The 56,182-nt window shown below is 63.8% G+C and carries 51 protein-coding genes (2 of these 51 only partly in view); 28 read left to right on the top strand and 23 right to left on the bottom strand.

The annotated features are described in order from the left end of the window. From dnaE to sbcB, 5 genes are all read left to right on the top strand, one after another. Nucleotides 1-2,874: the 3' portion of a DNA polymerase III subunit alpha gene (gene dnaE, locus ACCQ08_RS15485; protein WP_239811857.1), read on the top strand. 672 nt of this gene lie to the left of the window's left edge; 2,874 of the gene's 3,546 nt are visible here — the last part of the coding sequence; its start codon lies off the left edge, out of view; it ends in the stop codon at nt 2,872-2,874. A gap of 113 nt (nt 2,875-2,987) precedes the next feature. Continuing rightward, nucleotides 2,988-3,362 (top strand): ATP-dependent Clp protease adapter ClpS, encoded by a 375-nt coding sequence (gene clpS, locus ACCQ08_RS15480; RefSeq protein ID WP_373450293.1) that lies wholly within the window; start codon nt 2,988-2,990, stop codon nt 3,360-3,362. Between the two features lie 63 nt (nt 3,363-3,425). Next, complete coding sequence (clpA, locus tag ACCQ08_RS15475; protein ID WP_312409004.1) at nt 3,426-5,768, top strand: ATP-dependent Clp protease ATP-binding subunit ClpA; 2,343 nt, start codon at nt 3,426-3,428, stop codon at nt 5,766-5,768. A 112-nt stretch (nt 5,769-5,880) separates the two neighbouring features. Next, nucleotides 5,881-7,335 carry a cardiolipin synthase gene (gene cls / locus ACCQ08_RS15470; protein ID WP_230776930.1) on the top strand — a complete coding sequence of 485 codons (1,455 nt, stop codon included), beginning with the start codon at nt 5,881-5,883 and terminating at the stop codon, nt 7,333-7,335. Nucleotides 7,336-7,388: 53 nt separating this feature from the next. Further along, nucleotides 7,389-8,846, top strand: a complete 1,458-nt coding sequence (sbcB, locus tag ACCQ08_RS15465) for an exodeoxyribonuclease I (RefSeq protein ID WP_373450292.1) — start codon at nt 7,389-7,391, stop codon at nt 8,844-8,846. Nucleotides 8,847-8,906: 60 nt separating this feature from the next. Here the strand turns inward: sbcB and ACCQ08_RS15460 are convergent, their stop codons facing one another. Next, nucleotides 8,907-10,136, bottom strand: a complete 1,230-nt coding sequence (locus ACCQ08_RS15460) for a nucleoside recognition domain-containing protein (protein WP_239811861.1) — start codon at nt 10,134-10,136, stop codon at nt 8,907-8,909. 253 nt (nt 10,137-10,389) lie between these two features. Between ACCQ08_RS15460 and ACCQ08_RS15455 the strand changes: the two genes are divergently transcribed. Both ACCQ08_RS15455 and ACCQ08_RS15450 read left to right on the top strand, forming a co-directional pair. Then, entirely contained in the window at nt 10,390-12,294 is a 1,905-nt protein-coding gene (locus tag ACCQ08_RS15455) for a propionate--CoA ligase (protein WP_373450291.1), read from the top strand. A 239-nt stretch (nt 12,295-12,533) separates the two neighbouring features. After that, nucleotides 12,534-13,034 carry a pyridoxamine 5'-phosphate oxidase family protein gene (locus tag ACCQ08_RS15450; protein ID WP_239811863.1) on the top strand — a complete coding sequence of 167 codons (501 nt, stop codon included), beginning with the start codon at nt 12,534-12,536 and terminating at the stop codon, nt 13,032-13,034. Between the two features lie 65 nt (nt 13,035-13,099). On the opposite strand, the gene ACCQ08_RS15445 is transcribed toward ACCQ08_RS15450, so the two are convergent. From ACCQ08_RS15445 to mnmC, 8 genes are all read right to left on the bottom strand, one after another. Then, nucleotides 13,100-13,450: an antibiotic biosynthesis monooxygenase gene (locus ACCQ08_RS15445; RefSeq protein WP_312528351.1), complete on the bottom strand. Its 351-nt coding sequence runs from the start codon at nt 13,448-13,450 to the stop codon at nt 13,100-13,102. A gap of 109 nt (nt 13,451-13,559) precedes the next feature. After that, nucleotides 13,560-13,889, bottom strand: a complete 330-nt coding sequence (gene fdxA, locus ACCQ08_RS15440) for a ferredoxin FdxA (RefSeq protein ID WP_230776950.1) — start codon at nt 13,887-13,889, stop codon at nt 13,560-13,562. Between the two features lie 117 nt (nt 13,890-14,006). Further along, nucleotides 14,007-15,368, bottom strand: coding sequence for a GTP-binding protein (locus tag ACCQ08_RS15435; RefSeq protein ID WP_312461731.1), 1,362 nt, complete (start codon nt 15,366-15,368; stop codon nt 14,007-14,009). Continuing rightward, a complete protein-coding gene (gene cysD, locus ACCQ08_RS15430) occupies nt 15,368-16,300 on the bottom strand; it encodes a sulfate adenylyltransferase subunit CysD (protein WP_239811866.1) in 933 nt (310 codons plus the stop codon). The genes ACCQ08_RS15435 and cysD overlap by 1 nt, the downstream gene beginning before the upstream one ends. Before the next feature lie 37 nt (nt 16,301-16,337). After that, entirely contained in the window at nt 16,338-16,976 is a 639-nt protein-coding gene (locus tag ACCQ08_RS15425) for a phosphoadenosine phosphosulfate reductase family protein (RefSeq protein WP_230776969.1), read from the bottom strand. Beyond that, nucleotides 16,973-17,374, bottom strand: coding sequence for a DUF934 domain-containing protein (locus ACCQ08_RS15420; RefSeq protein WP_230776971.1), 402 nt, complete (start codon nt 17,372-17,374; stop codon nt 16,973-16,975). Before ACCQ08_RS15420 ends, ACCQ08_RS15425 begins: the two co-directional genes overlap by 4 nt. 18 nt (nt 17,375-17,392) lie before the next feature. Then, nucleotides 17,393-19,192, bottom strand: a complete 1,800-nt coding sequence (locus ACCQ08_RS15415; protein ID WP_312409014.1) for a nitrite/sulfite reductase — start codon at nt 19,190-19,192, stop codon at nt 17,393-17,395. 256 nt (nt 19,193-19,448) lie between these two features. Beyond that, nucleotides 19,449-21,467 carry an FAD-dependent 5-carboxymethylaminomethyl-2-thiouridine(34) oxidoreductase MnmC gene (gene mnmC, locus ACCQ08_RS15410; RefSeq protein WP_373450290.1) on the bottom strand — a complete coding sequence of 673 codons (2,019 nt, stop codon included), beginning with the start codon at nt 21,465-21,467 and terminating at the stop codon, nt 19,449-19,451. 173 nt (nt 21,468-21,640) lie between these two features. On the opposite strand from mnmC, the gene ACCQ08_RS15405 reads away from it, so the two are divergent. Continuing rightward, nucleotides 21,641-22,894 (top strand): glutamate carboxypeptidase, encoded by a 1,254-nt coding sequence (locus ACCQ08_RS15405; protein ID WP_373450313.1) that lies wholly within the window; start codon nt 21,641-21,643, stop codon nt 22,892-22,894. Nucleotides 22,895-22,922: 28 nt separating this feature from the next. On the opposite strand, the gene mmsB is transcribed toward ACCQ08_RS15405, so the two are convergent. The 5 genes from mmsB to ACCQ08_RS15380 all read right to left on the bottom strand — a co-directional run bounded on the left by mmsB (nt 22,923) and on the right by ACCQ08_RS15380 (nt 27,690). After that, nucleotides 22,923-23,894 (bottom strand): 3-hydroxyisobutyrate dehydrogenase, encoded by a 972-nt coding sequence (gene mmsB, locus ACCQ08_RS15400; protein ID WP_373450289.1) that lies wholly within the window; start codon nt 23,892-23,894, stop codon nt 22,923-22,925. Continuing rightward, complete coding sequence (locus ACCQ08_RS15395; RefSeq protein WP_312528368.1) at nt 23,891-24,382, bottom strand: TfoX/Sxy family protein; 492 nt, start codon at nt 24,380-24,382, stop codon at nt 23,891-23,893. Before ACCQ08_RS15395 ends, mmsB begins: the two co-directional genes overlap by 4 nt. Before the next feature lie 43 nt (nt 24,383-24,425). Further along, nucleotides 24,426-25,592 (bottom strand): acyl-CoA dehydrogenase family protein, encoded by a 1,167-nt coding sequence (locus ACCQ08_RS15390; RefSeq protein ID WP_239811871.1) that lies wholly within the window; start codon nt 25,590-25,592, stop codon nt 24,426-24,428. Nucleotides 25,593-25,672: 80 nt separating this feature from the next. Further along, nucleotides 25,673-26,098 carry a lysozyme inhibitor LprI family protein gene (locus ACCQ08_RS15385; RefSeq protein WP_373450288.1) on the bottom strand — a complete coding sequence of 142 codons (426 nt, stop codon included), beginning with the start codon at nt 26,096-26,098 and terminating at the stop codon, nt 25,673-25,675. 68 nt (nt 26,099-26,166) lie between these two features. After that, nucleotides 26,167-27,690 carry a CoA-acylating methylmalonate-semialdehyde dehydrogenase gene (locus tag ACCQ08_RS15380; RefSeq protein ID WP_312409020.1) on the bottom strand — a complete coding sequence of 508 codons (1,524 nt, stop codon included), beginning with the start codon at nt 27,688-27,690 and terminating at the stop codon, nt 26,167-26,169. 195 nt (nt 27,691-27,885) lie between these two features. Between ACCQ08_RS15380 and ACCQ08_RS15375 the strand changes: the two genes are divergently transcribed. The 3 genes from ACCQ08_RS15375 to ACCQ08_RS15365 all read left to right on the top strand — a co-directional run bounded on the left by ACCQ08_RS15375 (nt 27,886) and on the right by ACCQ08_RS15365 (nt 31,006). Beyond that, nucleotides 27,886-28,497, top strand: coding sequence for a hypothetical protein (locus tag ACCQ08_RS15375; RefSeq protein ID WP_373450287.1), 612 nt, complete (start codon nt 27,886-27,888; stop codon nt 28,495-28,497). Nucleotides 28,498-28,629: 132 nt separating this feature from the next. After that, on the top strand, nt 28,630-30,033 hold the full coding sequence (gene cycA, locus ACCQ08_RS15370; RefSeq protein WP_373450286.1) for a D-serine/D-alanine/glycine transporter: 1,404 nt from the start codon (nt 28,630-28,632) through the stop codon (nt 30,031-30,033). A gap of 82 nt (nt 30,034-30,115) precedes the next feature. Beyond that, nucleotides 30,116-31,006, top strand: a complete 891-nt coding sequence (locus ACCQ08_RS15365) for a LysR family transcriptional regulator (protein ID WP_239811876.1) — start codon at nt 30,116-30,118, stop codon at nt 31,004-31,006. Between the two features lie 64 nt (nt 31,007-31,070). On the opposite strand, the gene ACCQ08_RS15360 is transcribed toward ACCQ08_RS15365, so the two are convergent. From ACCQ08_RS15360 to ACCQ08_RS15340, 5 genes are all read right to left on the bottom strand, one after another. After that, nucleotides 31,071-32,366, bottom strand: a complete 1,296-nt coding sequence (locus ACCQ08_RS15360) for a TRAP transporter large permease (protein WP_239811877.1) — start codon at nt 32,364-32,366, stop codon at nt 31,071-31,073. After that, nucleotides 32,359-32,865 (bottom strand): TRAP transporter small permease, encoded by a 507-nt coding sequence (locus tag ACCQ08_RS15355; RefSeq protein WP_239811878.1) that lies wholly within the window; start codon nt 32,863-32,865, stop codon nt 32,359-32,361. The genes ACCQ08_RS15360 and ACCQ08_RS15355 overlap by 8 nt, the downstream gene beginning before the upstream one ends. Nucleotides 32,866-32,949: 84 nt before the next feature. Then, nucleotides 32,950-33,933: a TRAP transporter substrate-binding protein gene (locus ACCQ08_RS15350; protein WP_373450285.1), complete on the bottom strand. Its 984-nt coding sequence runs from the start codon at nt 33,931-33,933 to the stop codon at nt 32,950-32,952. 444 nt (nt 33,934-34,377) lie between these two features. Beyond that, nucleotides 34,378-35,007, bottom strand: coding sequence for a DUF2889 domain-containing protein (locus tag ACCQ08_RS15345; RefSeq protein WP_373450284.1), 630 nt, complete (start codon nt 35,005-35,007; stop codon nt 34,378-34,380). 239 nt (nt 35,008-35,246) lie between these two features. Continuing rightward, on the bottom strand, nt 35,247-36,680 hold the full coding sequence (locus tag ACCQ08_RS15340; protein WP_239811881.1) for an aldehyde dehydrogenase family protein: 1,434 nt from the start codon (nt 36,678-36,680) through the stop codon (nt 35,247-35,249). Nucleotides 36,681-36,946: 266 nt separating this feature from the next. On the opposite strand from ACCQ08_RS15340, the gene ppa reads away from it, so the two are divergent. The 10 genes from ppa (at nt 36,947) to ACCQ08_RS15290 (ending at nt 46,624) form a co-directional block, all read left to right on the top strand. Then, complete coding sequence (gene ppa, locus ACCQ08_RS15335) at nt 36,947-37,474, top strand: inorganic diphosphatase (protein WP_239811882.1); 528 nt, start codon at nt 36,947-36,949, stop codon at nt 37,472-37,474. Between the two features lie 138 nt (nt 37,475-37,612). Beyond that, nucleotides 37,613-38,725: an NAD(P)/FAD-dependent oxidoreductase gene (locus ACCQ08_RS15330; protein WP_312457414.1), complete on the top strand. Its 1,113-nt coding sequence runs from the start codon at nt 37,613-37,615 to the stop codon at nt 38,723-38,725. Between the two features lie 225 nt (nt 38,726-38,950). Further along, nucleotides 38,951-39,268: a YqjD family protein gene (locus tag ACCQ08_RS15325; RefSeq protein WP_373450283.1), complete on the top strand. Its 318-nt coding sequence runs from the start codon at nt 38,951-38,953 to the stop codon at nt 39,266-39,268. A gap of 109 nt (nt 39,269-39,377) precedes the next feature. Beyond that, a complete protein-coding gene (locus tag ACCQ08_RS15320; protein ID WP_312409028.1) occupies nt 39,378-39,776 on the top strand; it encodes a phage holin family protein in 399 nt (132 codons plus the stop codon). A gap of 17 nt (nt 39,777-39,793) precedes the next feature. Continuing rightward, nucleotides 39,794-40,132 (top strand): hypothetical protein, encoded by a 339-nt coding sequence (locus tag ACCQ08_RS15315; RefSeq protein WP_239811885.1) that lies wholly within the window; start codon nt 39,794-39,796, stop codon nt 40,130-40,132. Nucleotides 40,133-40,532: 400 nt separating this feature from the next. Beyond that, nucleotides 40,533-41,537 (top strand): BMP family protein, encoded by a 1,005-nt coding sequence (locus ACCQ08_RS15310; RefSeq protein ID WP_239811886.1) that lies wholly within the window; start codon nt 40,533-40,535, stop codon nt 41,535-41,537. 137 nt (nt 41,538-41,674) lie between these two features. Beyond that, nucleotides 41,675-43,249, top strand: a complete 1,575-nt coding sequence (locus tag ACCQ08_RS15305; protein WP_373450282.1) for an ABC transporter ATP-binding protein — start codon at nt 41,675-41,677, stop codon at nt 43,247-43,249. Nucleotides 43,250-43,258: 9 nt separating this feature from the next. Beyond that, complete coding sequence (locus ACCQ08_RS15300; protein WP_239811888.1) at nt 43,259-44,320, top strand: ABC transporter permease; 1,062 nt, start codon at nt 43,259-43,261, stop codon at nt 44,318-44,320. A 49-nt stretch (nt 44,321-44,369) separates the two neighbouring features. Further along, entirely contained in the window at nt 44,370-45,293 is a 924-nt protein-coding gene (locus ACCQ08_RS15295) for an ABC transporter permease (RefSeq protein WP_021025091.1), read from the top strand. Between the two features lie 53 nt (nt 45,294-45,346). Then, nucleotides 45,347-46,624 (top strand): amidohydrolase family protein, encoded by a 1,278-nt coding sequence (locus ACCQ08_RS15290; protein WP_312457495.1) that lies wholly within the window; start codon nt 45,347-45,349, stop codon nt 46,622-46,624. 10 nt (nt 46,625-46,634) lie between these two features. Here the strand turns inward: ACCQ08_RS15290 and ACCQ08_RS15285 are convergent, their stop codons facing one another. Continuing rightward, entirely contained in the window at nt 46,635-47,822 is a 1,188-nt protein-coding gene (locus tag ACCQ08_RS15285) for a cellulase family glycosylhydrolase (RefSeq protein WP_312457505.1), read from the bottom strand. A gap of 184 nt (nt 47,823-48,006) precedes the next feature. Beyond that, nucleotides 48,007-48,927: a LysR substrate-binding domain-containing protein gene (locus ACCQ08_RS15280; protein ID WP_373450281.1), complete on the bottom strand. Its 921-nt coding sequence runs from the start codon at nt 48,925-48,927 to the stop codon at nt 48,007-48,009. Between the two features lie 161 nt (nt 48,928-49,088). Between ACCQ08_RS15280 and ACCQ08_RS15275 the strand changes: the two genes are divergently transcribed. Genes ACCQ08_RS15275 through ACCQ08_RS15255 form a run of 5 tightly spaced genes read left to right on the top strand, consistent with a single transcriptional unit; the run spans nt 49,089 to nt 53,393 of the window. Further along, nucleotides 49,089-49,856 carry an ABC transporter permease gene (locus ACCQ08_RS15275; RefSeq protein WP_373450280.1) on the top strand — a complete coding sequence of 256 codons (768 nt, stop codon included), beginning with the start codon at nt 49,089-49,091 and terminating at the stop codon, nt 49,854-49,856. Then, nucleotides 49,853-50,881: an ABC transporter ATP-binding protein gene (locus tag ACCQ08_RS15270; RefSeq protein ID WP_373450279.1), complete on the top strand. Its 1,029-nt coding sequence runs from the start codon at nt 49,853-49,855 to the stop codon at nt 50,879-50,881. The genes ACCQ08_RS15275 and ACCQ08_RS15270 overlap by 4 nt, the downstream gene beginning before the upstream one ends. Before the next feature lie 58 nt (nt 50,882-50,939). After that, nucleotides 50,940-52,022, top strand: a complete 1,083-nt coding sequence (locus ACCQ08_RS15265) for an extracellular solute-binding protein (RefSeq protein ID WP_373450278.1) — start codon at nt 50,940-50,942, stop codon at nt 52,020-52,022. Beyond that, nucleotides 52,019-52,849, top strand: a complete 831-nt coding sequence (locus ACCQ08_RS15260) for an ABC transporter permease subunit (protein WP_312457565.1) — start codon at nt 52,019-52,021, stop codon at nt 52,847-52,849. The genes ACCQ08_RS15265 and ACCQ08_RS15260 overlap by 4 nt, the downstream gene beginning before the upstream one ends. Further along, the gene (locus ACCQ08_RS15255; RefSeq protein WP_373450312.1) at nt 52,830-53,393 is read left to right on the top strand and encodes a lysine decarboxylase; all 564 of its coding nucleotides are present in this window, start codon (nt 52,830-52,832) and stop codon (nt 53,391-53,393) included. Before ACCQ08_RS15260 ends, ACCQ08_RS15255 begins: the two co-directional genes overlap by 20 nt. Before the next feature lie 27 nt (nt 53,394-53,420). On the opposite strand, the gene ACCQ08_RS15250 is transcribed toward ACCQ08_RS15255, so the two are convergent. Further along, nucleotides 53,421-54,377 carry a GlxA family transcriptional regulator gene (locus tag ACCQ08_RS15250; RefSeq protein ID WP_373450277.1) on the bottom strand — a complete coding sequence of 319 codons (957 nt, stop codon included), beginning with the start codon at nt 54,375-54,377 and terminating at the stop codon, nt 53,421-53,423. A gap of 167 nt (nt 54,378-54,544) precedes the next feature. On the opposite strand from ACCQ08_RS15250, the gene ACCQ08_RS15245 reads away from it, so the two are divergent. Next, nucleotides 54,545-54,967, top strand: a complete 423-nt coding sequence (locus ACCQ08_RS15245) for a cupin domain-containing protein (RefSeq protein ID WP_312836495.1) — start codon at nt 54,545-54,547, stop codon at nt 54,965-54,967. 134 nt (nt 54,968-55,101) lie between these two features. On the opposite strand, the gene ACCQ08_RS15240 is transcribed toward ACCQ08_RS15245, so the two are convergent. Then, nucleotides 55,102-55,377 (bottom strand): oxidative damage protection protein, encoded by a 276-nt coding sequence (locus ACCQ08_RS15240; protein ID WP_133856086.1) that lies wholly within the window; start codon nt 55,375-55,377, stop codon nt 55,102-55,104. 301 nt (nt 55,378-55,678) lie between these two features. Here ACCQ08_RS15240 and ACCQ08_RS15235 point away from each other — a divergent pair, with 301 nt between their 5' ends. Continuing rightward, a protein-coding gene (locus ACCQ08_RS15235) for a sulfate ABC transporter substrate-binding protein (protein ID WP_305852724.1) crosses the window boundary here: on the top strand, nt 55,679-56,182 show its start. The gene runs 543 nt beyond the window's last position; only the first 504 of its 1,047 coding nucleotides appear in the window; its start codon is at nt 55,679-55,681; the stop codon falls past the right edge of the window.

The following is a 56,182-nucleotide window of genomic DNA, read 5'->3' as shown; positions in this document are numbered from 1 at the left end:
AAGCGCGTCAAGCGCTTTACCCGCGACCAGTACCTGAAGTCTGCTGCCGAGATGGAGGCCCTGTTCGCCGACCTGCCCAGCGCCATCGCCAACACGGCCGAGATCGCCCGCCGCTGCAGCGTCACCCTGCAGCTGGGCAAGTACTTTTTGCCCGATTTCCCCACGCCCAATGGCATGCCGATCGACGCGTATTTCCGCCAGGCCTCATTCGAGGGGCTGGAGGACCGCCTGCAACTGCTGTTCCCGAACGAGGCCAAGCGCGAGGCCGAGCGGCCCAAGTATGTCGAGCGGCTGGAGTTCGAGCTGGGCATCATCTTGAAGATGGGTTTCCCCGGCTACTTCCTGATCGTGGCGGACTTCATCAACTGGGCCAAGAACAATGGCTGCCCGGTGGGACCAGGCCGGGGATCGGGGGCCGGTTCGCTGGTGGCCTATGTGCTGAAGATCACCGATCTGGACCCGATTCACTACAACCTGCTGTTCGAGCGCTTCCTGAACCCAGAGCGCGTCTCGATGCCCGACTTTGACGTGGACTTCTGCCAGGCCAACCGCGACCGGGTGATCGACTATGTGAAGGACCTGTACGGCCGCAATGCAGTGAGCCAGATTGCGACCTTCGGCACGATGGCCGCGCGCGCGGCGATCCGCGACGTGGGCCGGGCGCTGGACATGAGCTATGGCTTTTGCGATGGCATCTCCAAGCTGATCCCGAACAAGCCGGGCCTGCATGTGACCTTGAAGTACCCGCCCAATCCTCCGAAGGACGGCGACAAGTACACCTATGCGATCAAGGAAGAGCCGATCCTGGCCGAGCGCATCGAGAAGGAAGAGGACGTCAAGACCCTGATCGAGATGGCCCAGAAGCTCGAAGGCATGACCCGCAACATCGGCATGCACGCCGGTGGTGTGGTGATCGCCCCGGGCAAGCTGACCGATTTTTGCCCGCTCTACCAGCAGCCGGGCAGCACCTCGGCGGTGGCCATGTATGACAAGGACGACGTCGAGGCCGTGGGCCTGGTCAAGTTCGACTTCCTGGGCCTGGCGACGTTGACGATTCTGGAGATCGCGCGCGAGTTCATCATCAAGCGCCACAAGGGGCAGGAAAACTTCAAGTTCGAAGAGATCCCGCTCGACGACGCCCGCACCTACCAGCTATTCTCGGCCGGCAAGACCGAAGCGGTGTTCCAGTTTGAATCGCGCGGCATGCAGCAGATGCTGAAGGAGGCCAAGCCCAGCCGCCTGGAAGACCTGATCGCGCTGAATGCGCTCTACCGCCCGGGCCCGATGGACCTGATCCCCAGCTTTGTGGCGCGCAAGCACGGCAAGGAAGTGGTGGAGTATCCGCATCCGCTGGTCGAGAAGGTGCTGTCCGAGACCTACGGCATCATGGTCTACCAGGAGCAGGTGATGCAGACGGCCCAGGTGCTGGGCGGCTACAGCCTGGGCGGCGCCGACTTGCTGCGCCGCGCGATGGGCAAGAAAAAGGTCGAGGAGATGGTGCAGCACCGCGCGACCTTCCGCGAAGGGGCCTCCAAGATCGGCATCGACGAGGCCAAGGCCGACGAAGTGTTCGACCTGATGGAGAAGTTTGCGGGCTACGGCTTCAACAAGTCGCACGCCGCTGCCTACTCGCTGCTGGCCTACCACACCGGTTGGCTCAAGGTGCACTACACGGCAGAGTTCTACTGCGGCAATATGACCGTGGAAATGGACAACACCGACAAGCTCAAGGTGCTGTACGAAGACGCGCTGAAGATGGGCATGACCTTCGAGATGCCCGACGTGAACCGCGGCCACCACCGCTTCGAGCCGGTGACCGACAAGGTGATCCGCTATGGCCTGGGCGCCATCAAGGGCACCGGCCAGGCCGCCATCGAGGCCATTGTGGCGGCGCGCGAAGGCAAGGGCACGGGCCCCCAGGGCGATACCAAGGGGCCGTTCAAGAGCCTGTTCGACTTCTGCCTGCGCGTGGACCGCAGCAAGCTCAACAAGCGCACGGTCGAAGCGCTGATCAAGGGCGGCGCCTTTGACAGCATCCAGCTCAACCGCCGCGCGCTGATCGAATCGGTCGATGTGGCCTTCGAATTTGCCGCCACCACCCATGCCAATGCCAACCAGGGCGGCCTGTTTGACATGATGGGGGATGACGCCGTGGGATCGAGCACGCAGGAGCCGCCACTGGCCGATGTGCTGCCCTGGGGCATCAAGGAGCGGCTGGTGCAGGAGAAGACCGCCATCGGCTTTTACCTGTCGGGCCATTTGTTTGACGAGGTCGAGCTGGAGGTGCGCCAGTTCGTGCGCACGCCGATCTCCCAGCTCAAGGACAGCCGCGAGCCCCAGACGGTGGCGGGCATCATCAGCGACATGCGCGTCATCAACGGCCAGCGCGGCAAGCTGGTGCTGTTCAAGATCGACGACAAAACCGGTGTCATCGAAGGATCGCTGGACGAGGCCACCTGGAACCGCCACAAGGAGCAGCTCAAGGACGATGAATTCGTCATTCTGAGCGCCCGCATCGGCCAGGACCATTTCAGCGGCGGGCTGCGCGCCAAGGCCCAGCATGTCTGGGGTCTGGCCGATGCGCGCGCCCGTTTTGGCCGCTACCTGCTGGTCAACACCGACCGCCATCAGCCCGATGTTGCGCGGCTGATTCAGGAGTTTCCCGCAGTCGAGGAGCACACCGACGAGGGCGTGCTGCGCCACGGCCTCAAGATCCGCCTGGGCGTGGTCTGTGGCCAGGGCGAGGCAAGGGCGGGTGTGGAGCTCAATCTGGGCGATGCCGCGCGCTTTTTCCCCAGTGACCAGGCGATGGCTGCCTGGTCCCAGGAAGCAGGCCACGAAGCCATCAAAATCGTTTACGAAAGCACTGTCTAGGAAGATTTTGCCGGGGCTGACAATACGGCTGCGCCAGTGGTTGCTGGCGCAGCCGTATTGAAGTTTATAAAAGCATCACCATCTTTGTGCATGTGGAAATTTAGCCTTATAGAATGATCTCAATGGCCACGAAACCTGTTGTTCCTCCCTCGCCGAATCTGCCTGCAACGCCCCAGCCACCGGGGGACGGTGGGGGTGCGCTGGTTGTGGAGCGCATCGCGCAGCGTGTGGAGCCACCGAAGATGTACCAGGTGGTCATGCTCAATGATGATTTCACGCCGATGGAGTTTGTGATTGAGGTGCTGCAGCATTTTTTTGGCAAAAGCCGCGAGGCGGCCACGCAGATCATGCTGAAGATCCACCTGGATGGGAAAGGCGTCTGCGGGGTGTACTCGCATGAAATCGCTGAAACCAAGGTGGCACAGGTGATGGATGCCGCCAACGGAGCAGGCCATCCGCTGCAAGCCGTATCGGAGCCTGTTGAATAACGGAATATGGTCCTCATCTAGAAGCAAGTTGAGTGTATTTGGCAAGCAATAAAGGAGTTTCAAATGATTGCTCAGGAACTGGAAGTCAGCTTGCACATGGCTTTTGTAGAAGCCAGGCAGCAGCGCCACGAATTCATCACCGTGGAGCACTTGCTACTGGCCTTGCTGGATAACCCAAGTGCTTCCGAGGTGTTGCGCGCATGCTCTGCCAATATTGACGACCTGCGCGCGTCGTTGACCAATTTCATCAAGGACAATGCCCCGCAGGTGGCTGGCGAAGACGAGGTGGACACCCAGCCCACCCTCGGTTTCCAGCGCGTGATCCAGCGCGCCATCATGCATGTGCAGAGCACCGGCAACGGCAAGAAGGAAGTGACCGGCGCCAATGTGCTGGTGGCCATTTTTGGCGAAAAGGACTCGCATGCCGTGTACTACCTGCACCAGCAGGGTGTCACGCGCCTCGACGTGGTCAACTACATCGCCCATGGCATCAAGAAGAACGACACGCCCGAGCTGCCCAAGTCCGAGTCCAGCTCGGATGCGGAAGAGGTCGGCAGCAACAACGCCGAGCGCGCTGAAAAGGCCTCGCCGCTGGAGCAGTTCACCGTCAACCTGAACCAGCAGGCCAAGGACGGCAAGATCGATCCGCTGATCGGCCGCCAGTACGAGGTCGAGCGCACGATCCAGATTCTGTGCCGCCGCCGCAAGAACAACCCGCTGCTGGTGGGTGAGGCGGGTGTGGGCAAGACGGCGATTGCCGAGGGCCTGGCATGGCGCATCACGCAAGAAGATGTGCCCGAGGTGCTGGCCGAGGCCACCGTCTACTCGCTGGACATGGGCGCGCTGCTGGCGGGCACCAAGTACCGTGGTGATTTTGAGCAGCGCCTCAAGGGCGTGCTCAAGGCACTGAAGGACAAGCCGCATGCGATCCTGTTCATCGACGAGATCCACACCTTGATCGGTGCCGGAGCTGCCTCGGGCGGTACGCTGGATGCGTCGAACCTGCTCAAGCCAGCGCTGTCGAGCGGCCAGCTCAAGTGCATTGGTGCGACCACGTTCACCGAGTACCGTGGCATCTTCGAAAAAGATGCAGCGCTGTCGCGCCGCTTCCAGAAGGTCGATGTGGTCGAGCCTACCGTGCCCGAAACCATCGATATCCTGAAGGGCCTGAAGTCGCGCTTTGAAGAGCACCACAACGTCAAGTACGCGGTGGCCGCTTTGCAGGCAGCTGCTGAGCTGTCGGCCAAGTTCATCAATGACCGCCATCTGCCCGACAAGGCGATTGACGTGATCGATGAGGCCGGTGCCGCGCAGCGCATTCTGGCGCCTTCGAAGCGCAAGAAAACCATCGGCAAGACCGAGATCGAAGAGATCGTCGCCAAGATTGCCCGCATTCCGCCGGCCAACGTCAGCAATGACGACCGCGGCAAGCTGCAGACCCTGGAGCGCGACCTCAAGAGCGTGGTGTTTGGCCAGGACAAGGCACTCGAAGTGCTGGCGTCGGCGGTCAAGATGTCCCGCTCCGGTCTGGGTAAGGTGGACAAGCCGATTGGCTCTTTCCTGTTCTCCGGCCCGACCGGCGTGGGCAAGACCGAAGCGGCCAAGCAGCTGGCCTATATCCTGGGCATCGACTTGATCCGCTTTGACATGTCCGAGTACATGGAGCGCCATGCGGTGTCGCGCCTGATTGGTGCGCCTCCCGGCTATGTCGGTTTTGACCAGGGTGGTTTGCTCACCGAGGCGGTGACGAAGAAGCCCCATGCGGTGCTGCTGCTCGACGAAATCGAGAAGGCGCATCCGGATATCTTCAATGTGCTGCTGCAGGTCATGGACCACGGCACCTTGACCGATAACAACGGACGCAAGGCGGACTTCCGCAACGTGATCATCATCATGACCACGAATGCGGGCGCCGAGACGATGAACAAGGCCGTCATCGGCTTTACCAACCCGCGCGCGGCGGGCGACGAGATGGGCGACATCAAGCGCCTGTTCACGCCCGAGTTCCGCAACCGGCTGGATGCCATCGTCAGCTTCAAGCCGCTGGACGAGCAGGTCATCCTGCGCGTGGTCGACAAGTTCCTGCTCCAGCTGGAGCAGCAACTGGCCGAGAAGAAGGTCGAGGTCACATTCAGCGACAAGCTGCGCAAGCACCTGGCCAAGACCGGTTTCGATCCGCTGATGGGTGCACGTCCGATGCAGCGCCTGATCCAGGACACGATCCGCCGATCGCTGGCCGACGAGCTGCTGTTTGGACGCCTGACCGAAGGCGGACGCCTGAGCGTCGATTGGGACGACAGCAGTGCCGACAAGCCCGAGGTGCTGCTGGACATCCAGCCGCTGCCCAAGAAGGAGCGTGCCAAGCAGGAGCCTGCCGAGCCAGAGGAAGAGCTCGCTGCCGATTGAGGCCCGCACCACCCAGAGAACGAGAACAGCCGCTTGCGGCTGTTTTTTATTGCGTCTGTTCGTCACGGGGGCAGGCTACACTGAGCGGTCCCATCAACAGGAGCGCGGTGCTGTGGCGTCGTTATCTCAGTATCTGACCAAAGAAAACATTGTCGCGTTGCTGTCCGTGATCTGGCCGATCTATCTCGGCGTGGTGGGTATCTGGATTCTGATGCAGCGCCGCGCGCCCGTGGCTACCTTGGGCTGGCTGCTGTCCATGGGCTCGCTGCCGGTGGTGGGGCTGATCGTTTACTACTTCATCGGTCCGCAGCGCATGAAGCGCCAGCGCATCAAACGCCTGCGCGCCCGCAACAAGAACCATGTGCGCGAGACCACGCGCCGCATCCGCGATGGCCAGCCCGAGGCGCCGACCAAGTTGCGCGAGATGGTCAAGCTGGTCGAAGCCACCTGCGGTTTCCCGATCACGTCGGCCGAGAGCGTGGAGCTGCTCAGCGGCGGCGCAGCCACGTTTGACCGCATTCTGGAGGATGTCGCCCAGGCCCGCCACCATGTGCACCTCGAATACTATATTTTCGAGCCTGACCAGACCGGCACACGCCTGCGCGATGCGCTGGTCGAGCGCGCCAAGGCGGGGGTCAAGGTGCGCATGCTGGTCGATGCGCTGGGCTCCAAGCGGGTCAACCGCAAGTTCGTCGCGCCGTTGCTGGCCGCTGGCGGCGAGTTTGCGGTCTTCCACCCCACACGGATCGGCAGGCGCCTGCGGCCGGTGATCAACTTCCGCAGCCATCGCAAGATCCTGGTGGTCGATGGCCAGATCGGCTTTACCGGTGGCGTCAACATCACCGACGAAGAGGACCGCCGCGTCAATACCCATGCCTACCATGATGTGCACCTGCGCATGGCCGGCCCCATCGTCACCTGGCTGCAGACGACGTTTTTGGAGGACTGGGCCTATGCGCTGGAAAAGTCTGCCCAGGACATGCCGGCCAACCTGGACTTGCTGCTGCCCGACATGCCCGATGGCAGTCATGCGATGCAGCTGGTCAGTTCAGGCCCGGACAACCCCACCGAGCCCATCCACCGCGCCCATGTGGCCGCCATCCAGTCGGCGACCGTGCGGGTCTGGTTGACCACGCCATACTTCGTGCCAACCGAGCCCGCGATGTATGCGCTGACCAGCGCCGCACTGCGCGGCGTCGATGTGCGGCTGCTGGTGCCGGAGAAATCCGATTCGATCTTTGTGACCGCTGCGGCCCGCTCCTACTACGAGGAGCTGATCAGCGCCGGCGCCAAGGTCTACGAATACAGCGCCCGGATGCTGCACTCCAAGACCCTGGTGGTTGATGACGACCTGACCATCATCGGTACCGCCAATTTCGACAACCGCAGCTTTCGCCTGAACTACGAGGTCTGCGCGATTGGCTACGGGCCGGAGCTCAATGCCCGGCTGCAGGACCAGTTCAACACCGATCTGATGCGTTCCAAGCAGGTGGCCACGCGCCGCAAGCAGCGCTTTTTGCTGCGGCTGGGCGATTCGATTGCGCGCCTGTTCTCACCGCTCTTGTAGTTGCGCGCCCAGGTTGCTCGGCGCTGGCTACCAGAGCAGGCATACTAGCGGGCATGCAGAATTCCCCGTCCGCCTCTGCCAGCTTTTTCTGGCATGACTATGAAACCTTTGGCGCCGTGCCGCGCCGTGACCGCCCCGCGCAGTTTGCCGGCATCCGCACGGACATGGATCTCAACGAGATTGGCGAGCCGGTCATGCTGTACTGCCAGCCTGCGCTCGACTACCTGCCCAGCCCCCAAGCCAGCCTGATCACCGGGTTGACGCCCCAGCACTGCCTGGAGCAGGGCGTGCCCGAGTACGCATTTGCAGCGGTGGTGGAGGGCGAGCTGGGCCGTCCCGGCACCATCGGTGTGGGCTACAACACCATCCGCTTTGATGACGAGGTGACGCGCTACCTGCTGTGGCGCAACCTGCGCGACCCCTATGCCCGCGAATGGCAGAACGGCTGCGGCCGTTGGGATCTGCTCGATGTCGTGCGCATGGTCCATGCGCTGCGCCCCGAAGGCATCCAGTGGCCCAGGAAGGACGATGGCTCGGTCAGCTTCAAGCTCGAAGACCTGGCCCGCGCCAACGGCATCCTGCATGAATCGGCGCATGATGCGCTCAGCGACGTGCGCGCCACCATTGGCCTGGCCCGGCTTATCAAGCGCCTGCAGCCGCGCCTGTTCGATTTTGCGCTGGGCCTGCACAAGAAGGACCGCGTCATGCAGGAGCTGGCCCTGCCGGCCACCGCTGCACAGGCCCGGCCCTTTCTGCATGTATCGGGCATGTACGGGGTCGAGCGTGGCTGCATTGCGGTGGCCTGGCCGCTGGCCCAGCATCCGACCAACAAGAACGAGATCATCGCCTGGGACCTGTCGCAGGACCCGAGCCACCTCGCAGAGCTGTCGGTCGACGAGATGCGCCTGCGCATGTTCAGCGCAGCGGCCGATCTGCCCGAAGGCATGACGCGCCTGCCGATCAAGACCGTGCATCTGAACAAGTCGCCGATGGTCGTCAGCAGCCTGCGCACCTTGAGCCCCGAGCAGGCACAGCGCTGGCAGATCGACATGGACCAGGCCCTGCGCCATGCCGCGATTGCGCGCGATCTGCCCGATATGAGTGCCACCTGGGCCGCCGTGTTCGAGCGCCCGCCGCTGCAGGACGTGGATGTGGACCAGGATCTGTACGGCCGCTTCATCGGCCAGGCCGACCGCCGCCGCCTGACCCAGCTGACCGCCATGCACCCGCAGGAGCTGGCCGTTGCCAAGCCTGGGTTTGATGATGCGCGCCTGCAGGAGTTGCTGTTCCGCTACCGCGCGCGCAATTTCCCCGATTCGCTGAACCCCGAAGAGCAGCAGCGCTGGCTGGAGCTGCGCATCGCCTTCTTGCAGGAAGGGCGGGGCGGCGCGCGCACGGCCGAGCAGATGTTTGCCGAGATCGACCAGCTGCAGGAAACCGCTGATGAGCGCGCCGAAGAGATTCTGGGCACCCTCTATGACTGGGCCGACGCGATCATGCCGGATGCCTGACGGCAGCTACATCCCTCAGCAGCATGCGCCTGCAGCCCGGGCAGGCGGCTGCTGCAGGCATCAGCCAAAGAACTGGTAGCAGACCACAATCGCGGCCACCACGCCCGAGAACTCGGCCAGCAGCGCGCAGGGCACCGCATGGCGGGCGCGCTGTATGCCGACGGCGCCAAAGTACACCGCCAGCACATAGAAGGTGGTCTCGGTGCTGCCCTGGATGATGGCGGCTGCCAGCGCAGGGAAGCTGTCCACGCCATGGCTTTGCATGGTCTCGATCAGCATCGCGCGCGCAGCGCTGCCGGAGAAGGGTTTGACCAGCGCGGTAGGCAGCGCATCGACAAAGCGCGAATCCATGCCGCTCAGGTCTACCAGCCAGCGGATGCCGTCGAGCGCATAGCCCAGCGCGCCCGAGGCGCGGAACAGACCGACGGCGCAGAGCATGGCCACCAGATAGGGCAGCAGCCCTTTGGCCACGTCGAAGCCTTCCTTGGCGCCTTCGATAAAGCTCTCATACACAGCGACCTTGCGCAGCGCCCCCACCACCACAAACAGCACCACCAGGCCAAACAGGGTCAGGTTGCCCAGCAGCGATGAAACCTGCGCCATCGCGGTCGACGTCAGTGTGGCCAAAAAAGCCATGAAGCCAGCCAGCACCAGGCCTACCGGCAGCAGATAGGCCAGCACCACCGGGTGCCACAGCGGCAGACGCTGCACGATGGCCACTGAGATCAGGCCGACCAGGGTAGAGACCGAGGTGGCCAGCAGGATCGGCAGAAAGACCAGGGTCGGGTCGGGCGCGCCTTGCTGCATGCGGTACATGAAGATGGTCACCGGCAGCAAGGTCAGCGACGAGGCATTGAGCACCAGAAACAGAATCTGTGCATTGCTGGCCGAGGTGGGCGAGGGGTTGATGTCCTGCAGCGCACGCATGGCCTTGAGCCCGATGGGGGTGGCAGCGTTGTCCAGCCCCAGCGCATTGGCGGCAAAGTTCAGGGTCATCAGGCCCAGCGCAGGGTGGCCGCGCGGCACCTCGGGCATCAGCCGGGCAAACAGGGGGGCCAGCCAGCGGGCCAGCATATCGACCAGGCCGGCTTTTTCGGCAATCTTCAAAAAGCCCAGCCACAGCGTGAGCGTGCCAAACAGCAGCACCATCACCTCGACCGAGAGCTTGGCCATGGCAAACAGCGCCTGCACCATGTCGCCAAAAATCTGGGCATGGCCGCCCACCAGCCACTGCGCGAATGCGGCAAAGGCCGCCACCACAAAAAAACCCAGCCACAAACCATTGAGCATGGGACACCCTTCGTCATCCGGCGCGCCACAGCACCGGGGTGGTGCGCCATGCCGCTGATTGTGCGCGATGCCGCAGCCCGCCCGGGCCGGCCGGCGCCGAAACTGCGCCCGGTGCCGTAAAAGCCCCTCTGGGCGGCCCGCATGTATGCGGGAAAACCACAGGGTAGCCCGCGCAGCCGGGCGCGCATTTGTCAGCGGTATGCAAGACAAAGGGAAATAATGGCTCCACGACAAAAGATGGAGACAGACTTCGATGAGCCGTTTTGCCGACTTCTACGACCGCTCGATCAATGACCGCGATGCCTTCTGGGCCGAGCAGGCGCAGCGCATCGACTGGCAGGTGCCGCCCCAGCAGATCTGTGACTACAGCAACCCGCCGTTTGCGCGCTGGTTTGCCGGTGGCTTGACCAACCTCTGCCACAACGCCATCGACCGCCATGTGGCAGAGCGCGGCGACCAGGCCGCGCTGATTGCGGTATCGACGGAGACCAACACCGAGCGCAGCTACAGCTATGCCGAGCTGCACCGCGAGGTGCAGCGCATGGCCGCCGCATTGCAGGCCCTGGGCGTCAAGAAAGGCGACCGCGTGCAGATCTATATGCCGATGATTGCCGAGGCCGCCATCGCGATGCTGGCCAGCGTGCGCATCGGTGCCATCCATTCGGTGGTGTTTGGCGGCTTTGCCTCGGGCTCACTGGCCACGCGCATTGATGACGCCCAGCCCAGCGTCATCATCAGCGCCGATGCAGGATCGCGCGCCGGCAAGGTCGTGCCCTACAAACCCTTGCTGGACGAGGCCATTGCGCTGGCCAGCCACCAGCCCCAGGCTGTGCTGATGGTGGACCGGGGCCTGGCCCCCATGCAGCTGGTGGCGGGCCGGGACCACCTTTGGGCCGATTTGCGTGCCCGGCACCTCGATGCGCAGGTGCCCTGCGAATGGGTGGAGTCCACGCACCCCAGCTACACGCTCTACACCAGCGGCACCACCGGCAAGCCCAAGGGCGTGCAGCGCGACACCGGCGGCTACACGGTGGCGCTGGCCGCCAGCCTGCCGGCGATCTTCGATGCCAAGCCCGGCCAGACCTTTTTCTGCACCAGCGATATCGGCTGGGTGGTGGGCCACAGCTACATCATCTATGCGCCGCTGATCGGCGGCATGGCCACGCTCATGTATGAAGGCGTGCCGGTGCGGCCGGACCCGGGCATCTGGTGGAGCCTGGTCGAGAAATACAAGGTCACGCACATGTTCTCGGCGCCCACCGCCATCCGGGTGCTCAAAAAGCAGGATCCGGAGTACCTGCGCAAGTACGACCTGAGCAGCCTGCAGGCGCTGTGGCTGGCCGGTGAGCCGCTGGACGAGCCCACCGCCAGCTGGATCAGCGGTGCCATCCAGCGTCCCATCATCGACAACTACTGGCAGACCGAGACCGGCTGGCCCATCCTCACGCTGTGCAATGGCGTCGAGCCCCAGCCATCGCGCTTTGGCAGTCCGGGCAAGGCGGTGTTTGGCTACCACGTCAAGCTGATCGACGGCGACACCGGCGCCGAGCTGCAGGAGCCGATGCAAAAGGGTGTGATCGCCATCGAAGGCCCCTTGCCCCCTGGCTGCCTGATGACCATCTGGCGCGACGACCAGCGCTTCGTCAACACCTACTGGAAGAGCATCCCCGGCCGCCTGGTCTACAGCACCTTTGACTGGGGCGTGCGCGACAAGGACGGCTATTACTTCATCCTCGGCCGCACCGATGACGTGATCAACGTTGCCGGCCACCGCCTGGGCACGCGCGAGATCGAGGAAAGCATCTCCGGCCACCCGGACATTGCCGAGGTCGCCGTGGTCGGAGTGGCCGATGCGCTCAAAGGCCAGGTCGCGCTGGCCTTTGCCGTTGCGCGCAGCAATGCGGTGGCCGGTGACCTTGCCGCCTGCAATGCGCTGGAAAAATCCGTCTGCAACCATGTCGACACGCAGCTGGGTGCCGTGGCCAGGCCGGCGCGGGTGTACTTTGTGGCCAGCCTGCCCAAGACCCGCAGTGGCAAGCTGCTGCGCCGCGCGCTGCAGGCCGTGGCCGAGAAACGGGACACCGGCGATCTGTCGACGATGGAAGACCCGGCGGCACTGCAGCAGGTGGTGGCGGCCATGACAGCGGCGCAGCGCTGAAGCCACCCGGGCCTGCGTGGAGGCCACCAGGCGCGCTGCGCAGAGGCACCGGAGCCTCGGCCCAGCGGCTTATCACGTGTTGCCGTAACTGCGATCACCCCCATCGGTAGCCGGGGAGGGGTGCGAATCCTTCACAGCCGGATCATGGAAACGCCGATCCCCGGGGAGGCGTTTGCCTTACAACGGCGGCCAAGACCCATCGATACAGTGAAATTTTCCAAATCGACAGGAGTCTCGCCATGGCCCAAGAAAATCCGCGTGAAAAATTGTGGGAACTGATCAAGGACATTCGCTTTGCGATGATTACCCACCGCCATGAGGATGGCAGCCTGCATGCCTGCCCTATGACGACAGCCAACCGTGAAGGCATGAATGAGGACAAGCATCTGTATTTCCTGCTCGGCAAGGATTCGGATCTGTCGCGCTGTCTGCAGCATTCCAGCGATATCAATATCTCTTACGCAGACCCCGATAAAGACAGCTATGTGTCGATTTCGGCCAAAGCGTCAGTGAGCGATGATCTGGCGATCAAGGAGAAGTTCTACGGCCCGATGGCCAAGGCCTGGTTTCCGGATGGCCCCAACGATCCCAACCTGCAAATTCTGATTGCCCGCGTTGACTTTGCCGAATACTGGGATGTCAAGGAAAACAAGCTGGTGCAGCTGTTCAAGATGGCCAAGTCGGCAGTCACCGGAGAGCGGCCCGAAGGCATGGGCGAGCACCGCGAGATCCGGCTGTAAATCTCCGGCCCTCACCCTCCGACTGCCAGCCCTGTGCCATGTCCCATGGCGCAGGGCTTGTCACATTAGGCTGCGCTCGCGTGCTGCATGCCATAAGACCGTTCCACCTTCGCCACCCGCACCTGGTAATGCGCATACCAGCGCTCGGCACCGATGCGCTGGGCAATCAGGTGGTCGCTGTGGGCCTTCCAGCGGCGGATGTCTTCTTCACTTTGCCAGTACGACACGGTGATGCCCAGGCCGTCACCGCCACGCGTGCTTTCGGCGCCCAAAAAGCCAGGCTGCTGCGCGGCCAGCGCCACCATGGCATCGGCCATCTCGGCATAGGGCTGGTGCTCGGTGTCGCTACGCTGCGAGGTGAAGATCACGGCGTAGTACGGCGGCTGGGGGGTGTTGGCAAAGGCGGCACTGTGCATGGCGGTAGCTCTGGGTGGGCGCGAAGCATAAAAAAGCCAGCGCGGAGGCTGGCTTGGCGGATTCAGGGACTGGGCGTCAAAGCGCGGTATTCCTGCATAGGGACTGGGCTCAGCGGATCAGGTCCTTGAGCTTGCCCGGCTGGCCGTTGGCCTCGTCGGCGCCTTCGAGCGGTGCCTTGCGCTTGGTGATGCTCTTCCAGCCGTCGGCCAAGGCCAGTTCGGCATTGAGCTTGATGAAGGCCAACTGGTCCGCAGGCACATCCTCTTCGGCATAGATGGCGTTGGCAGGGCACTCGGGGATGCAGACGGCGCAGTCGATGCATTCGTCCGGATCGATGGTCAGGAAGTTCGGGCCTTCGCGGAAGCAGTCAACAGGGCAGACGTCCACACAATCGGTGTATTTGCACTTGATGCAGTTTTCGGTGACGACGTGGGTCATGGAATGGTTTTCGCCAGTGATTCAGACAAACAAACAGCGGAGGATTTTACGGTTTTTGTGCACAAGCACCTAACCCGCCTCCGAATAACGTGGTTTTTAGCTGCGGGACTGCTTGCTTTATTCCACCAATACCGCGGCAGCCGTGCTGTTGGAAGCCGTGTCCACCAGGATCAGCGAGCCCAATTCACGCGAGCGCACAAACGCGGCCGCCGGAATTGCTTCCTGCAAGCTGATCTCGACGCGGCCAATGGCATTGGGTTCGAGCTGCTCGGCATCCTGGCGCTCCAGCGAGTGGATGTCCAGGCGGTTGAGCACCTTGCGCACCTTGGCCTTGATCCAGCGGCGGCCATGCAGCGCCCAGTACACGCGGCCGGGCAGCAGAGGCTCGTTATCCATCCACGCGATGGTGGCGGTGATCTCGCGCGTTGCGGGCCAGGCGGGCCGTTCGCTGGGGGTGTCAAAGTCATCGTCGGCAGCGCTGGTCACCGCAGGCGCGGGGGCTGCAATGATCCAGTCACCGCGCGAGACATCCACCTCGCGGTCGAGCACAATGCCGGCGCTCTGGCCGGCGCCGCGCGCTACGGGCTGGCGGACATGGTCCAGCACCTGGGCGACGGTAGCGCGCTGGCCGCTGGGCAGGATCTGCACGGCGGTGCCCACTGCCACATCGCCTGTGCCAACACGGCCCCAGAAAATGCGGCGGCCCTGGTGGGTGTCGGCCGACGCAGAGAACTTCTCGACCCATTGCACGGAAAACGCCAGAGGCTGGCCGGCGTCGGCGGGCGTGGTCGGCAGCTTCTCCAGCAGCTCTAGCAGGCTCGGGCCCTGGTAGCCGGCCCAGTCGGGATGCGAGGTCACCACGTTCCAGCCCTTCAAGGCCGAGACCGGGATGGTGGCAGCGACGGTGATGCCCGCTGCCTGGGCAAAGGCGGCCAGCGCATTGCGGATATTGGCAAAGGCCCGTGCCGGGTCGGTGACGGCGTCGAGCTTGTTGATCGCAAACACCAGCGAGTGCACGCGCAGCAGATGGGCCAGCAGGCTGTGGCGGCGGGTTTGGGGCAGCAGCGCGAGCTGCGGGTTCTGCCAGTCCAGCTTGGTCGCGTCCACCAGCACGACGGCGGCGTCGGCGCTCGATGCGGCGGTCACCATATTGCGGGTGTACTGCTCATGGCCGGGTGCATCGCCAATGATGAACTTGCGCGTCTCGGTGGCGAAGTAGCGGTAGGCCACGTCGATGGTGATGCCTTGCTCGCGCTCGGCAGACAAGCCATCGGTGAGCAGGGCCAGGTCGGTCTCGCCACTGCGCTGCACGCCGGCAAGCTGGTCCTGCAGCACCGATTTGCTGTCCACCAGCAGGCGGCCGATCAACGTGGACTTGCCATCATCGACCGATCCGCAGGTGATGAAGCGCAGCGCCGATGCGGTGCGCTGGTTGTCGTGGGCGGGGGTGCGCACGGCGCTCAGGGTATCGGTAGTCATCAGAAGTATCCGTCTTTCTTGCGCTTTTCCATCGAGGCGTCGCTGGTCTTGTCGTCCATGCGGGTGGCGCCACGCTCGCTCACATCGGCGGCCAGGGTTTCCAGCACGATGTCATCGGCCGAGGCGGCGTCGCTGCTCACCGGGCAGGTGCAGGTGATGTCGCCCACGGTACGGAAGCGCACGGTGCGGTTTTCAATGGTTTCGCCTTCGCGGGCGGGGGTCAGCGGCGTCACGGGCACGAGCAGGCCCTTGCGCTCCACCACATCGCGCTGGTGGGCGTAGTAGAGGCTCGGCAGCGCGATGTTCTCGCGCGCAATGTACTGCCAGACATCGAGCTCGGTCCAGTTGCTGATCGGGAACACACGGAAATGCTCGCCGGGGGCCAGGCGGGTGTTGAACAGGGTCCAGAGCTCGGGGCGCTGGGCCTTGGGCTGCCACTGGCCAAAGCTGTCGCGGTGGCTGAAGATGCGCTCCTTGGCGCGGGCCTTTTCCTCGTCGCGGCGCGCGCCGCCAATCAGTGCGTCAAAGCGGAACTCCTCGATCGCCTCGAGCAAGGTCACCGACTGGTGCACATTGCGCGATTCGCCGGGGTGGGCCAGGCGCACGGTGCCGCGCGCCATCGAATCTTCGACGCTGCGCACGATCAGATCGGCGCCCAGTTCCTTGGCGCGCAGATCGCGGAAATCGGTCACCTCGGGGAAATTGTGGCCGGTGTCGATCATCAGCAACGGGTAGGGGATGCGGCCAGCGCCAAAGGCTTTTTCGGCGCATTTGAGCATCACCAGCGAATCCTTGCCGCCGGAAAACAGCAGTGCAGGGCGCTCGAAGGCGGCCGCCACTTCGCGCAGGATAAAGATGGTTTCTTCTTCCAGCGCATCGAGGTGCTGGTTGCTCAGGTGGTTGAGCACATCGGTTTCGACACGGGCGTTCATATCTGAGGGACTTTCTTGTCGGGCGGGCTGCATATGGTCAGTGGGCAATGTGCAGGCCGCATTCGCGGTTGTCTTCGCCCTTGGTGGGATCCACATAGTCGAAGTTGTTGGGCAGACCGTGTTTTTCGCAGTATTCGTAGAGGTCCTTGGACGACCAGTGCAGCAATGGTGCCACCTTGATGAGGCCATCGGGGTTGAGGCTCACGGCCTCCATCTGCGCACGCACGGCGGTGTCGGTCGCGCGCAGTGCGGTGAACCAGACCTGGGGCCGGGTCTCGCGCAGCGCGCGGGCAAAGGGCTCGAGCTTGACCTCTTCCGTAAAGGCGGCGTGGCGCGGGTCATCAAGCGCGGGCGTCGCGCCTTCAACGGCTTCGCGGTGCGCACGCGAGCGGCGTGGCAGGTAGATCTGCAGGTTCAGCTGGAGCTGGCGCGTCACCTCGTCGGCAAAGCGGTAGGTGGCCTCGGTGTTGTAGCCGTTGTCCATCCAGACCACCGGCACATCGGGCTGCACTTGCGTGACCAGGTGCAGGATTACCGCTTCAAACGGGCGGAAATTGGTGGTCACGATGCTGGTCTGGCCCAGCGACAGCGCCCAGCGCACCAGGCCGGCGGCGTCGTTGCCCAGCTCGGCATTCACACGGGCCAGCTCTTGGGGAGTGAGGGTGGTCTTGCTCATGCGGCGGCCTGGTCAAAATGGGGCTTGGCTTCGACGTCGCCTTGGTAAAAACCGGCAAAACGCTCAAACTGGCGCGCGGCATCGGCCACGTCCACGCCTGCTTTCAGCACCGCACTGCTGAAACCGGTGCGGTGCATCTGCACCAGCTGGTCGATCAGCACATCGCCATGGGCGCGGATGTCGCCCTTGAAGCCCCGGCGGCGGCGCAGCAGGTAGGCCTGGCTGAACGCGCGGCCATCGGTGAAGGCGGGAAAGTCGAGGTCGATGCGCTCCACGCCATCGAGCGAGACTTGCAGTGCATCGGCATCATTGGCCAGCCGCAGCACGCTGCGGTCGCCTTCGGCAGCGGGCTGGTGGTCACCGGCAGCCAGGATCTGGAAATCGTTGGGAATGCTCATCGTTGTTCTTCTCAATGCTCAGGCTTCGGTGGTTTCTGCAGCCGTATCAGCCGCTTCCGGCAGGCGGGCGGACTTGCCGGCTTCCTTGAAGGGATCCAGGCCGACACGGCGCACCGTATCGATAAAGCGTTCGCCGTTGCTCCGCAGATCGCGGTAGGTGGACAACACCGCTTCGATCACGCCCGGCACTTCGGCGGCGCTGAACGAGGGGCCGATCACCTTGCCGGCCTGGGGGGCGCCCGACAGCTGGGCGCCGTCGGAGCCGCCCACGGTGATCTGATACCACTCCTTGCCGTCCTTGTCCACGCCCAGAATGCCGATATGGCCGCTGTGGTGGTGGCCGCAGCTGTTGATGCAGCCGCTGATATGCAGGTCGATGTCGCCGATGTCGTCGAGCTCGTCCAAGTCCTGGTAGCGCTCGGTGATGGCGGCGGCAATCGGCAGGCTGCGGGCATTGGCCAGTGCGCAGAGGTCACCGCCGGGGCAGGCGATCATGTCGGTCAGCAGGTCCACATTGGTGCTGGCCAGGCCCAGGGCCTTGGCCTGCAGCCACAGGTCATGCAGCTGGCTCACGTGCACCCAGGGCAGCACCACGTTCTGGTCGTGGGTCACACGGGCTTCGCCGGCGGAGAACTGGTCCACCAGCTGGGCCAGCGCGTCGAGCTGCTCGCCCGAGGCATCACCGGGCGCCTGGCCAACGCGCTTGAACGACAGCACCACGGCACGCAGCTGCGGGTTCTGGTGGGCGCGCACATTGCGGCTCACCCAGCGGCCAAAGGCCGGCTCACGTGCGCCTTGCTCGGTCAGCAGGTGCTTGGCTTCGGTGGCGTTCACCTGCGGGTAGGCCGACAGGTCCGGCGCCACAAAGCAGGCGGCGACGCGGTCGAATTCTGCCTGGGGGATGGTGTGCGGGCCACCGTCGACTTCGACGATCTGGCGGAATTCCTCTTCCACCGAATCAATGTAGGTCTGGCCTTCGGCCTTGACCAGGATCTTGATGCGGGCCTTGTACTTGTTGTCCCGGCGGCCGCGCTCGTTGTAGACGCGCACGATCGCCTCGATGTAGTTGAGCACCTGGTTCCAGGGCAGAAACTCGCGGATGGGTGTGCCGATCACCGGCGTGCGGCCCATGCCGCCGCCGACAAACACCTTGAAGCCGATTTCACCAGCCTCGTTCTTGACCAGATGCAGCCCCACATCGTGCCAGCCGGTGGCGGCACGGTCTTCTTCAGAGCCGCTGATCGCAATCTTGAACTTGCGCGGCAGGAACGCGAACTCGGGGTGCAGGGTGGTCCACTGGCGCAGCACCTCGGCATAGGGGCGGGGGTCCACCAGCTCGTCCACCGCCACGCCCGCCAGCGCATCGGTGGTCGTGTTGCGGATGCAGTTGCCGCTGGTCTGGATGCCGTGCAGGTTGACGCTGGCCAGCAGGTCCATCACATCGGCGGACTTGGACAGCGGAATCCAGTTGAACTGCACATTGGTGCGGGTGGTGAAATGGGCGTAGTGGGTGGGCAGGTAGGTGGTGCCCATGGCGCCCTGGGTCTTGAGCGCGTCCTGGTACAGCTGGGCGTCCGGTTCATCGTATTCGCGGGCAATGCGGGCCAGCACGCGGATCTGGGCAGAGTTGATTTCGCCATAAGGCACTGCCACCCGCAGCATCGGTGCGTAGCGCTGCACATACCAGCCGTTTTGCAGACGCAGCGGGCGGAATTCTTCTTCACTCAGCCGGCCCGTTTCCCAGCGTTGGAGCTGGTCACGGAACTGGTCTGCTCGGGCCTGGACAAACTGGCGGTCAAAAGGGGTGTATTGGTACATCGTGGTGCGGAAGTTGCAGCTACCGAGCCCTGGTGTGCCCGCTGCCCCAATGGCGGCGGAGCTGGGCTGTTGCGATGTACTGTAGAAAAGTTTTATATAAACTCAAACTACATTTTTCTCAGTCCTGTATGACATCGAGTTATATGAAAATGGCAAATGCTAGTGAGTAAATGGCATATGGGCGCGGTAGCAGGCCCGGTAGACGGGGCGAGGCGAAGGCCCTGGCCGCGGCAACCACGGCCTTCCATACACCCGCCTATTTGCAGTAACGGTCGCTGGCCAGCGCCAGGGCCAGCGGGTTGGCTACCGGCAGCGGCTCCGCATGCAGGCGGGCCGCCAGCAGTTCGGCGCAGAGCAGCGCCCAGGTGAGGCCGCGCGATCCCATCGCCGTCGCAACCCAGGGGCTGGCGAGGCCTTTGGGCAGCGCTTGCAGCGCCTGCGCTGGCAAGAGCGGGCCTACCAGCGGCAGCCGGTCGGCCGATGCGCAGCGCAGCTGGGCCCAGTGCCGGGCCTGGGCAAAGGCCTGGGCATCGGGCCGGTGGCCTGCCGGCAGCAAGGTTTGCAGCTTGGCCCAGTTGCCTGCATGCGCAGCGGCGGCGTCGTCGGCCGAAGGCGGCAGTGTGGATTGACCACGCTCAAAACTTGATCCCATGACCCAGGCCGCTTCTCCGGTCTGCCCATGGCGGAAATACGGCACCCAGCTGCCATGGCCGTTGACGGGCGGGTGGACAGTCGGCGCCTGGGCGGCCGGGTAGCTGCCCCAGCTGACCTGGCCGCGAATGGTTTGCAGCGCTGGGGCCGCAGCCAGGCTTTGTCCGTTGATGCGGATGCTGGCCGATTGCGGCCCGGCGCAGAGCACGACCAGATCGGCCTGCGCCCATGGCTCGCCTTGGCCGTCGCGCAGCGACCACTGCGGCGGGCCTTCTGCGGTCTCAAGCGCGTCGAGCGCCTGCACCGGGGCGTTGCCCACAAAGCGGATCGCTGGATGGTCCAGCAGGGCCTGCACCAGCGCGGCCGGGCGCAGCCAGCCGCCGCGCGGGTGCCAGAGCGCGGGGGTGCCGGCGGGCAAGCCCAGCGCCTCCAGGCAGGCGGCGCTGGCCTCGTCACTCCAGTCAGCGGCAGGCGCGGCCAGCGTGTCTCTCCAGGCGGGTGGCCGTTCATGGGCGCTACGGCGTGCCGGCACTGCCGGGCCGTCGCCATGCGCTGCCGTCTCATCGGGTGGCGTGCCCAGTTGCCGGCGCTCCAGCACCCCGGTCATCTCCCAATCCACCCCGGCCTGCAGCAGCTGCTGCAAGCATTGCAGGCTGCAACGCTGGCCGGCGCGGGTGATGCGCGAGAGCAGGCTGTCGTCGCTGCTGGTATGGGGCGCAAAAATGCCGGCGGGCAGCGCAGACGCGCCGGCGGCCGGATGGCTGGCGGCATCGAGCACGGTCACCTGCCAGCCGCGCAGGGCCAGCTGGCGCGCGCAAGCCGCACCGGCGATGCCCGCGCCGACGATGGCAGCGTGCCCGCCACCGCCGGCGAGCCGCGCTGGCAGGGCCTGCGCGCCCATGGGCCACAGCGGCGCCTTGCGGGGCTCCCAGTGCGGCGCAAAGCTGGCCTGCAGGTTGTCGCGCTTGGGCGGCACGCCGGGCACCTTTCGCACCTCAAAGCCGCACTGGGCCAGGTCGCGCCGCAGCTGGGCGGCGATGGTCCAGGTGGCGAGCCGGGTGCCGCGCCGGGCGCAGCGTGCCACGGCCTTCAGGGTGTGCAGGCTCCACATGTCGGGGTTGCGGGCGGGGCTGAAGCCGTCCAGGTAAATGCTGTCGGCGACCAGTTCGTGCTGGCGCAGCATGGTCTGGCTGTCGCCCACCAGCAGGCTGAGCAGCACCCGGCCACCGGCCAGGCGCAGCCGATGCACGCCCGGCAGCAGGCCCCACCATTGGGCTGCCAGTTCCTCGGCCAGCGGCAGCAGATGGGGAAACTTGCGCGCCTGCGCCAGCAGGTCCATGGCCGTAATGGGAAAGGCCTCGGTCGAGACAAAGTGCAGCAGTGCGGGCCGGGCCGGGTCTTGCTGCCAGGCATGCCAGGTGACCAGGAAATTCAGCCCAAAGCCAAAGCCGGTCTCCAGAATGCGCCACTGCGGCTGGCCTGCCCAGGCCTGGGGCAGGCCGCAACCGGCCAGGAACACCTGCTCGGCCTGGGCCAGTGCATGGGCAGCTTCGCTGTGGTAGCGGTCGCCAAAGCGGGGGCTATACGGTGTGCCGTCGGCCATCCATTGCACGGTCTCGGTCATGGCTTGCAAAGATCATTTTTCAAAGAATGCGCATTGTAGGGAGTGGGAGGCTGCTGCAGCGCCGGTATCGCCGCTCATGGCGGTTTTGTGACAATTTGTTGTCGAAGCCGTACTATCATCGGCCCATGCCTGATCGACCGTCTTCCTGCTCTTATGTCTTCTGTGGTTTGTGGATGGCGCTGGCCTGGAGCGCGCCCGGCCACGCCCAAGCGCCTGCCAAAGCCGAGCCTGCCGTGTATGCCGCAGCGCAGGCAGAGCAAAACCCCATGCTCGCCACGTTGAAAAACCTGGTGCATATCGAATCGGGCAGCCGCGATTATGGCGGCGTCAGCTATATCGCCCAGGTGGCTGCCGAGCGCCTGAAAGCACTGGGCGGCGAGGTGCAGACCATTCCCGCGACGGATGTGGTGCGGCTGGAAGATACGCCCGAGCAGGTCGGCCCCATGGTGCAGGCCGTCTTCAAGGGCCGGGGCCAGTCCCGCATCCTGATGATGGCGCACATGGACACCGTCTACCAGCGCGGTGATGTTGATAAGCAGCCTTTCCGCATCGAGGGTGACCGCGTCTACGGCCTTGGCGTGGAAGACGAAAAGCAGGGGGTGGCGCTGGTGCTGCACAGCATTGCGATGCTGCAAAAGCTAGGCTATGACCGCTTTGGCGAGATCACCGTGCTGTTCAACAGCGATGAAGAGATCAGCTCGCCGGGCTCACGCCGGCTGATCAGCGCGCTGGCGCGCGACCAGGATGCCATCTTCTCGTTCGAGAGCGGGGGCCTGCAAGGCACCTTGCACCTGGCCACCAGTGGTATTGGTGCGATGTTCCTGGATGTGGAGGGTAAATCCTCGCATGCCGGGGCCAAGCCGGAGGCAGGGGTGAATGCGCTGTATGAACTGTCGCACCAGCTGCTGCAGATGCGCGACCTGTCGCAGCCAGAAAATGGTCTGAAGCTGAACTGGACCATCGCGCAGGCGGGCACCACCCGCAATGTGATACCGCCCCATGCGTGGGCGCAGGCCGATGCGCGGGCGCTGCGGGCCCAGGATTTTCAGGCGCTGCAGGATGCGGTGCAGGAAAAAATCAAGAACCGCCTGCTGCCTGACAGCAAGGTGACGGCCCGCTTTGAGCTGCGCCGCCCGCCGATGCAGGCCAGCGATGCGGCACGCCGCATTGCCGCGCAGGCCAAAGCCATCTACCAGGATGAGCTGGGCATACCGCTGCATGTGAACGATGTGGCGCTGGGTGGCGGCACCGATGCCGCTTTTGCCGCCCTCAACACCCGGGGTGGGGTGGTCGAGGGCATGGGCGTGTGCGGCTACGGCGCGCATGACATGTATGGCGAATACATTCTGCTGGACTGCATTGCGCCGCGCCTGTACTTGGTGGCGCGCATGGTGATGGCGCTGTCGGAGCCGGCGACCGCGCGCTGAGCACCGGCCGCCGGAGCAGGGCTGAGACTCAGCCCTTTTTCTGCAGCATCTTGATGACGCTGGAGAAGTCCTCGCCACCATGGCCGGCAATGCTGTGCGCCGCATACAGCTGGCGCGCCATGCCGCCCAGCGGGGTGCTGGCCTTCACCGTCATTGCGCTTTCCTGCGCCAGGCCCAGGTCCTTGAGCATCAGGTCGGTGCCAAAGCCGCCGGTGTAGCCGCGCGTGGCAGCGCTGGCGTCCTGCACGCCGGGGAAGGGGTTGTAGACCTCCAGCGCCCAGTTGCCGCCCGAGCTGCGCCGCATGATTTCGCTGAGCACCTTGGGATCCAGGCCATTGGCAACGCCCAGCGCAATCGCCTCGCTGGTGCCGATCATCAAAATGCCCAGCAGCATGTTGTTGCAGATCTTGGCCGTCTGGCCTGCGCCCACATCGCCGGCGTGGAAGATGTTCTTGCCCATTTTCTCGAGCAGTGGGCGGGCACGCTCCAAGTCTGCTGCGCTGCCGCCGACAATGAAGGTCAGGGTGCCGGCAATCGCGCCACCGGTGCCGCCGGAGACAGGCGCATCGATAAAGCCAATCCCCAGCGCTTGCGCGGCCTTGGCCACTTTCTGGCTGGTCGCTGCCGCAATCGTGGAGCTGTCGATGATCAGCGCGCCTTTGGTAATGCCTTGCAGCAGGCCCGCCTGGCTGCCGTTGCCCAGAAACAGGCCTTCGACATGCTGGCTGGCGGGCAGCATGCTGACGACCACCTCCGCGCCTTCGACGGCCTCCCGGGCGCTGGTCGTGGCGCTGCCGCCTTCGGCCACCACCTTGGCTACCGCCTCGCGGCTCAGGTCAAAAGCGTGCACCTGGTGGCCCGCCTTGGCCAGGTTGATGGCCATGGGCGCGCCCATATTGCCCAGGCCGATGAATGCGATAGTTGCCATGTTTGTCTCCTTGAAGGTGTTATTGCAAAGCTTGTCGGTTGGTAGGGGTTGCGAATGACAGTCAGTACTCAAAGATCGCTGTCAAACACGCTGTGGCGTTTGCGGGCGGCGGGGGCCGGGCCCGCATCGCCAGCCGGCTTGGCGGTTTTTGGTTTTTTAAGCGGCTTGGCGGATGGATCGGAAGCGGCTGCCTTGGGCTTTTTCTTTGGGGTCGCCTTGGCGCGCGGGTTGAAGGCCAGCGCCGCATCGATCCAGTGCTGCCAGGCCTCGCGCGTGGCGTAGGCCGCAGGGCCGACCAGAAAATAGCCGTCCATCAAACCTTTGGACGACAGCGGGCGCAGGCCAGGCATTTCTGCCACCTGGGCATGGGTGTCGGGCGCCAGGCGCACCAGCAGCTCATCGTTTTCCACGCCCAGGCACATCTTGCCGTCGACCATGAACACATGGCAGCCGAACATGGTTTTCTCTTCCACCGAGACGCCCACGGCTTGCTCGGCCAGTGCCAGGCGCACGGCATCGATGAGGCGCAAAGTTTCGGGGTCCAGAGGGCGGCGTGGCATGGTGGGATAGTGCTTGGGCAGAAGGGGCAGGGCAGGGGCCTGCTCAGCGGATGGCCTCGGGCGCATCTCCATCGAGCATGCGCCGGGCGATGATGACCCGCATGATTTCGTTGGTGCCTTCCAGAATCTGGTGCACCCGGGCGTCGCGCATCAGGCGCTCCAGCGGGTACTCCCGAATATAGCCGTAGCCGCCATGCAGCTGCAGTGCATCGTTGCAGACGTTGAAACCGGCGTCCGTCGCAAAGCGTTTGGCCATGGCGCAGTAGGTCGAGGCGTCGCGCGCGCCGGCGTCGAGCTTGCTGGCGGCCAGGCGCACCATCTGCCGCGCGGCGACCAGTTCGGTGGCCATGTCGGCCAGCTTGAATTGCAGCGCCTGAAAGCTGGCAATCGGCTTGCCGAACTGCTTGCGCTCCTGCATATAGCTTTGCGCCTGGGTCAGCGCGCCCTGGGCCGCGCCCACCGAGCAGGTGGCGATATTGATGCGGCCGCCGTCGAGCCCCTTCATCGCGATCTTGAAGCCTTCGCCCTCGCGGCCCAGCAGGTGGTTGGCGGGGATGCGCACATTGTCAAAGCTGATCACGCGCGTGGGCTGGCTGTTCCAGCCCATCTTTTCTTCCTTCTTGCCGTAGCTGATGCCTTCCAGGTGCGCAGGCACCGCAAAGGCGCTGATGCCCGAGGCGCCCGATTGGGCATCACCGGTGCGGGCCATCAGCACCAGCATGTCGGTGGCGCCGGCCCCGCTGATGAAGGCCTTGCTGCCGTTGATGATGTAGTCATGGCCGACCAGCTCGGCCCGGGTCTTGAGCGAGGCGGCGTCGGACCCGGCACCGGGCTCGGTCAGGCAATAGCTGGCCAGCTTCTGGCCGCTGGCGAGCAGCGGGCCCCATTCGTCGCGCACGGCATCGCTGGCCCAGGTGCCCAGCATCCAGGTCGCCATGTTGTGGATGGTGATGAAGGCGGTGGTGGAGGGGTCGACCGCGGCCAGCTCCTCAAACACCAGGGTGGCATCGAGCCGGGGCAGCGCCAGGCCGCCGGCGTTTTCAGGCGCATACAGGCCGCAAAAGCCCAGCTCGCCGGCCTTGGCAATCGCCTCACGGGGGAAGACGGCCTCTGCATCCCAGTGCGCGGCATGGGGGGCCAGCTCGGTCTGGGCAAAGGCGCGCGCGGTGTCGGCAAAGGCGCGTTGGTCTTCTGATAGCTCGAAATCCATGGGCTTGTCTCCTGTCTCTTATCGCGCTGCGCCGGGCATGCGAGGCCCGGGCAGCACCGTTTTGTGGTGAACGCGGCTGGCTATGGTTTTTGTAGCAGCTCGGGCGGCGGGCCCTCGTGCAGCCAGACCATCAACTCCTTCCTGCGCTTGCCGATTTCGGCCACCAGGCATTCGTGGTAGCGGCGCGGCCAGTCGGGCTGGGCCTCGTGCGCGGCCTGCTGCTTTTTGCAGGTGGCCGCGCGCTGGCGTATCCACTCGTTCTGGTCGCGGCGCAGTGCAGGGCGCTCGTGCGCCGAGAGAATGCGCATGACGTCGGCATACAGGATATTGTTGTCGGTATCGGCTTGCTGAAAGGCCTGCACCGCGCAGGCATTGGTTTGCTCGGTATTGCCGCCGCTCACACAGGCCGCGCCTGCCTGGGCAAGCACGGTCTGCGGCGCGAGGGCAGCCGAGGCTGCAAAAAACAGAGCCAGCAGTGCTGGGCGGAATGCAAAGGAATGGGGCATAGCCCAGATCATCGCCGCAAAACCGCAGCGGTCCGGCAAAGGGCCGCTGCGGTGTTGGCCAACGCCGCTTACTTCAGGCTGATCGTGGTGTTCACGCCATGGGCAATGGTGCTGTCGTCAAACCAGCGGGCCGTCACCGTCTTGGTCTGCGTGTAGAACATGACGACCTGCTTGCCGTAGGGGCCCAGGTCGCCGAGCTTGGAGGCGCGGCTGCCGGTGAACGAGAACAGTGGCACCGGCACAGGAATGGGCACATTGATGCCGATCTGGCCGACATCGATCTCTTCCTGGAACTTGCGCGCTGCGGCGCCGCTTTGCGTGAAGATCGCCGTGCCGTTGCCATTGGGGTTGGCGTTGATGAAGGCAATCGCCTCATCGATATCGGCAGCCTCGGCAATGCAGAGCACCGGGCCGAAGATTTCCTGGTCATAAATGGCCATGCCGGGCTTGACGCCGGAGAAGACCGTCGGGCCGACGAAATTGCCCTTTTCATAACCCGCGACGGCGGGCTTTCGGCCATCGAGCTCCAGCTTGGCACCGTCGGCAATGCCGCGCTCGATCAGGCCCTCGACCCGCGACAGCGCCTGGCAGGAGACGACCGGGCCCACATCGGTGCCCGCTTCGGTGCCGGCAGAGACCTTCAGGGTCTTGGCCTTTTCGACCAATTCGGGGATCCACTTCTGCGCTTCTCCGACCAGCACCACCACCGACAGCGCCATGCAGCGCTGGCCAGCGGCACCAAACGCCGCACCCGCGAGCGCGTTGAGCGACTGCTCCTTGTTGCAGTCGGGCAGCACGATGGCGTGGTTTTTCGCGCCCATCATGCATTGCACGCGCTTGCCGTTGAGCGATGCGCGGTTGTACACATGGGTGCCGACCTTGGTCGAGCCCACAAAGCTGATCGCCTTGATATCGGGGTGGTCGCAGATGGCATTGACCGCGTCTTCGCCGCCGTGGATCACATTGAGCACGCCCGGGGGCACGCCGGCTTCCAGTGCCAGCTCGCACAGGCGCATGGTCACCATCGGGTCTTGCTCGGAGGGCTTGAGCACAAAGGTGTTGCCGGTCGCAATCGCCATCGGGAACATCCACAGCGGGATCATCGCCGGGAAGTTGAAGGGAGTGATGCCGGCGCAAACGCCCAGCGGCTGGTTCAGGGTGTAGGTGTCGACACCATTGGCCACATTGTTGGCCAGCTCACCCAACTGCAGGGAGCCGATGTTGGCCGCATGCTCGACCACTTCCAGTCCGCGAAACACATCGCCTTCGGCGTCGGGCAGGGTCTTGCCTTGCTCGGCCGTCAGGATGGCGGCCAGCTCCTTCATGTTCTCGCGGATCAGCTGCTGGAGCTTGAGGAAGATGCGGGCGCGCACGCCAATCGGCGTCTTCTTCCAGGTCTTGAACGCTTCCTTGGCATTGGCCACGGCGGCGTTGATCTCTTCGGGCGTTGCAAAAGGCACGCGGGCCAGCACCTGCTGGGTCGCAGGGTTGACGACGTCACGCCACTGCGTGGTCTTGGACTCGACCAGCTGGCCGTTGATCAACAGCTTGACGGTCGGCGCCAAGGTGCTGGTGGATTGCGGTGCGTTCATGTTTTGTCTCCTGGGTATCTGGGTCACGAGCGGCGGCAGGTTGCCAGCGGGCAAGCTACCGTTGGTGCCCATGGTAGATGTGCGCATTCGCCCAAACAAGAGGTTGCCTGCACATGGCTGTGCGAAGCTGCACATTCCCCTTGCTGCAGACGGCTTGGGGCATACTGTTCTGGTGGCTTTTCAAAGGAGGCTTGCATGGGTTGGTTAGAAAGAATCGGTCAGCTGTTGGGCGCCAAACCGCCGGCCCAAGACGGAAGCACCGCACCGGCGCTTGCGCCTGAACGCCCCTCGGAGCCTACGCTGGACGACTGGCATGCCTTGTGCCTGGCTTGGGGTCAGGCGCTGGCATTGGACGATACCGCTGAACTGTGGAGCGAGGTGCGCCAGGCCATCGAGCAGCCGGCGCTCTACCTTGATCGCTTTGCGGATGCGTTGGTCAACCGGGGGATGGACGAGCCCGAGCATGTGACGCCTTGGCTGGCGCTGTTAGAAGGGCTGCAGCGCCGTGGGCAGAACGTAGAGCTCGATTGGAAGCTGGGCATGGACGACGCCATCTGGGCGCTGCAGCAGCTGAAAACCGTGCAGCAAGCGGGTGTGGACCTGCAGGTGCTGGCGGGCAGCAAGGCGCTGAACCATGAGGCCTTGCAGGAAGCGGGTGACTGCCTGCGCCGCCAGGGACTGAGCTTGGTCAGCATCGACATCGATAGCGATAGTTATCCGCTGTCTGTGTTGGAAAGCAGCGCTGTCGCGCCTTTGCAGGCCCTGGCCCAACGGGTGGGCGGCAAACTGCTGACTTTGCACAATTAGTTGCGCAACAAAATAACCTTTTGGCCCTGCGCGGTGTAACGCTGTTTTATCCTTGCGCACCTTCGCGGTGCGTGCCAGCTTCAGCTGGGCTGAGCGCACTATCTTTTTCGCTAACGCCCGGCGCTCTACTCCATGAACAAACAGGCCCCAGCGGAGCAATCGAGGGCCGAGCATGGCACCGACGATCTCCAACGCAATCTCAGCAACCGCCATATCCAGTTGATCGCTATTGGCGGCGCCATCGGCACGGGCCTCTTCATGGGCTCGGGCAAGACCATCAGCCTGGCGGGGCCCTCCATCGTGCTGGTCTACGCCATCATCGGCATCATGCTGTTCTTTGTGATGCGGGCCATGGGGGAGCTGCTGCTGTCCAACCTGCAGTACAAGTCCTTCATCGATTTCTCCGACGACCTGCTGGGCCCCTGGGCTGGCTTTTTCACCGGGTGGACCTACTGGTTCTGCTGGATCATCACCGGCATTGCCGATGTGATTGCGATCTCCGCCTATGCCCAGTTCTGGTGGCCTGATTTGCCCCAGTGGGCACCCGCGATCGCCTGCGTGGCCTTGCTGCTGTCGCTGAACCTGCTGACCGTCAAGCTCTTTGGCGAGATCGAGTTCTGGTTTGCGATGATCAAGATCGTCGCGATCGTCGCGCTGGTGGGCACGGGCCTGTACATGGTCAGCACCGGTTTCAGCTCGCCAGCCGGGCGCCAGGCGAGTATCGCCAACCTCTGGAACGATGGCGGGCTCTTCCCCCATGGGGCGATGGGCTTTTTTGCCGGCTTCCAGATCGCGGTGTTCGCCTTTGTCGGTATCGAGCTGGTGGGCACCACAGCCGCCGAGGCCAAGGACCCGCACCGCACCCTGCCGCGCGCGATCAACTCGATTCCGGTGCGCATCATCATCTTCTACGTCTGCGCGCTGATCGCCATCATGGCCGTCACCCCCTGGCGTGATGTGGTTCCGAGCAAGAGCCCGTTTGTGGAACTGTTTGTGCTGGCCGGCCTGCCTGCCGCAGCGAGCGTGATCAATTTTGTCGTGCTGACCTCGGCCGCCTCATCGGCCAACAGCGGCGTGTTCTCCACCAGCCGCATGCTGTTTGGACTGGCGCTCAAAGGAGATGCACCGCGCTCGTTTGGCAAGCTCTCGGCCAGCAGCGTGCCTTCGCGCGGCCTGCTGTTCTCCTGCGTCTGCCTGCTGGGCGGTGCGTTTTTGATGTGGGTGGTGCCCAACCTGGTGGAAGCCTTCACCTTGGTGACCACCGTCTCGGCCATCCTCTTCATGTTTGTCTGGTCGCTGATCCTGCTGTCCTATATCAGCTACCGCAAGCAGCGCCCGGCGCTGCATGAGGCCTCCCGCTACCGCATGCCCGGCGGCGTGTTCATGTGCTGGGTCTGCCTGGCCTTCTTTGCCGCCGTGCTGGTGCTGCTCAGCCTGGAGCTGGACACGCGCCAGGCGCTGATCGCCACGCCGGCCTGGTTTGTGCTGCTGGGCCTGGCCTACGCCTGGCAACGCAAGCGCGCCCCACTCGCCTGATCGGAGCCAGGCACGCTGCCTCACTGCTGCCCCTGTTGCAAATTTGCACAATAATGCTGTGCAACATCGACAAGGGGCTGGCATGGATTGGGATCATTTGCGCTTTTTCTGGGCCTTGGTGCAGGCGGGCACCTTGGTGGGTGCTGCCAAGGCGCTGGGCGTGGAGCACACGACGGTGTCGCGCCGCATCCAGGCGTTGGAAAAGCAGCTCGGCGCCACCTTGTTCACCCGCGAGGGCAGTGGCTACAAGCTGACCGATGCCGGCCGCCAGTTGCAGCCACGGGCCGAGGCCATGGACCAGATTGCGCGCGGCATTGCGCCGATTGCCGCCAGCCAAGGCGCCGAGACGCCCAGCGGCGTGGTGCGCATCGGCGTGACCGAGGGCTTTGGCACCCAGGTGCTGGCCAAGCACCTGGCCGTGTTGGCCCAGCGCTACCCGTTGCTGACGATTGACCTGCTGGCCGTGCCGCGCATGCTCCAGCTCTCGCGCCGCGAAGCCGACATCGTCATCTCGCTGGAGCGCCCGGTGCGCGATACCGTCGTGACCAGCCGGCTGACCGAGTACCGCCTGTATCTGTATGGCCAGCGCGAATACCTGGCGCGCCATCCGCTGATCACCTCGACCGAAGGCCTGGCCAGCCACCGCTTTGTGCACTATGTCGATGACCAGCTGTTCACCAAGGAGCTGCAGTTTCTTGACAGCCTGAGCGCACCGCAGCGCTTCAGCTTCCGCAGCACCAGCATCCTGGCGCAGTACACCGCCGTGCGCACCGGTGCAGGCTTGGGGGTGCTGCCCGGCTTTCTGGCCGACAAGGATCCGCTGCTGCAGCGCGTGCTGCCCGAGCAGGCCCAGTTCACCCGCACTTTCTGGATGTCGATGCCGCCGGAGCTGCGCTCTGTGCCAGGCATCCAGGTGGTCTGGCGCTTTTTGCAGGCCACGGTGCAGGAGCAGCAGGACCTGCTGCTGTGCTGACCTCCGGCACCTAAAAAAAAACCGGCTGCCAAGGCAGCCGGTTCGTTGTGCAGCGACGAGCGGTTTACATGTTGTTCGGCAGCACGGTGACGATTTGCGGAAAGAACCACAGAATCACCAGGGCCAGCACCATCAGCACAAAGTACGGCGCGCAGACGCGGGCCAGGTAGGTGATCTGCTTGCCCGTCATGCCTTGCAGCACAAACAGGTTGAAGCCCACTGGCGGTGTGATCTGGGCAGTCTCCACGGTGATCACCAGGAAGATGCCGAACCACAGCGGATCGATACCGGCAGCCTGGATGATCGGCAGCACTACGCCCATGGTCAGCACGATCGTGGAGATACCGTCCAGGAAGCAGCCGATCAGGATGTAGAAGATGCCGAGCACGATGATCAGCATCGCCGGCGACAGGTTCAGACTGCCGACATACTCGGCCAGCTGGCGTGGCAGGCCGATATAACCCATCGACAAGGTCATGAACGCAGCGCCGGCGAGGATCAGCGCGATCATGCAGTACAGGCGCGTGGCGCCAAACAGCGAGTCCCTGAAGTTCTTCCAGGTCAGCGCGCCTTGGGCGGCAGACAGCACCAGCGAGCCCACCACACCGATGGCAGCTGCTTCGGTCGCCGTTGCAATGCCGGTGTAAATACTGGCAATCACCGAGGCAATCAGCAGCACCACCGGGATCAGGTGGCGCGACTCGTGGAGCTTTTGCTTGAAGCTCATCGTGCTGTCAGCCTTGGGAATCTTGTTCGGGTTGAGCAGCGCCCAGAACACGATCCAGCCGCTGAACATCAGCGCCAGCATGATGCCGGGCAGCACGCCGGCCATGAAGAGCTTGGAGATCGACATCTCCGCGGCCACGCCGTAGACGATCAGGATGATCGATGGCGGAATCAGCAGGCCCAGGGTGGCAGGGCCGCCCAGCGAGCCGATGACCATGTTCTCGGGGTAGCCGCGCTTCATCAGCTCGGGCACATTCATCTTGCCGACGGTGGCGCAGGTGGCGGCCGACGAGCCAGACACCGCCGCAAAAATCGTGCAGCCAATCACATTGGTGTGCAGCAAGCGGCCGGGCAGCAGGTTGACCCAGGGTGCGAGGCCGCGGAACATGCTCTCCGATAGGTTAGTGCGGTAGAGAATCTCACCCATCCAGACGAACAGCGGCAGCGCCGTCAAGGTCCAGCTGCTGGCCGATCCCCAGATCGTCATCGCCATCGCGTCCCCAGCCGCACGGGCGGTGAAGAACTCCATGCCGAACCAGGCGACACCGGCCAGGGTCAGACCCACCCAGACGCCGCCGCCCAGCAGGATCAGCAGCACCACGATCAGCGCAATGCTGGCGGTAATTTCATTCATGGTGGGCGTCCTCTTTAACCACAGGTTTGCGTTTGCCCATCAGCTCCAGCACCAGCTCGTCGCAAAAGGCGATAAAGAACACCAGCGTACCCAGTGCCATGAAAATTTGGGGAATCCACAGCGGCGTCGCGTCGATGCCGACCGAAATATCGTCGATCTCCCAGGATTGCCAGACCAGGCGCGAAGCGTAGAACGCCAGGAAGCCCGACAGCACGGTGGCGATGACCAAGGCAATCACTTCCATGGTCTTGAGGGCGGAGCCTTTGAGCGCGCCCAGCAGCAGGGTCACGCGGATATGCTCGCCTTTTTTGAGGGTACTGGCCAGGGCCATGAAGCCCGCTCCCGCCATCGCGTAGCCCGCATAGGAATCGGTGCCCGGGGCACTGAAGCCGAACAGGCGGCTGATGACGGTGAGCAGCACCATCACGAGGATGCCGATCATTGAAAGCCCCGCCAGCCAGGCGGAGGCTTCATACAGTCCATTGAGTAGCTTGCGCATGCTTGTCATTCAAAGCAGTAAAGGTTGCTGACTATGCAGCCCACCCGGCCTAGGCCGGCGGACTGCATAGAGAGGGGCCGTGGCTTACTTGGAGGCCTGGTAGGCGTCCAAAATGGCCTTGCCTTCAGCGCCCGCCTTGTCGGTCCATTCCTTGATGACGGTCTCGCCGACCTTGGCCAGGTCAGCCTTGAGCTGGGCCGCTGGCTGCTCGATGCTCATGCCGCCTTGCTTCAGGGTCGCCAGCGACTTGGCATCCACTTCCTTGGATTCCTTCCAGCCGCGCTCTTCGGCAGCAGCAGCGGCCTTGAGCACCGCTTCCTGCTCGGTCTTGCCCAGCGCGTTGAAGGCCTTCTTGCTCACGGTGACGGCATTCTTCGGTATCCAGGCCTGCACGTTGTAGTAGTACTTCAGGTTTTCAAAAAGCTTGTTGTCGGCGCCGGTGGCGCTGGAGGTGATCAGGCCATCGACCACGCCGGTGGCCAGGGCTTGGGACAGCTCGGCTTCCTGCACGGTCGCCGGTTGCGCGCCGATCAGCTCGCCAATGCGGGCCGTCGTGGGCGAGTAGACGCGCCATTTCATGCCCTTGAGGTCAGCTGCCGAGTTGATGGGCTTCTTGGTGTAGATGCCTTGCGGCGGCCAGGCCACCGAATACAGCAGCACCTGGCCTTGCTTGTCCAGCAATTTCTGCAGCGCCGGCTTTTGGGCCTGGTAGAGCTTGAACGCGTCGTCGTAGTTGTTGACGAGGAAGGGCAGTCCATCGACACCGAAGATCTGCGATTCATTCTGGAAACTCACCAGAAAGAACTCGCCCATTTGCGCATTACCGGTTTGCACGGCACGCTTGATTTCGGGCATTTTGAACAGCGATGCACCAAAATGGGGTGTGATTTTGAGTTTGCCGCTGGTCGCCGCGTCCACGTCCTTGACGAACTGCTCATTGTTTTTGGAGTGAAAGTTAAATGGCGCATACGCCGTGGCGAAATCCCATTTGGTTTGCGCAGCGGCTGCGGTGGCAAAACCGATGCTGGCAACCAGGGTGGCGGTGGCACAAAAAACTCGACGCTTCATGACGGCTCCTTCTAGAGACAAATAGGCGCAGCGGATGCTGCCCGGGATGAATACGATCACCAGCGACAGCAACGTCTGCCGCAACTGCTATGCTGGTGAATTGTTTGCCAAAATTAACAGTTATTGCAAAGTAACGCTATACGGGGTTTCAACAATCGTCGGTTCTTGTAGGTTTCAAAATTTCTTTTGTGGGATGTGGTATTAAAAATTGTTCAACGATTTTTGATTTCGATGGAACACGTCCATTATTTTTGCCGTCATAGTGTCATAGGGTTAATACTAGGTTTGCTGAGAAATCAGACAGCCCCATGGGACGCCAAAGCCTGACCTTAAGGCAGTCTTAAGAGCTCTCTAAAGCCTGGAAATGCAGGCGCAAAAAAGCCACCACGGCGGCTGGAGCGCGGTGGTGGCGGGCGTGAGGCAGCAGTGCAGCAGGGCGGCGGTTCAGCCCTTGTTGGCGCTGTCGTCGGCAGGCTTGTCGGCGGGGTTGGCGCTAGTGGTTGCCACCGCTGCAGTGCCGGTGCTGCCTGGCTTGGGCGCTTGCCAGCCGATGAATTGGGGGTAGATGGTGGCGACACCTTTGCCATTGAAATCCCAGCCTTTGCACTGCCCCAGATGGCGGGGTGGCTGGTCCGATTGGGGGCGCGCAAAGGCCTGGTTCACGCTCTGGAAGGCGACAGTCGCCATGTTGAACAGCAGCTCGCGCATATGGGTGCAGCCCTCGATGTTGCCGAGGTTGGCTTCGATGGCCTTGCGCCAACCGCGCGCCATGCAGCAGCCCACCATGCGTTGCATCGCGGGCAGGGCCAGCGGGCACTCGCCCAGCGGATGCGCATCCATCGCGACCTCGATCGCAACCACTGTAAGTGTTGTATCAATGGTACAGCGAATCCACATATGGTGAATGGGTTCTCCGGCCATGCGTTTGCGCTCGCCGGAGAGCACCAGGTCATAGGCCTTGGTATCCACCAGCTCGCCTTCGACATCCCAGAGCCCATCGGCGCGCTCGAAGCTGCGGTAACGCACATCGCGCAAATGTTTGGGGACTCGGTTGGGGACGGGAGACAAAGGCATGGGAGAGGGTGTCGCGGTGGGATTGTTTTTTATGAATGACCCGGTTTGGTGCAGACGGCGCGGTATCGCTGCGCTGCCATGCCAACAGTGTTGATCACTATGCGGCTGTTGCTGCGGGCTGTCTGTGCAGCAGGTGACAGGGGGGGCTGCCGGCTGCGCAGAGCCCTCTATTGTAAAAACAATCGCGCCGCCGCTGCGGAGCAGGGGCGGCGCTGTGGGGGAGGGCCTGCGAGCCGGTATCAGCCGTGGCGGATGGCGACGGTCTTCAGCGTGGTAAAGCCATACAGCGCTTCAAAGCCCTTTTCGCGGCCGTGGCCGCTGGCCTTGGTGCCACCAAAGGGCAGCTCCACACCGCCGCCGGCGCCGTAGTTGTTGATGAAGACCTGGCCGCTGCGCAGGCGCTTGGCCACGCGGAACTGGCGGCCACCATCACGCGTCCAGACGCCGGCGACCAGGCCGAACTGGGTGGCATTGGCCATCTTGATGGCTTCTTCCTCGGTGTCGAAGGCCATGGCGCTGAGAATGGGGCCAAAGATCTCTTCCTGGGCCAGGCGGTGGTCCACGGGCACATCGCGCAGCAAGGTGGGGGCCTGGTAGTAGCCGCCCTCTGGTGCCTCGTCGATGATCTGGCCCTGCGCGACGACGGAGATGCCGTCGTTGTGCGCATCGCTCAGAAAATCCCAGACGCGCTGCTGCTGGGTCTGGCGGATCAGGGGACCCAGGTCCAGGTCCAGGCTGGCCGGGCCCACGCGCAGCGCTTCAAAGGCGCTGCCCAGGCGTGCCAGCAGGGTTTCGTAGATGCTGCGTTCGACCAGCAGACGCGAGCCGGCCGAGCAGGTCTGGCCGGAGTTCTGGATGATGGCGTTGATGATGGTCGGGATGGCGGCATCCAGATCGGCATCGGCAAACACGATCTGCGGGCTCTTGCCACCGAGCTCCAACGTGCAGGGGCAGTGGCGCTCGGCAGCGGCCTGCTCGATCAAGGTGCCGATGCGGGGGCTGCCGGTAAAGCTGATGTGGTCCACATCGGGATGGCGGGCCAGCGCGTCGCCCACTTCATGGCCAAAACCAGTGACGATGTTGATGGCGCCGGCAGGAAAGCCCACGTCGGCCGCCAGCTGCGCCACGCGGATGAGGCTCAGGCATGCGTCTTCGGAGGGCTTGACGACGCAGACATTGCCTGCCGCCAGCGCGGCGCCCACGCAGCGGCCAAAGATCTGCATCGGGTAGTTCCAGGGCACGATATGGCCGGTCACGCCATGGGGTTCGCGCCAGGTCAGCACGCTGAAATCATGGGGGTAGGGAATCGTCTCGCCATGGAGCTTGTCTGCCGCGCCGGCGTAGAACTCGAAATAGCGCCCCAGCGCCAATGCGTCGGCCTTGGCCTGCTTCGTGGGCTTGCCGCAATCACGCTGCTCGATGGCGGCCAGTTCATCGGCATGCTCCAACACCTTGGCCGACAGGCGCATCATCAGGCGGCTGCGTTCCGCAGGGCTGGTCTTGCGCCATACGTTGTCGTAGCACAGACGTGCGGCCTGCACCGCATGGTCGACATCTTCCGCATTGCCGCGCTGGATTTCATCAAAGGGTTGGCCGTCAGAGGGGTCGAGGACGGGGATGGTCTTGCCCGACAGCGAGGGCACAGAGGCGTTGGCGATGTAATGCAATTGCATGGCGTTGTTCCGTTCTGGGTGCAATAGGCGGCAGAGTCTGCCAGCTGGCAGGCTCGAAACGGCCACCACGATAGCGCAGGAATGGGCCAGCGCCTACCGGGATGAGCCCGCGGTTGTCACGGGTTTGACCAGCCCATTTGAGCAGCCTGTTGGCACTTTTTGGGCGATGGCGGGCCAATGCACCTAAAATCACGGGGTTTTGCCGCTGGCGGGCCAATATTTTGCGTGCTGCCGGCCCTCCATTCAATTGACCTCATAGGAATCGCATGTCCTTCGAAAAACTGACCCCTGGCTCCAAGGCCCCTGATGTCTTCAATGTTGTGATCGAAATTTCGGCCAACTCCGCTCCTGTGAAGTACGAAGTGGACAAGGATTCGGGCTGCGTGTTTGTGGACCGCTTCCTGGGCACCGCGATGCACTACCCCGTGAACTACGGCTATGTGCCCCAGACCCTGTCGGGCGACGGCGACCCGGTGGACGTGCTGGTGATGACGCCTTTCCCGTTGCCTACCGGTGTGGTGGTGCCTTGCCGCGCGATCGGCATCCTGCAGATGGAAGATGAGTCCGGCGTGGACGGCAAGGTGCTGGCCGTGCCCACCCAGAAGCTGCTGCCTTCCTATGACAAGATCAACCACCTGAGCGATATCCACGACCTGGTGCTGCAGCAGATCTCGCACTTCTTCGAACACTACAAGGACCTGGAAAAGGGCAAGTGGGTGAAGGTGCTGGGCTGGAAGGGCGTGGACGAAGCGCACAAGGAAATCCTCGACGGCATCGCCAACTGCAAGAAGTAAGAAGGCGCCGCCTGCTGGGGCCTTGCGGCCCTCGCCAGGCCATGCTGACAAAAGCCGGTTTTTCACCGGCTTTTTGCTTTTGGGCGATGCGCCAGGCGCTAAGCTGGCAGGCATACAAAAAAGCGAAGGAGCGAGCAAGTGGTTGATGTCGTCGATTGCGTGGTGATTGGTGCAGGGGTGGTGGGGCTGGCTGTCGCCCGTGAACTCGCCTTGGCGGGGCGGGAAGTGCTGGTGCTGGAGGCCCAGGATGCCATTGGTACGGGCACGAGCTCGCGCAACAGCGAGGTAATCCATGCCGGCATCTACTACGCCCAGGGATCGCGCAAGGCGCGCTGGTGTGTGGAGGGCAAGGCGCTGCTGTACGCCTACTGCCAGGAGCGAGGTATCGACCACCAGCGCTGCGGCAAGCTGATTGTGGCCACGTCCGAATCACAGCGCGCGAAGCTGCAGGACATTGCCCGCCATGCCGCTGCCAATGGCGTCGATGACCTGGTGCTGCTCAGCCGCGAAGAGGCCCGGGCACTCGAGCCCGCACTGGAATGCGTGGCGGCGCTGCATTCGCCCAGTACCGGCATTGTCGACAGCCACGGCCTGATGCTCAGCCTGCAAGGCGACCTGGAAAATGCCGGTGGCATGGTGGTCTTCAACAGCCCGTTGGCTGCCGCCCGCTGCGAGGAGGGCAGTATCTTGCTGCGCACCGAAGATGGCACCGAGCTGCAGGCCACGACCGTGGTCAATGCTGCCGGCCTGTGGGCGCCCGATCTGGCGCGCAAGTTTGAAGGCGCAGACCTGACGCAGCTGCCGACCGCCCATTACGCCAAGGGCAACTACTTCACGCTGTCGGGCCGCGCGCCCTTCAGGCATCTGATCTATCCGGTGCCCGAGGTCGGTGGCCTGGGCGTGCATCTGACCCTGGACCTGGGTGGTCAGGCCAAGTTTGGTCCGGATGTGCAGTGGGTGCAAAGCCCGGAGGACCTGGTCGTTGATCCCGCCCGTGGCGAGGCCTTTTACGCGGCCGTGCGCCGCTACTGGCCGGCGCTGCAGGAGGGTGCGCTTGCAGCCGGCTACGCCGGCATCCGGCCCAAGATCAGCGGCCCTGGCGAGCCCGATGCCGACTTTGTACTGCAAGGCCCGGGTGTGCATGGCGCCGCTGGTCTCTTCCATTTGCTGGGCATCGAATCTCCGGGGTTGACCAGTTGCCTGGCGATTGCGAAGGCAGTGGCCCGGGAAGTCGCTGCGCCTGGGGCATAGGCATGGATTACGCCCCGCGTGGACTGTGCTGGGAAAACTACGAATAGACGCTTTTGTACCGCGATAGTCGGAATCTTCTGACAGGCAGGGGTGCATATCTGAACCCGGCAGCGCCGCTTTCTCCGTTAATATGTAACGGAGCTAACGCCATGCCGCAGTCCTTGTCTGTGCTGCACGGCGTCTGCGGAACTTTCCTGTAGCCTGACCAAGAAAAGGATGATGAATATGCGTAAATCCAATTTGCTGAGCGATACCGTTGAGAATGCCCAGGCTGATCTGGAAAAACTGGTGAGCGATCTGCGCGGCGTGCTGTCGAGCAAGGACCTGGACGGCGTGCCGGACATCAAGCAACTGCGCCAGCGCCTGGAAGACACCGCTGGCGATGCCCGTGAAGGTGCAGTGCGCGCAGACCAGGAAGCTGCCCGCCAGGCCAAGGAGGCCGCACTGGCCGCAGACCGCTATGCCCACGATGAGCCATGGCGCGTTGCTGGCGCAGCGCTGGCCGTAGGCGCGCTGATCGGCTTTATCTTCTCGCGCCGCTAAGCTGCGCCCGATGGCCAGTTGCCGGCACCATAGCCGCACTGGCCTGGCCCGCCGGGCCAAGACCTAGAACAAGGGGCACCCCGGTGCCCCATATGCACGAGGAGAGTCCATGAACTGGTTGTCTGTGCTGGGCGTGGATGACATGCTGCTGCGCTTTCGCGCGCTGCTGTCTGAAAGCGCCATGGCGGCTGAAGACCGAATGGATCTGCTGGCCATTGAATGGCAGGAGCAGAAGAAGAACCTGATCTGGCTGGTACTGATGGGTTTGGTGGTCGCAGGCCTGACCATCGTCGCGCTGACGGTGCTGTCGGGCGCCATCATCATTTCGTTCTGGGACACGCCCAACCGCATGCTCGCCACCTGGCTGGTGGCCGGTGTTTGGCTGGTGCTGTGGCTGGGTGTTCTGGCTTTCCTGTATTTCACGACGAAGAAAGCCGCCAATCCCTTCCAGCTGACCAAGACCGTGCTGCGCCAGGACTGGCAAGCGGTCAAGGGCCGTCTTAAATAATGCAGGTGACCAACGCTATGAGCAATGCAAGCAAGGACGCTGATCTGGTGCTGCTGCAGGCCACGGATCCGCAAGCGCGTGAAGTGCTGCAGCGTATAGAGAACCAGCGTGAACGTCTCGAAGGCCGCCGCCTGGCGCGCCAGCAGGCACTCACGCTGCGCAGAGATGCTGCCGGAGGCCAGCACAACCCGATGGCCTATGGCACGTTGGCAGAGCGCTTGATCAACTTTGGCCGTGAGCATCCTCTGGTATGTGCCGGTCTGGTCGGTGCGGGTCTGTTGCTGGGCCCCCGCAAGCTGATCCGCATGGCCTCGATCGCGATGCCCATCGTGATGAAATTGCGCCGCAGCCATTAGGCTGCACGCGAGCGCTGCCTCGCACCTTTGGCTCCCTGGAGACCGCCAAGCTTTACCGCATGGCGGTTTTTTTCGTGCTACAGCCACGGGCACAGTCCCGGCAATAGGGACAGTCCGCTTGCTGTCTGCGATGGCATCGCGAAAATACGCTGTCAAGCCCCGCTTATCTGGTTAGAATGCGCGGCGCGCTGTGTATATACGCATTGCGTGGTGCACTTGTTTTTTGCGCTGTGGTCGGTGTTGCTGGTGCTGCAACGGACGGCTAATAACGCATGTTTGCTCCTGAAAATGGAGCAAGCACGGGCCTGTGCACCGCAGCGGCGCAAGACACGGTACAGAACTTGCTTCTCTCGCCCGCCCACTTGATCGCAGGTGGATCTCACCCCTAAGGAGTTTCTTGATGACTACACGGCGTCGTATTGTTCAAACCTGTCTGGCTGCGCTTCCCCTTGCGCTGGCTGGCTTGTCGGCTGCACCGGCCTGGGCGCAGACCAAGGTCAAGGTCGCGGCGGTGTACACCGTGCCGTATGAACAGCAATGGGTCAGCCGCATCCATGAGGCGCTCAAGGCTGCCGAGGCGCGTGGCGAGATCGAGTACAAGTCCAGCGAGAACGTCGCCAATGCGGACTACGAGCGTGTGATGCGCGAATACGCGACGGGCGGTGCGCAGCTGATGTTTGGTGAGGTGTTCGGCGTGGAAGCGGCTGCTCGCAAGGTTGCCAAGGACTTTCCGAAGACCGCCTTTGTGATGGGCTCGTCCGGCAAGATCCAGGCGCCCAATTTCAGTGTGTTCGACAACTATATCCAGGAGCCTGCGTACCTGACGGGCATGGTGGCCGGCGGCATGACCAAGACGGGCAAGATCGGCATGGTCGGCGGTTTCCCGATTCCGGAAGTCAACCGCCTGATGCATGCCTTCATGGCCGGCGCCAAGGAAGTGAACCCCAAGGTGGAGTTCACCGTCAGTTTCATCAACAGCTGGTTTGACCCGCCCAAGGCCAAGGAAGCGACCTTTGCGATGATCGACAAGGGTGCGGACGTGCTGTATGCCGAGCGTTTCGGTGTGAGCGATGCGGCCAAGGAGAAGGGCAAGCTGGCGATCGGCAACGTGATCAACACCCAGGCACAGTACCCCGATACCGTGGTGGCTTCGGCGCTGTGGCACATGGAGCCCAGCGTGGAGCGCGCGATCAAGGCGGTGAAGGACGGCAGCTACAAGGCTGAGGACTACGGCCCGTACTCGATGATGAAGTACAAGGGCTCGTCGCTGGCACCGTTTGGCACCTTCGAGAAGAAGCTGCCCGCAGACTTGATCGCCAAGGTGCAGGCCAAGCAGGCCGACATCCTGTCGGGCAAGTTCACCGTGAAGGTCGACGACTCGCAACCCAAGTCCACGGCCAAGTAAGCCGGGCCTGGATTGCATAGGCGCTGTGCCCACTGGCATGGCGCCTCCACTTCCAGCTCCGGCACTTGCCGGGGCTGTTTTTGTGCCCGCTGGCAGGCCACGCCGCCTGACCAGCGAACCCAGCGGCCCCTTTGCCCATGTCTCCTCCAAGCTCCTCTCCTGTCGTGCTCCAGCTGCATGGCATCACCAAACGTTTTGGCCCCCTGGTGGCCAATGATTCCATTTCGCTGACCCTGCACCGGGGTGAGATCGTGGCCCTGCTGGGCGAGAACGGCGCGGGCAAATCCACGTTGATGTCGATCCTGTTTGGCCACTATGTGGCCGACGAGGGGGAGATCACGGTGAGGGGCCAGCCGCTGCCGCCGGGCCAGCCGCGTGCCTCGCTGGCCGCTGGCATCGGCATGGTGCACCAGCACTTTGCGCTGGCCGACAACCTGAGCGTGCTGGACAACATCATCGTGGGCAGCGAATCGCTGCTGCGCCTGCAGTCGGCCAAGCGCCAGGCCCGTGCCAAGCTGGTCGAGGTCGCGCGCCAGTTTGGTCTGGTGGTGGACCCGGATGCGCGGGTGGGCAGCCTGTCGGTGGGTGAGCGCCAACGGGTGGAAATCCTCAAAGCGCTGTACCGGGGCGCCAAGATCCTGATTCTGGATGAGCCGACCGCCGTGCTGACCCCGCAGGAGAGCGAGGCGCTGTTTGCGACCTTGTCCCAGATGGTGGCGCAGGGCCTGTCGATCATTTTCATCAGCCACAAGCTCGGCGAAGTGCTGCGGGTGGCCGACCGCGTCGCCGTGCTGCGGCACGGCAAGCTGGTGGCCGAGGCGCCGACTGCCGGAAGCACCCAGGCGCAGTTGGCGCAGTGGATGGTGGGCGAGGCGGTGAGCCTGCCCGAGCGCCAACCTGCCGCCAAGGTGGGCGGCGAGGTCTGCAGCCTGCGCCATGTGCACACCACGGCCTCGGCCAAGTCCACCGCGCGCGATCGCCTGGTCGATGTATCGCTGGTACTCAAGGCCGGTGAGATGGTGGCGATCGCCGGTGTCTCGGGCAATGGCCAAGTGGCTTTGGCCGATATCCTCTGCGGCATGCGCCGCCCGGGCCAGGGCACGGTGCAGTACCTGGGCGCGCCGATTCCGGCGTCGGCCGTGGCCCTGGTCGCCCAGGGTGTGGCCCGTATCCCCGAAGACCGGCATGGCACCGGCGTGGTCGGTGATTTGCCGGTCTGGGAAAACGCGGTGTCCGAGCGGCTGCGCAGCCCCTGGTTCTCGCGCTGGGGCTGGGTGCGCCGTGCGCAGGCGCGCAGCCAGGCCCAGCATGTGTCCCGGCAGTTCGACGTGCGCGGTGGCGGGCTCGATGCGCCGGCCCGCTCGCTGTCGGGCGGCAATATGCAAAAACTGATTCTGGGCCGGGCGCTGTTGGCACCCCAAGGCGCCGAGGGCGTGGCGCCGCGCCTGATTGTGGCGCACCAACCCACCTGGGGGCTGGACATTGGCGCGGTGCGCTTTGTGCACCAGCAGCTGCTGGCGGCCCGCGATGCCGGCGCTGCGGTGCTGCTGATCTCGGACGATCTGGACGAGGTGCTGGCACTGGGTGACCGCATCGGTGTGATGCACGAGGGCCACCTGTCGCCCGTGCTGCCTTTTGCGGACTGGAGCCGCGAGACCATCGGTCTGGCCATGGCCGGATCCCCTATGACAGCGCCTGTGCACCAGCGCTGAGAGACTGCCATGCGTATAGAAAAAAGAGCAACCCCGTCGAAGCTGGCCATGGTGGCTGCGCCCTTGGGGGCCGTTGTATTTACCCTGGCCATCAGCGGCTTGCTGGTGCTGTGGGCCGGCGCGCCCGTTGGTGCGACCTATCTGGCGCTGTTCAAAGGGGCCTTTGGCTCGCTGTTTGCGCTGTCCGAGACCTTGACGCGCGCTGTGCCGCTGATACTGACCGGCCTGGCCGCGGCAGTGGCTTTCCGGGCGCGGCTGTTCAACATTGGTGCCGAAGGCCAGCTGTATGCCGGTGCGGTGGCGGCTGTGGCCGTGGGCGGCATGCATGGCGGCACCGGCTTTGAGCTGCCCATTTATCTGCTGTTTCCGCTGATGCTGCTGGCCGCCGCACTGGCCGGCGCGGCCTTGCTGCTGGGCCCTGCGTTGATGAAGACCAAGCTGGGTGTGGACGAGGTGGTCACCACGTTGCTGCTGAACTTTGTCATGCTGCTGGCGGTGTCCTATCTGCTCGATGGCCCGATGAAAGACCCGATGGCGATGGGCTGGCCGCAGAGCGTGGCGCTGCAGGGCGACCTGGAACTGGGCAAGCTCATTGCGCAGACCCGTTTGCACAATGGCCTGCTGATTGCCGTGGGCCTGGCCGTGGCGTTGTGGCTGCTGCTGCAGCGGGCGGTGCCGGGATTCGACATCCGCGCCGCAGGTGCCAACCCCCGGGCAGCGGCTTTTGCCGGTGTGCCGGTGACGCGCACCGTCGTGCTGGTGGCGCTGCTGTCGGGCGGTCTTGCAGGCCTGGCCGGCGCCATCGAGGTGGCAGGCCGCACCAGTTACCTGACCCTGGACATGTCGCCCGGCTATGGCTACAGCGGCATCGTGATCGCGATGCTGGCAGGGCTGCATCCGCTGGGTGTGGTGGCCTCGGCCGTGTTTGTGGCCGGCATGCTGGTGGGGGCCGACAGCATGAGCCGTGCGGTGGGCGTGCCCAATGCGATTGCCGATGTGATCGTCGCGGCCTCGCTGCTGTCGGTGCTGGTGGCCAGCCTGATGACCCAATACCGCTTGCGCAGAAAGTGAGATCTGCGATGTTGAAATCCCAAAAACAAAGCGCAGCGCGAGGTACCCGATGAGCGACGTGATGGATATTTTGGCCAATGCCTCTTTCTGGGTGGCCGTGCTGCGTACGGCCACACCACTGCTGCTGGGCACGCTGGGGGTGCTGCTGTGCGAGCGCGCCGGCGTGCTGAACCTGGGCATCGAAGGCATCATGGTGGCCGGGGCCTTTACCGGCTGGCTGACCGTGTATGCCGGCCATGGCCTGTGGACGGGGGTGCTGGTGGCCGCACTCACCGGCGCGGTGCTGGGCAGCCTGCATGCCTGGCTGACGGTGGGGCTGGCGCTGTCGCAGCACGTATCAGGCCTGGGCATCACGATGCTGGCGACGGCCTTGTCGTACTACGGTTACCGGGTGAGCTTTCCCAAGGTGAACACACCGCCCACGATCACGCCTTTTGAGGCGATGGACTGGCTGCCGATTCCGATTCTGGGCGACCAGACGGCCTTGACCTTGCTGGCCCTGCTGCTGGTGCCTTTGCTCGCCTGGGTGCTGTTTCGCACGCCCCTCGGTCTGGCCGTGCGCATGGTCGGCGAGAATCCGCAGGCCGCAGAAGGGCAGGGCGTGGCCGTGATGGCTGTGCGCAGCGGTGCCATCATTGCGGGCTCGGCACTGATGGGCGTGGCCGGCGCCTTCCTGACCCTGTCGGCCTTCAACGCCTTTTTCTTCAACATGGTCAATGGCCGGGGCTGGATCTGCGTAGCACTGGTGGTGTTTGCCTCCTGGCGGCCGGGCAAGGCCCTGCTGGGCGCGCTGCTGTTTGCGTTCTTCGATGCGCTGCAGCTGCGCCTGCAGCAGTCGGGCGATGGCCTCGTGCCCTACCAGTTCTATTTGATGCTGCCGTACCTGCTGTCGATCCTGGCGCTGGTGCTGGTGGCCCGCAAAGCCGCGTACCCGCAGGCGCTGATGAAACCCTACCGCAAAGGCGAGCGCTGAGCCGCGCGCCGCGCCCCACGATGCAGACCAGGGTCTGCCTACAAGGATAAAAAATGCTTGATTTATTGATTCGCAATGCCAGCCTGGCCGATGGCCGCAAGAACATGTCGGTGGCTGTGCAGGACGGCAAGATTGCCGAGGTGAGCGAGGGCCTGCAGGCGCCGGCGGCCGAGGTGGTGGACGCCGAGGGCCTGCTGCTGAGCCCACCCTTTGTGGACCCGCACTTCCACATGGACGCCACGCTGAGCTACGGCATGCCGCGTGTCAACGAAAGCGGCACCTTGCTCGAAGGCATTGCGCTCTGGGGCGAACTCAAACCCCAGCTGACGCATGAGGCCCTGGTCGAACGCGCCTTGGCCTACTGTGACTGGGCGGTGGCGCGCGGCCTGCTGGCCATCCGCAGCCATGTGGACACCAGTGACCCCAGCCTGCTGCCGGTCGAAGCGATGCTCGATGTGCAAAAGCGCGTGGCGCCGTATATCGATCTGCAGCTGGTGGCTTTTCCGCAGGATGGCGTGCTGCGCACACCGGGCGGCCTGGACAACCTCAAGCGCGCGCTGGACCTGGGCGTCGATGTCGTCGGGGGCATTCCGCACTTTGAGCGCACGATGGCCGATGGCGCAGAGAGCGTGCGCATTCTCTGCGAACTGGCTGCCGAGCGCGGCAAGCGGGTGGACATGCACTGTGACGAGTCGGATGACCCGATGTCGCGCCATGTGGAGACGCTGGCCTACCACACGCAGCGCCTGGGGCTCCATGGCCGCGTGACCGGTTCGCACCTGACTTCCATGCACAGCATGGACAACTACTACGTCAGCAAGCTGATGGCCCTGATGGCCGAGGCGCAGCTGGGCGTTGTCAGCAACCCCTTGATCAACATCACGATCCAGGGCCGCCATGACAGCTACCCCAAGCGCCGGGGCATGACGCGCGTGCCTGAGCTGATGGCCGCTGGCATGACGGTGGCGTTTGGCCATGACTGCGTGATGGACCCCTGGTACAGCCTGGGATCGGGCGATGCACTGGAGGTGGCGAGCATGGGCCTGCATGTGGCGCAGATGACCAGCCGCGCAGGCATGCAGCAGTGCTTCGATGCCATCACGCTGAACCCGGCACGCCTGCTGGGCCTGCAAGGCTATGGCATTGAAAAGGGCGCGCATGCCGACTTTGTGCTGCTGCATGCCAAGGACCCCGTCGAGGCCTTGCGCCTGAAGGCCACGCGCCTGGGCGTTTGGCGCCGAGGCCAGCGCATTGCCAGCACGCCCGCTCCGGTGGCCCGCTTGAACCTGCCCGGGCGCCCAGCCAGCACCAGCTTGCTGAGCGCGCGTTAAGCACGGCCTTTCAGCGCTGCTGCAAGCGCTTGCGGATGGGCTCGAACTCCGGTGTCACGCGGCGCTTCACCGGGTCGGGCTGGCCTTTTTCCATCGCATCCCAGTAGCGCCAGTGCACCTTGGCCTGGCCCAGTTCGTAGTCCATCGCGTCCCAGGCATCTTCACGAAAGCTGTAGAAGGCCCAATGGTAGCGCTTGTCTTCGGCATAAGACAGAACATCGTCCAGGTACTGGCTGCAGCTGTCGAGCATGCGCACACAGCCAAACTCGCCCATGACGATCTGCTCCGGCGGGATCGACAAGGAGCGCGCCCAGCCGTTGACGGTATCCAGGTACCGAGCCACGCGCTCCTTGTTCCAGGTCTGGGTATTGCCGGCAAACGGCACCTCGCCCGGGTAGCGGTAGGGCTGCTTGCGCTTGAGGTTGGGGCCGCTGGTGGCCTGGTAGGGCTCGTACATGTGAAAGCTGTACAGCACCCGTTTGTCCTCTAGTGCTTTGGGCCAGTAGGCGAAGGCATCGGCCGCGCCATACCAGCCGGCATCGACCATGATGGGCGTGTCCGGGTCTACGGCACGCACCTGGGCAATGAGGTAGTTGTAGAAGGCGAGCAGATCGCGCGATCCACCCTTGGCCTTGGCATACCAGGCCTGCATCTCCGCTGGGCTGGCGTGCTCGGGCAGGCCGCCTTCCTTCTCGGGCGCGGGTTCATTGACCAGGTTGTAGGCCGCTATGCCGGGCGTGTCCTTCAACGCGCGGGCGAGGTCTTGCCAAAACTGGCCGGCGGCTGTCCAGTTCGCGTTGTCCTGCCAGATGCGGTCATCAAACTTGCCATCGTTGTTTTGTGACCAGCGGGACAACGGCAGCGACAGCGGTGCAATCACCACCTTCAAGCCCGCCGCATCGGCCTGGGCCACCGAAGCTTTCAAGGTGGCCAGATCCACGGCGGACAGGCGCCGGTAGTCGTCGGCATTGCCCATCAGGAAATCACGCTGCTCGGGCTTCCATTTGTCATACGACAGCCGTACCCAGCTGGCGCCATAGCCGCGCAGTGCTGCGTAGTAGCTGGCATCCGGCGGCAGGCGGTTGAAGCTGTTGCCACCCCGTTGGGTGTGGGTCCAGAAGGCCGCCAGATCGGCCGCTTGCACGGATGCGGTCAGCGCCATCGCGACGGCCAGGCTGGGTACAGAGATCTTGAACATCGAAGCAGGGCGCTGAAGGCCAGTGGCTGGGGATGCGGGCGATGCTATCACTGGCATCGGCCTGATTGATTTCCGTTTGCAACCGGTTTGGGCGCCGTTACAGGCGTTTTAAGAGGCGTGCCGTCGGGCCCATCCTTTGCGCTTGCTCACACAATGCCTGGCCATCGCGTTGCGCTTCTGCTTTTTAAGGATGACCAGGCAGGTTGGACACCGCTTCCTGGCCGCCACCCTCCGCCAGCAGCCACTGCCGCAGCTGCGCAAAAGCGGGAAACTGCATGCGGTCGGGCCGGTAGCACAGGTAGTGGCCATGCTCGACGGCGGTGCTGCCGTCGAACGGCGTCACCAGCACGCCCTCGGCCAGTTCGTCTTCGACGAGGATGAGCGGCACAAAGGCGATCCCCAACCCGCAGCGCGCCGCCTGGATCAAGGCCGAGTACTGCGCAAACCGTGGGCCGGTGATCAGCAACTGGTGGGTGATGCCATGGACTGCGGCCCATTGCGACCAGGCGCCCTGGGCTTCTTCATGGTGCAGCAAGGTATGGGCCAGCACATCGCTGGGGTTCTCGATCTTGTGCTTGCCCTGCATCAGCTCGCGGGAGGCGATCACCACGAACTCGCGCCCTGCGATGTATTCGTTCACCACGCCAGCGTAGTCAGCCGGGTTGTAGCGGATGGCGGCATCGACATGGGCCGGCAGGTTCTCCAGCGGCGCAAGATGGCGGCTGAAGCTGAGCGTGGCGCGGGGATGGGCCTGGCGGAAGCGGGGCAGGCGGGGAATGAGCCAGCGCGTGAAAAACGTCGGCACGCAGCTGAGGTTCAGCACATGGGTGTCCGCGCCGGCGCGGGCCTCGTAGGTGGCGGTTTCGAGGTTGCGCAGGCTGCCGGTGATCTTGAGCCAGTAACTGCGGCCCACGGGTGTGAGCTGTACGCCGCGCCCCACTTTTTGCAGCAGGGCGGTGCCCAGAAAGCTTTCCAGCGAGGCAATCTGCTTGCTCACGGCACTGGTGGTCACGCACAGCGAGGAGGCCGCCAGGGTCAGGCTGGAATGGCGGGCCACGGCGTCGAGCGCAAGCAGTTCCTGGATGGTGGGGCAGTCCCGTTTCATAGGTCTCGGTAAGTCGTTCTGTTGATGAAAAGTTGCGAAAACACTTTCCATTAATTCAATGATGAAGTGGCATTGTCACGCAGTTGCAATATCAATATAGAGGCCGATCGCTACACTAACATGTCTGAAAAGGAAAGTATTCGCTTTTACCGGGAGACAAGATGGTTCGTGGCATTGCCATTGTCTATGGCCTGTACCTGCTGCTGCCGATGGCATTGCTGGCGATCGGCAGCTTCGGGCAGAACTGGACCAACACACTGCTGCCTTCGGGTTTCACCGGGCAGTGGTACATGGAACTGTGGAGCGACCCGTCGTTCCGCAAAGGCTTCGTCTCCAGCCTGGTCGTCGCGCTGTCCACCTGCGCGATCAATGCGGTGCTGGCGCTGCCGCTGGCCTATTCGCTGCACCAGGGCGCAACGCGCGGGCGCGCCTTTGCGGCCCGCATCGTGAGCGCCATGCCCGTCGCGGTGCCCGCCATCACGCTCGGCTTCGGCTACATGATTGTCTTCAACACCGATTCCTTGCCCTGGCTGGGCAGCACACCGCTGCTGGTAGCTGCGCATGTGATCGCTACCTTGCCCTATCTCACCAACACCTTGCTGACCGATCTGCGCCACCTCGGCATCGAGCGGCTGGAGCAGGCGGCCGCCACCTTGGGGGCGGGCGAGTGGCAGCGCTTCAGCGGCATCGTGCTGCCGAGCCTGCGCCAGAGCATGCTGTCCGGGCTGGTGATGGTGGCGGCGCTGTCGATCGGGGAGTTCAACCTCTCCAATCTGCTGGTCGGTTTCCAGAACCGCACCTATCCGGTGGTGCTGCTGCAGGCCTTCTATGGCGCAACCGGCTTTGCCTGCGCCGCCACGGTGATCCTGCTGCTGCTGGCCAGCCTGGCCGCACTGCTGTCTTCTTCTCTTTTGAGTAAATCCCCATGAGCCTGACTTTCGAGAACGTCAGTTACCGCTACCCCGGCAGCCAGCAAGGGCTGCACGAGGTGTCCTTCGATATTGGCCAGGGCGAGCTGGTGGCGGTGATCGGCCCCAGCGGCTCGGGCAAGTCCACCTTGCTCAAGCTGGTAGCGGGGCTGGAGACCGGCTACCAGGGCCGCATCGCACTGGCTGGCCAGGACATGGCGGGCACGCCGGTGCACCAGCGCGGCATCGGCATGGTGTTCCAGAGCTATGCGCTGTTTCCGCATCTGTCAGTGCGGGACAACGTGGCCTACGGGCTGGCGCTGCGCAAGATGCCAGCCGCGCAGCGGCATGCCCGGGCGGCGGAGCTGCTGGAGGTGGTGGGCCTGTCGGATTTTGCGCAGCGCGGGGTGCAGCAGCTCTCCGGCGGGCAGCAGCAGCGGGTGGCGCTGGCGCGTGCGCTGGCCATCGATCCGCGCGCGCTGCTGCTGGATGAGCCGCTGTCTGCGCTGGATGCCAGCGTGCGGGGCCATCTGCGCGACCAGATCCGTGCGCTGCAGCAGCAGTTTGGCGCCACCACCTTGTTGGTCACCCACGACCAGGAAGAGGCGCTGGCCATGGCCGACCGGGTCGCGGTGCTCAAGGAAGGGCGGCTGCTGCAGATCGCCTCGCCCAAGGACATTTACGACATGCCGAACTGCCGCGCCGTGGCGGAGTTCGTGGGGCTATCGACCATTTTGGAAGGGCGGGTGGCCTCCGGCGGGCGCGTGGACTTTGGTTTTGCCGAACTGTCCGTGCCCACCGGCACCTATCGCCCGGGGCACAAGGTGCGTGCGCTGATCCGCCCCGAGCATGTCGAGCCAGACCCGCAGCCCGGGCAGACCAATACCTTGCAGGGGCGTCCGGGCGCCTGCCGCTATCTGGGGTCGCTCACGCGCTATGACTTCGAGGTGGCAGGTGCGCCACGCGCCTTCCTGGCCGAAGGCCGGCAGCCGGCACGCCAGGCCATTGCGATCGCGCCCGAGCACATTCGCCTGCTGGATGCCTGAGCACCGCACATCCGATCAAGACCCACCGACACCGTAATTTCAACGAAGGAAAACCGCTATGCAACGCCGACATCTTATCCAAGCCGCTGCTACCTTGCCTCTGGCAGCCCTGGTCCAGCGCACATCCTGGGCGCAGGAGGGGGCCGAGCTCTATGCCGGAGAAAAAGAGCTCTACGACCTGGCCAAAAAAGAAGGTTTTTGCGTGTCCTTCGACACCGGTCCGGAATGGGCCAACTGGAAGGCCTTGTTTGCCGAGTTCAAGAAGCGCTACCCCGATGTCGAGCTGAGCTACAACGATCTGGGCTCGGCCGCCACGGTGGTCGCGCTGGAGAAGATGCGCCGCCGCCCCCAGGCAGACACGGCCTACTACTTCGCGGCCTCGGCCGTGGATGCCGCGAAAAAGGACGTGGTGGCGCCGTTCAAGCCCATCCACTTCGACAAGTTGCCCGAGGTGTTCCGCGAGGCGGAAGGGCGCTGGTTCACCATCCACACCCTGAACATCGCCTTCCTGGTGAACAAGAAGCTGGTCAAGAATGTGCCCACGGGCTGGGCCGACCTGCTCAAGCCCGAGTACAAGAACAGCGTGACCTATCTGGACCCCCGCAGTGCCGGCGTGGGCCAGGTGCTGACCTTGGCCGCAGCCTATGGCAACGGCGGCAGCGTGGACAACGTCAAGCCCGGCACGGATTACCTGGGCAAGCTCCATGCCGCCGGCAATGTGCAGCGCGTGGAGGGCACGACCCCGTATGCCAAGTTCATCAAGGGCGAAATCCCGATCTGGATCGGCTACGAGAACGATGGCCTCAAGGCCAAGCATAACGATGGCATGGGCGACGCCTGCGAGGTCGTCATCCCCAAGGAAGCCAGCGTGGCCGCACCGTATGCCATCAGCCTGGTGAAGGGCGGCCCGAACCCGAATGCCGGCAAGCTGTGGCTGAACTTCATCATGAGCGACGCCGGCCAGCAGCTGTTCGCCAAGGGCTTTGTGCGGCCTGCAGTGCCTGGTGTCAAGCTGCCCGACGATGTGGCCAGCAAGCTGCCGGCAGCGGCGCAGATCCGTCCGCTCGATGTCATCAAGGCCTCGGCCAAGAAGGCCGAGATCGACCAGCTCTGGGCGCAGGCCACGCTGGGTCGCTCATGAGCGGTTGGATACGCCGTTTCGGCGCCTGGCCGGCCTGGTGCTTCATGGCGCTGTTCTTCGTGCTGCCGCTGGCATCCTTGGTGCCTGAGGCCATGACGGACGGCGGCAGCGCCTTTGCCCGCTTGTGGAGCAATCCACTGCTGGGCCGGGCGGTGCTGAACACCCTGGTGCTGGGCCTGACCGCCGGCGCCGTCTCCGGCCTGGTGGGCACGGTGATCGCCATTGAGCTGGGGCGCCAGCCGCTGCAGCGCCGGCGCTGGATGATGACCTTGCTCGGGCTGCCGCTGGCCTTCTCGGGTCTGGTGATCGCCTATGGCTTCATCCTGGCCTTTGGGCGCTCGGGCTTTGTCACGCAGCTGCTGGTGGCGCTGGGCCTGGATGGCGCTGCCGTCGGCAGCTGGATCTATGGCACGGTCGGCCTGGGCTGCGCCTATGCCTACTACCTGGTGCCCCGCGTGGCGCTGTCGCTCTACCCGGTGTTTGCCAACCTTGACCTGCGGCCCATGCTGGCAGCGCGCACCTTGGGAGCCACGCGCTGGCGCGCATTCCGCGACACGGTGGTGGCCGAGGTGGCGCCATCGGTGGTGTCCAACGCCTGCCTGGTGGCCGCCATTGCGATGGGCACCTACGGCACGGCGCTCGCGCTGGTGGGTACGCAGCTGAACATTCTTCCGCTGATGCTGTTTGCACAGGTCAGCGACGGCGGATCGGACCTGAGCGTCGCATCCGCCTTGTCATTGCTTTTGATGGCGCTGTGCGTCATCGTCATGGGATTGGGAGATGCCATTGCACGCCAACGTGAACAACATGCCGCAGGATCGCATTGATGTGCTGGGCTTGCCGCCCGGGCTGACCGAGGCGCTGCGGCGGCTGGCCCTGCACCAAGCCAGCCCGGCGCGCCACCGCCGGCCGGTGGGCGTCATCGGCCCGGGTGATGCCGATGGCCAGGTCTACGCCGATGCGCGGCTGATTGCCCGCGCGCTGGCTGCCGCCGGCATGGCGATTGTCTGTGGGGGGCGCGGCGGTGTGATGGCTGCGGCCTCACAGGGCGCCACCGAAGCAGGCGGGGTCGCCATCGGCATCTTGCCCGAGGAGGATGAGCGCCATGCCAATCCTTATCTCAGTGTCGCCTTGCCGACAGGAATCGGCGAAATGCGCAATGCCTTGATCGCCCGCAGCGCCCTCTGCCTGGTAGCCGTGGGCTACAACATGGGCACGCTTTCCGAGATGGCGCTGGGCCTGAAGTGGGAGCGCCCGGTCTTCGTGCTGCACGGCGAACTGTCCTTGCCCGGCGCGGTCGAGGTGGCGGATGTGCAGCAGATGCTGGGCTGCGTCGTGGACTGCCTTTTGGGCGATGCCGCGTCTGCGTGAATGGCGGCAATGCGCTCGTGAGGCCGCCTACACCTCCCGGTGCAGAAATTGCTTTCTGTAGCTCGCGGGAGAAATCGAAAACATCCGCGTGAACTGCAGGCGAAATGACACCGTGGAGCCAAAGCCTGCTGTCTCCGCCACCTGGTCGATGGAGCCGTCACCGCGCTCGAGCAGGCGCTGGGCGACGGCCAGTCGTTGGTGCAGCAGCCATTGCACGACGGTAGCGCCGGTCTTGCGCTTGAAGTGGCGGCTGAAGTTGCGGGCGCTCATATGGGCCTTCTGGGCCAACTGTTCCACATTGATGGGTTCGTTGAGATGGGCCATGGCCCAGTCAAGCGCTGCGGAGACGGCATCCGGGCGCTCGGTCTCGGACAGCGGCATCTCGATGTACTGGGACTGGTTGCCATGGCGGTGCGGAGCAACGACCAGGCGGCGCGCCACCCGGTTGGCAATTTCTGCGCCATGGTCCAGGCGGATCAGGTGCAGGCAGCAGTCAATGGCGGCTGCCGTGCCGGCCGACGTGGTGATATTGCCGTCGTCGGTGTAGAGCGCATGGCGGTCGAGTTTGACCTCGGGGTGGTCCTTGGCGAAATCATCGGCCCAGGCCCAGTGCGTCGAAGCCGAGCGGCCCTGCAGCAGACCGGCCTGGGCCAGCACAAAGGTGCCTAGGCACAGGCCCACGACCCGCGCGCCCCGCGCATGGGCCTGCTGCAGCGCGGCCAGCATCGCGGCAGAGGGCTGCTCCTCTGGTGAACTCCAGGACGGAATGATGACGGTATCGGCCTGCTCCAGCGCGGCCAGGTCGTGCTCGACCTGAATCGCGAATCCGGACAGGGTGGACACAGCACCGGTGCGCTCCGCGCAGACCCGCAACTCGTAGCGCGGGGCACCCAGGCGCAGCAAATCGTCGCCGAACACGATGCAGGGGACGGACAAATGGAAGGGGCTAATGCCGTCGTAGGCAATCACAGCAATCGTGTGCATGGCATGGAAAGGGTGGATTTGGCCGGATCTTATCGCATCTTGTCTATTTGGCTACTTTTGCATTTTCTGCAGATCAACAGAATAGAGCCATCGATTCAGACAAATATAAAGGCAATACTAGTCAGAGTCGAAGAGCTTATTCAATCGTTTAATACTAGGAGTTAATGATGAAGTTTTCCATCGCTGCAGCCGTGTTGGCCACCTCTTCGCTGATCGCCTGCGCCGCAGGTGCTGCCGACGGCCTGGTCTCCGTTCCTGTATCGCAGCTCAAGTGGACGGAGCTGGCGGGCTCGGGCGGTATCAAGTACGCCAATCTGCGCGGTGACCTGACGGGTAAGGAAGCCTACGAAGCCTTTGTGCTGTTTCCTGCAGGCCGCGACAATCCCACTCACCACCATACCAAGTCGCTGCCCACCGTGGTCGTGCAAGGCACCTTCTATGCGGTGATCGATGGCAAGCGTACCGAATACCCCGCCGGCTCTTTCTATGATCTGCCTGCCGGTTTGATCCATGAAAGCGGCTGCGTGGCCGGTATGGACTGCCTGCTGTTTCAATACCAGAGCGGTGGTTTTGATTTGGTCGCTAAATAATATATTTATGCAAGCGAATGGATTTACTGCGCAAGCAGTAAGTTCCTCGCGCAGGGATATAAAAAAAATGGCAGCCTCGGCTGCCATTTTTTATGTCCGGGACGGAGCCCCGGCGTGCACTTTACAGTGGCACATCAGTCTGCGGTAGGGGGCACGTAGCCGGCTGCCGCATCGGCGCCTTCGCCGAAGAAATGGTTTTCCATCTGGCGGGCCAGGTACTGGCGGGCACGCTGGTCGGCCAGATTCAGGCGGTTTTCATTGACCAGCATCGTCTGGTGCTTGAGCCAGCCAGCCCAGGCTTCCTTGCTGACGTTTTCCCACAGGCGCTTGCCCAGTTCACCAGGGTAGGGGGGAAAGTCGAGGCCCTCGGCTTCTTTGTGCAGTTTGACGCAGTTGACCATACGTGCCATGGGAGATGCTTCCTTCGTTGGGTTGACGCTGATGCACTGGCGGTGCTCGCCCGATGCTGCCGCAGTCTGCCGGCCATCGCCAGACACTGCTTGCTTTGCCCGCACTTCCACCAAGGTTGGGGTGCGGGCGAGCCTCCTGCTTGCCAGCCCGTCACCGGGCCCGGCCACTGCGATGTCGCGTCTTGTTAATAAGTTTCAGTTATAAAAAACTGAATTAATAGTAGTTTGAGTTTTTATGGCGGCGTTTCAGAATGTGTTCAGGCCTCAAGCCCTACGACTTTTGCCATTCTGAAAGTGTTCCATGCAACAACGCCGCCACTTTATCAAGTTTCCGATAGCCGCAGCCGCAGTCGCGTCTCTGATGGCGCTTGCGCCTGCCGTTTTCAGCAGCGCGGCCCATGCCCAGGCGCCAGCCCCGGTGACCTTGCTCAATGTCTCTTACGACCCGACCCGTGAGCTGTACAACCAGTTCAACCAGGCTTTTGCCAAGCACTGGAAGGATACGACCGGCCAGACCGTGACGATCAAGCAGTCGCATGGCGGCTCCGGCAAGCAAGGGCGCGCGATCATTGACGGCATCGAGGCCGACGTGGCAACGCTGGCGTTGGCGGGGGACATCGACGCACTGCACAAATATGGCCAGCTGGTGCCCGCCGATTGGCAAAAGCGCTTGCCGCTGAACAGCGCGCCTTACACCTCGACCATTGTGTTCCTGGTCAAAAAAGGCAATCCCAAGGGCATCAAGGACTGGGGCGATCTGATCAAGCCCGATGTGAAGGTGATTACGCCCAACCCCAAGACCAGT

It is taken from the genome of Comamonas sp. SY3 (assembly GCF_041730275.1).
Taxonomy (GTDB): Bacteria; Pseudomonadota; Gammaproteobacteria; order Burkholderiales; family Burkholderiaceae_C; genus Comamonas; species Comamonas sediminis.
Note: the sequence above shows the minus strand (reverse complement) of the source record. Positions and strands in the feature narration are given on the sequence as shown.

Bases quoted from the DNA above. Each gene is read 5' to 3' on its own strand.
- clpS (WP_373450293.1), top strand. From the start codon at position 2,988: ATGATCTCAATGGCCACGAAACCTGTTGTTCCTCCCTCGCCGAATCTG.
- clpA (WP_312409004.1), top strand. From the start codon at position 3,426: ATGATTGCTCAGGAACTGGAAGTCAGCTTGCACATGGCTTTTGTAGAA.
- sbcB (WP_373450292.1), top strand. From the start codon at position 7,389: ATGCAGAATTCCCCGTCCGCCTCTGCCAGCTTTTTCTGGCATGACTAT.
- ACCQ08_RS15460 (WP_239811861.1), bottom strand. From the start codon at position 10,136: ATGCTCAATGGTTTGTGGCTGGGTTTTTTTGTGGTGGCGGCCTTTGCC.
- ACCQ08_RS15455 (WP_373450291.1), top strand. From the start codon at position 10,390: ATGAGCCGTTTTGCCGACTTCTACGACCGCTCGATCAATGACCGCGAT.
- ACCQ08_RS15450 (WP_239811863.1), top strand. From the start codon at position 12,534: ATGGCCCAAGAAAATCCGCGTGAAAAATTGTGGGAACTGATCAAGGAC.
- ACCQ08_RS15445 (WP_312528351.1), bottom strand. From the start codon at position 13,450: ATGCACAGTGCCGCCTTTGCCAACACCCCCCAGCCGCCGTACTACGCC.
- fdxA (WP_230776950.1), bottom strand. From the start codon at position 13,889: ATGACCCACGTCGTCACCGAAAACTGCATCAAGTGCAAATACACCGAT.
- ACCQ08_RS15435 (WP_312461731.1), bottom strand. From the start codon at position 15,368: ATGACTACCGATACCCTGAGCGCCGTGCGCACCCCCGCCCACGACAAC.
- cysD (WP_239811866.1), bottom strand. From the start codon at position 16,300: ATGAACGCCCGTGTCGAAACCGATGTGCTCAACCACCTGAGCAACCAG.
- ACCQ08_RS15425 (WP_230776969.1), bottom strand. From the start codon at position 16,976: ATGAGCAAGACCACCCTCACTCCCCAAGAGCTGGCCCGTGTGAATGCC.
- ACCQ08_RS15420 (WP_230776971.1), bottom strand. From the start codon at position 17,374: ATGAGCATTCCCAACGATTTCCAGATCCTGGCTGCCGGTGACCACCAG.
- ACCQ08_RS15415 (WP_312409014.1), bottom strand. From the start codon at position 19,192: ATGTACCAATACACCCCTTTTGACCGCCAGTTTGTCCAGGCCCGAGCA.
- mnmC (WP_373450290.1), bottom strand. From the start codon at position 21,467: ATGACCGAGACCGTGCAATGGATGGCCGACGGCACACCGTATAGCCCC.
- ACCQ08_RS15405 (WP_373450313.1), top strand. From the start codon at position 21,641: ATGGCGCTGGCCTGGAGCGCGCCCGGCCACGCCCAAGCGCCTGCCAAA.
- ACCQ08_RS15395 (WP_312528368.1), bottom strand. From the start codon at position 24,382: ATGCCACGCCGCCCTCTGGACCCCGAAACTTTGCGCCTCATCGATGCC.
- ACCQ08_RS15390 (WP_239811871.1), bottom strand. From the start codon at position 25,592: ATGGATTTCGAGCTATCAGAAGACCAACGCGCCTTTGCCGACACCGCG.
- ACCQ08_RS15385 (WP_373450288.1), bottom strand. From the start codon at position 26,098: ATGCCCCATTCCTTTGCATTCCGCCCAGCACTGCTGGCTCTGTTTTTT.
- ACCQ08_RS15380 (WP_312409020.1), bottom strand. From the start codon at position 27,690: ATGAACGCACCGCAATCCACCAGCACCTTGGCGCCGACCGTCAAGCTG.
- ACCQ08_RS15375 (WP_373450287.1), top strand. From the start codon at position 27,886: ATGGGTTGGTTAGAAAGAATCGGTCAGCTGTTGGGCGCCAAACCGCCG.
- cycA (WP_373450286.1), top strand. From the start codon at position 28,630: ATGAACAAACAGGCCCCAGCGGAGCAATCGAGGGCCGAGCATGGCACC.
- ACCQ08_RS15365 (WP_239811876.1), top strand. From the start codon at position 30,116: ATGGATTGGGATCATTTGCGCTTTTTCTGGGCCTTGGTGCAGGCGGGC.
- ACCQ08_RS15360 (WP_239811877.1), bottom strand. From the start codon at position 32,366: ATGAATGAAATTACCGCCAGCATTGCGCTGATCGTGGTGCTGCTGATC.
- ACCQ08_RS15355 (WP_239811878.1), bottom strand. From the start codon at position 32,865: ATGCGCAAGCTACTCAATGGACTGTATGAAGCCTCCGCCTGGCTGGCG.
- ACCQ08_RS15350 (WP_373450285.1), bottom strand. From the start codon at position 33,933: ATGAAGCGTCGAGTTTTTTGTGCCACCGCCACCCTGGTTGCCAGCATC.
- ACCQ08_RS15345 (WP_373450284.1), bottom strand. From the start codon at position 35,007: ATGCCTTTGTCTCCCGTCCCCAACCGAGTCCCCAAACATTTGCGCGAT.
- ACCQ08_RS15340 (WP_239811881.1), bottom strand. From the start codon at position 36,680: ATGCAATTGCATTACATCGCCAACGCCTCTGTGCCCTCGCTGTCGGGC.
- ppa (WP_239811882.1), top strand. From the start codon at position 36,947: ATGTCCTTCGAAAAACTGACCCCTGGCTCCAAGGCCCCTGATGTCTTC.
- ACCQ08_RS15325 (WP_373450283.1), top strand. From the start codon at position 38,951: ATGCGTAAATCCAATTTGCTGAGCGATACCGTTGAGAATGCCCAGGCT.
- ACCQ08_RS15320 (WP_312409028.1), top strand. From the start codon at position 39,378: ATGAACTGGTTGTCTGTGCTGGGCGTGGATGACATGCTGCTGCGCTTT.
- ACCQ08_RS15315 (WP_239811885.1), top strand. From the start codon at position 39,794: ATGAGCAATGCAAGCAAGGACGCTGATCTGGTGCTGCTGCAGGCCACG.
- ACCQ08_RS15310 (WP_239811886.1), top strand. From the start codon at position 40,533: ATGACTACACGGCGTCGTATTGTTCAAACCTGTCTGGCTGCGCTTCCC.
- ACCQ08_RS15305 (WP_373450282.1), top strand. From the start codon at position 41,675: ATGTCTCCTCCAAGCTCCTCTCCTGTCGTGCTCCAGCTGCATGGCATC.
- ACCQ08_RS15300 (WP_239811888.1), top strand. From the start codon at position 43,259: ATGCGTATAGAAAAAAGAGCAACCCCGTCGAAGCTGGCCATGGTGGCT.
- ACCQ08_RS15295 (WP_021025091.1), top strand. From the start codon at position 44,370: ATGAGCGACGTGATGGATATTTTGGCCAATGCCTCTTTCTGGGTGGCC.
- ACCQ08_RS15290 (WP_312457495.1), top strand. From the start codon at position 45,347: ATGCTTGATTTATTGATTCGCAATGCCAGCCTGGCCGATGGCCGCAAG.
- ACCQ08_RS15285 (WP_312457505.1), bottom strand. From the start codon at position 47,822: ATGTTCAAGATCTCTGTACCCAGCCTGGCCGTCGCGATGGCGCTGACC.
- ACCQ08_RS15280 (WP_373450281.1), bottom strand. From the start codon at position 48,927: ATGAAACGGGACTGCCCCACCATCCAGGAACTGCTTGCGCTCGACGCC.
- ACCQ08_RS15275 (WP_373450280.1), top strand. From the start codon at position 49,089: ATGGTTCGTGGCATTGCCATTGTCTATGGCCTGTACCTGCTGCTGCCG.
- ACCQ08_RS15270 (WP_373450279.1), top strand. From the start codon at position 49,853: ATGAGCCTGACTTTCGAGAACGTCAGTTACCGCTACCCCGGCAGCCAG.
- ACCQ08_RS15265 (WP_373450278.1), top strand. From the start codon at position 50,940: ATGCAACGCCGACATCTTATCCAAGCCGCTGCTACCTTGCCTCTGGCA.
- ACCQ08_RS15260 (WP_312457565.1), top strand. From the start codon at position 52,019: ATGAGCGGTTGGATACGCCGTTTCGGCGCCTGGCCGGCCTGGTGCTTC.
- ACCQ08_RS15255 (WP_373450312.1), top strand. From the start codon at position 52,830: ATGCCGCAGGATCGCATTGATGTGCTGGGCTTGCCGCCCGGGCTGACC.
- ACCQ08_RS15250 (WP_373450277.1), bottom strand. From the start codon at position 54,377: ATGCACACGATTGCTGTGATTGCCTACGACGGCATTAGCCCCTTCCAT.
- ACCQ08_RS15245 (WP_312836495.1), top strand. From the start codon at position 54,545: ATGAAGTTTTCCATCGCTGCAGCCGTGTTGGCCACCTCTTCGCTGATC.
- ACCQ08_RS15240 (WP_133856086.1), bottom strand. From the start codon at position 55,377: ATGGCACGTATGGTCAACTGCGTCAAACTGCACAAAGAAGCCGAGGGC.